Origin of the sequence: Rhizobium sp. BK312 (assembly GCF_014193605.1) — a bacterium.
Taxonomy (GTDB): domain Bacteria; phylum Pseudomonadota; class Alphaproteobacteria; order Rhizobiales; family Rhizobiaceae; genus Rhizobium.
Genome location: NZ_JACHZP010000007.1, coordinates 286,776 through 342,412 on the forward strand (window position 1 = coordinate 286,776; position 55,637 = coordinate 342,412).

General features: G+C 59.5%; 57 protein-coding genes and 1 pseudogene (2 of these 58 cut by a window edge). 34 read left to right on the forward strand and 24 right to left on the reverse strand.

What is annotated here, in order from left to right; translation table 11 throughout:
* On the forward strand, nt 1-203 hold the final stretch of the coding sequence (locus FHT85_RS21185) for a pyridoxamine 5'-phosphate oxidase family protein (RefSeq protein WP_112411252.1). It extends 277 nt beyond the left edge of the window; the window shows 203 of its 480 coding nt (coding positions 278-480); the start codon falls outside the window, past its left edge; it ends in the stop codon at nt 201-203.
* 74 nt (nt 204-277) lie between these two features.
* On the opposite strand, the gene FHT85_RS21190 is transcribed toward FHT85_RS21185, so the two are convergent.
* Together FHT85_RS21190 and FHT85_RS21195 are read right to left on the reverse strand one after the other, a co-directional pair.
* A complete protein-coding gene (locus tag FHT85_RS21190) occupies nt 278-502 on the reverse strand; it encodes a hypothetical protein (protein ID WP_112411251.1) in 225 nt (74 codons plus the stop codon).
* 229 nt (nt 503-731) lie between these two features.
* Nucleotides 732-899: a hypothetical protein gene (locus tag FHT85_RS21195; RefSeq protein ID WP_181476268.1), complete on the reverse strand. Its 168-nt coding sequence runs from the start codon at nt 897-899 to the stop codon at nt 732-734.
* A gap of 344 nt (nt 900-1,243) precedes the next feature.
* On the opposite strand from FHT85_RS21195, the gene FHT85_RS21200 reads away from it, so the two are divergent.
* Nucleotides 1,244-1,849 (forward strand): putative nucleotide-diphospho-sugar transferase, encoded by a 606-nt coding sequence (locus tag FHT85_RS21200; protein ID WP_210293794.1) that lies wholly within the window; start codon nt 1,244-1,246, stop codon nt 1,847-1,849.
* A gap of 28 nt (nt 1,850-1,877) precedes the next feature.
* On the opposite strand, the gene FHT85_RS21205 is transcribed toward FHT85_RS21200, so the two are convergent.
* Nucleotides 1,878-2,807: a phytanoyl-CoA dioxygenase family protein gene (locus FHT85_RS21205; RefSeq protein ID WP_183774292.1), complete on the reverse strand. Its 930-nt coding sequence runs from the start codon at nt 2,805-2,807 to the stop codon at nt 1,878-1,880.
* Between the two features lie 97 nt (nt 2,808-2,904).
* Here FHT85_RS21205 and FHT85_RS21210 point away from each other — a divergent pair, with 97 nt between their 5' ends.
* Nucleotides 2,905-3,732 (forward strand): AraC family transcriptional regulator, encoded by an 828-nt coding sequence (locus FHT85_RS21210; protein WP_183774294.1) that lies wholly within the window; start codon nt 2,905-2,907, stop codon nt 3,730-3,732.
* A 42-nt stretch (nt 3,733-3,774) separates the two neighbouring features.
* Here FHT85_RS21210 and FHT85_RS21215 read toward each other — a convergent pair whose 3' ends face one another.
* A complete protein-coding gene (locus FHT85_RS21215) occupies nt 3,775-4,668 on the reverse strand; it encodes a helix-turn-helix domain-containing protein (RefSeq protein WP_112411249.1) in 894 nt (297 codons plus the stop codon).
* Between the two features lie 95 nt (nt 4,669-4,763).
* Between FHT85_RS21215 and FHT85_RS21220 the strand changes: the two genes are divergently transcribed.
* Nucleotides 4,764-6,326 (forward strand): 4-hydroxyphenylacetate 3-hydroxylase N-terminal domain-containing protein, encoded by a 1,563-nt coding sequence (locus FHT85_RS21220; protein ID WP_112411248.1) that lies wholly within the window; start codon nt 4,764-4,766, stop codon nt 6,324-6,326.
* A 10-nt stretch (nt 6,327-6,336) separates the two neighbouring features.
* Complete coding sequence (locus FHT85_RS21225) at nt 6,337-6,849, forward strand: flavin reductase (RefSeq protein ID WP_112411247.1); 513 nt, start codon at nt 6,337-6,339, stop codon at nt 6,847-6,849.
* An 85-nt stretch (nt 6,850-6,934) separates the two neighbouring features.
* Here the strand turns inward: FHT85_RS21225 and FHT85_RS21230 are convergent, their stop codons facing one another.
* Both FHT85_RS21230 and FHT85_RS21235 read right to left on the reverse strand, forming a co-directional pair.
* Nucleotides 6,935-8,413, reverse strand: coding sequence for an aldehyde dehydrogenase (locus FHT85_RS21230; protein ID WP_112411246.1), 1,479 nt, complete (start codon nt 8,411-8,413; stop codon nt 6,935-6,937).
* A 57-nt stretch (nt 8,414-8,470) separates the two neighbouring features.
* Nucleotides 8,471-9,925 carry an APC family permease gene (locus FHT85_RS21235; RefSeq protein ID WP_112411245.1) on the reverse strand — a complete coding sequence of 485 codons (1,455 nt, stop codon included), beginning with the start codon at nt 9,923-9,925 and terminating at the stop codon, nt 8,471-8,473.
* Nucleotides 9,926-10,243: 318 nt separating this feature from the next.
* On the opposite strand from FHT85_RS21235, the gene FHT85_RS21240 reads away from it, so the two are divergent.
* From FHT85_RS21240 to hpaI, 13 genes are all read left to right on the forward strand, one after another.
* Nucleotides 10,244-11,029: an IclR family transcriptional regulator gene (locus FHT85_RS21240; protein WP_112411244.1), complete on the forward strand. Its 786-nt coding sequence runs from the start codon at nt 10,244-10,246 to the stop codon at nt 11,027-11,029.
* Nucleotides 11,029-12,282 carry a Tm-1-like ATP-binding domain-containing protein gene (locus tag FHT85_RS21245; RefSeq protein ID WP_112411243.1) on the forward strand — a complete coding sequence of 418 codons (1,254 nt, stop codon included), beginning with the start codon at nt 11,029-11,031 and terminating at the stop codon, nt 12,280-12,282. Before FHT85_RS21240 ends, FHT85_RS21245 begins: the two co-directional genes overlap by 1 nt.
* Nucleotides 12,279-12,929 (forward strand): HAD family hydrolase, encoded by a 651-nt coding sequence (locus FHT85_RS21250; protein ID WP_112398507.1) that lies wholly within the window; start codon nt 12,279-12,281, stop codon nt 12,927-12,929. The genes FHT85_RS21245 and FHT85_RS21250 overlap by 4 nt, the downstream gene beginning before the upstream one ends.
* 17 nt (nt 12,930-12,946) lie before the next feature.
* Nucleotides 12,947-14,302: an aspartate aminotransferase family protein gene (locus FHT85_RS21255; RefSeq protein ID WP_112411242.1), complete on the forward strand. Its 1,356-nt coding sequence runs from the start codon at nt 12,947-12,949 to the stop codon at nt 14,300-14,302.
* Between the two features lie 2 nt (nt 14,303-14,304).
* Nucleotides 14,305-15,588: an aspartate aminotransferase family protein gene (locus tag FHT85_RS21260; RefSeq protein WP_112411241.1), complete on the forward strand. Its 1,284-nt coding sequence runs from the start codon at nt 14,305-14,307 to the stop codon at nt 15,586-15,588.
* A 5-nt stretch (nt 15,589-15,593) separates the two neighbouring features.
* A complete protein-coding gene (locus tag FHT85_RS21265; protein ID WP_112398504.1) occupies nt 15,594-16,613 on the forward strand; it encodes a phosphotransferase in 1,020 nt (339 codons plus the stop codon).
* Between the two features lie 54 nt (nt 16,614-16,667).
* The gene (locus FHT85_RS21270) at nt 16,668-17,054 is read left to right on the forward strand and encodes a 5-carboxymethyl-2-hydroxymuconate Delta-isomerase (protein ID WP_112411240.1); all 387 of its coding nucleotides are present in this window, start codon (nt 16,668-16,670) and stop codon (nt 17,052-17,054) included.
* A 41-nt stretch (nt 17,055-17,095) separates the two neighbouring features.
* A complete protein-coding gene (gene hpaE, locus FHT85_RS21275) occupies nt 17,096-18,613 on the forward strand; it encodes a 5-carboxymethyl-2-hydroxymuconate semialdehyde dehydrogenase (RefSeq protein WP_112411239.1) in 1,518 nt (505 codons plus the stop codon).
* Between the two features lie 39 nt (nt 18,614-18,652).
* Entirely contained in the window at nt 18,653-19,633 is a 981-nt protein-coding gene (gene hpaD / locus FHT85_RS21280) for a 3,4-dihydroxyphenylacetate 2,3-dioxygenase (RefSeq protein ID WP_112398501.1), read from the forward strand.
* A 69-nt stretch (nt 19,634-19,702) separates the two neighbouring features.
* Nucleotides 19,703-21,157 (forward strand): NADP-dependent succinate-semialdehyde dehydrogenase, encoded by a 1,455-nt coding sequence (gabD, locus tag FHT85_RS21285; protein WP_112411238.1) that lies wholly within the window; start codon nt 19,703-19,705, stop codon nt 21,155-21,157.
* A gap of 23 nt (nt 21,158-21,180) precedes the next feature.
* Nucleotides 21,181-22,053, forward strand: a complete 873-nt coding sequence (locus tag FHT85_RS21290) for a fumarylacetoacetate hydrolase family protein (RefSeq protein ID WP_112411237.1) — start codon at nt 21,181-21,183, stop codon at nt 22,051-22,053.
* The gene (gene hpaH, locus FHT85_RS21295; RefSeq protein ID WP_112411236.1) at nt 22,053-22,856 is read left to right on the forward strand and encodes a 2-oxo-hept-4-ene-1,7-dioate hydratase; all 804 of its coding nucleotides are present in this window, start codon (nt 22,053-22,055) and stop codon (nt 22,854-22,856) included. Before FHT85_RS21290 ends, hpaH begins: the two co-directional genes overlap by 1 nt.
* Nucleotides 22,857-22,867: 11 nt before the next feature.
* Nucleotides 22,868-23,674, forward strand: a complete 807-nt coding sequence (gene hpaI, locus FHT85_RS21300; protein WP_112411235.1) for a 4-hydroxy-2-oxoheptanedioate aldolase — start codon at nt 22,868-22,870, stop codon at nt 23,672-23,674.
* A gap of 70 nt (nt 23,675-23,744) precedes the next feature.
* Here hpaI and hpaR read toward each other — a convergent pair whose 3' ends face one another.
* The 4 genes from hpaR to FHT85_RS21320 form a co-directional block, all read right to left on the reverse strand.
* On the reverse strand, nt 23,745-24,266 hold the full coding sequence (gene hpaR / locus FHT85_RS21305) for a homoprotocatechuate degradation operon regulator HpaR (protein ID WP_112337397.1): 522 nt from the start codon (nt 24,264-24,266) through the stop codon (nt 23,745-23,747).
* Between the two features lie 132 nt (nt 24,267-24,398).
* Nucleotides 24,399-25,106, reverse strand: coding sequence for a GIN domain-containing protein (locus tag FHT85_RS21310; protein WP_112337346.1), 708 nt, complete (start codon nt 25,104-25,106; stop codon nt 24,399-24,401).
* 34 nt (nt 25,107-25,140) lie between these two features.
* Complete coding sequence (locus FHT85_RS21315) at nt 25,141-25,713, reverse strand: DUF1700 domain-containing protein (protein ID WP_112411234.1); 573 nt, start codon at nt 25,711-25,713, stop codon at nt 25,141-25,143.
* Nucleotides 25,710-26,036 (reverse strand): PadR family transcriptional regulator, encoded by a 327-nt coding sequence (locus tag FHT85_RS21320; protein ID WP_112337348.1) that lies wholly within the window; start codon nt 26,034-26,036, stop codon nt 25,710-25,712. Before FHT85_RS21320 ends, FHT85_RS21315 begins: the two co-directional genes overlap by 4 nt.
* Before the next feature lie 177 nt (nt 26,037-26,213).
* Here FHT85_RS21320 and FHT85_RS21325 point away from each other — a divergent pair, with 177 nt between their 5' ends.
* The 3 genes from FHT85_RS21325 (at nt 26,214) to FHT85_RS21335 (ending at nt 28,437) form a co-directional block, all read left to right on the forward strand.
* Nucleotides 26,214-27,197: an alpha/beta hydrolase family protein gene (locus FHT85_RS21325; RefSeq protein ID WP_112411233.1), complete on the forward strand. Its 984-nt coding sequence runs from the start codon at nt 26,214-26,216 to the stop codon at nt 27,195-27,197.
* A 98-nt stretch (nt 27,198-27,295) separates the two neighbouring features.
* On the forward strand, nt 27,296-27,715 hold the full coding sequence (locus tag FHT85_RS21330; RefSeq protein WP_112411232.1) for an NUDIX hydrolase: 420 nt from the start codon (nt 27,296-27,298) through the stop codon (nt 27,713-27,715).
* A gap of 248 nt (nt 27,716-27,963) precedes the next feature.
* The gene (locus FHT85_RS21335; protein ID WP_112411231.1) at nt 27,964-28,437 is read left to right on the forward strand and encodes a MucR family transcriptional regulator; all 474 of its coding nucleotides are present in this window, start codon (nt 27,964-27,966) and stop codon (nt 28,435-28,437) included.
* A 190-nt stretch (nt 28,438-28,627) separates the two neighbouring features.
* Here FHT85_RS21335 and FHT85_RS21340 read toward each other — a convergent pair whose 3' ends face one another.
* The 4 genes from FHT85_RS21340 to FHT85_RS21355 all read right to left on the reverse strand — a co-directional run bounded on the left by FHT85_RS21340 (nt 28,628) and on the right by FHT85_RS21355 (nt 32,715).
* Entirely contained in the window at nt 28,628-29,899 is a 1,272-nt protein-coding gene (locus FHT85_RS21340; RefSeq protein WP_112411230.1) for a CynX/NimT family MFS transporter, read from the reverse strand.
* Nucleotides 29,896-30,573 (reverse strand): FadR/GntR family transcriptional regulator, encoded by a 678-nt coding sequence (locus FHT85_RS21345; protein ID WP_112411229.1) that lies wholly within the window; start codon nt 30,571-30,573, stop codon nt 29,896-29,898. Before FHT85_RS21345 ends, FHT85_RS21340 begins: the two co-directional genes overlap by 4 nt.
* 90 nt (nt 30,574-30,663) lie before the next feature.
* Nucleotides 30,664-31,866: an MFS transporter gene (locus FHT85_RS21350; RefSeq protein WP_112411228.1), complete on the reverse strand. Its 1,203-nt coding sequence runs from the start codon at nt 31,864-31,866 to the stop codon at nt 30,664-30,666.
* Nucleotides 31,867-32,022: 156 nt separating this feature from the next.
* Nucleotides 32,023-32,715, reverse strand: a complete 693-nt coding sequence (locus FHT85_RS21355; protein WP_183774296.1) for a GntR family transcriptional regulator — start codon at nt 32,713-32,715, stop codon at nt 32,023-32,025.
* A gap of 313 nt (nt 32,716-33,028) precedes the next feature.
* On the opposite strand from FHT85_RS21355, the gene FHT85_RS30860 reads away from it, so the two are divergent.
* The 6 genes from FHT85_RS30860 (at nt 33,029) to FHT85_RS21380 (ending at nt 40,137) form a co-directional block, all read left to right on the forward strand.
* Nucleotides 33,029-33,157: a hypothetical protein gene (locus FHT85_RS30860; protein WP_281412972.1), complete on the forward strand. Its 129-nt coding sequence runs from the start codon at nt 33,029-33,031 to the stop codon at nt 33,155-33,157.
* Complete coding sequence (locus FHT85_RS21360) at nt 33,154-34,980, forward strand: ABC transporter ATP-binding protein (RefSeq protein WP_112411227.1); 1,827 nt, start codon at nt 33,154-33,156, stop codon at nt 34,978-34,980. The genes FHT85_RS30860 and FHT85_RS21360 overlap by 4 nt, the downstream gene beginning before the upstream one ends.
* 44 nt (nt 34,981-35,024) lie before the next feature.
* Nucleotides 35,025-36,560, forward strand: coding sequence for an ABC transporter substrate-binding protein (locus FHT85_RS21365; RefSeq protein ID WP_112411226.1), 1,536 nt, complete (start codon nt 35,025-35,027; stop codon nt 36,558-36,560).
* Nucleotides 36,561-36,622: 62 nt separating this feature from the next.
* On the forward strand, nt 36,623-37,546 hold the full coding sequence (locus FHT85_RS21370; RefSeq protein ID WP_112337356.1) for an ABC transporter permease: 924 nt from the start codon (nt 36,623-36,625) through the stop codon (nt 37,544-37,546).
* Between the two features lie 5 nt (nt 37,547-37,551).
* Complete coding sequence (locus FHT85_RS21375) at nt 37,552-38,400, forward strand: ABC transporter permease (RefSeq protein WP_112411225.1); 849 nt, start codon at nt 37,552-37,554, stop codon at nt 38,398-38,400.
* 6 nt (nt 38,401-38,406) lie between these two features.
* On the forward strand, nt 38,407-40,137 hold the full coding sequence (locus FHT85_RS21380) for a M14 family metallopeptidase (RefSeq protein WP_112411224.1): 1,731 nt from the start codon (nt 38,407-38,409) through the stop codon (nt 40,135-40,137).
* Here the strand turns inward: FHT85_RS21380 and FHT85_RS21385 are convergent.
* The gene (locus tag FHT85_RS21385; protein WP_112411223.1) at nt 40,121-41,005 is read right to left on the reverse strand and encodes a LysR family transcriptional regulator; all 885 of its coding nucleotides are present in this window, start codon (nt 41,003-41,005) and stop codon (nt 40,121-40,123) included. The genes FHT85_RS21380 and FHT85_RS21385 overlap by 17 nt on opposite strands.
* 104 nt (nt 41,006-41,109) lie before the next feature.
* On the opposite strand from FHT85_RS21385, the gene FHT85_RS21390 reads away from it, so the two are divergent.
* The 3 genes from FHT85_RS21390 to FHT85_RS21400 all read left to right on the forward strand — a co-directional run bounded on the left by FHT85_RS21390 (nt 41,110) and on the right by FHT85_RS21400 (nt 44,190).
* The gene (locus tag FHT85_RS21390; RefSeq protein ID WP_112411222.1) at nt 41,110-42,348 is read left to right on the forward strand and encodes a YbfB/YjiJ family MFS transporter; all 1,239 of its coding nucleotides are present in this window, start codon (nt 41,110-41,112) and stop codon (nt 42,346-42,348) included.
* Between the two features lie 17 nt (nt 42,349-42,365).
* Complete coding sequence (locus tag FHT85_RS21395) at nt 42,366-42,848, forward strand: nuclear transport factor 2 family protein (protein WP_183774299.1); 483 nt, start codon at nt 42,366-42,368, stop codon at nt 42,846-42,848.
* A 76-nt stretch (nt 42,849-42,924) separates the two neighbouring features.
* A complete protein-coding gene (locus FHT85_RS21400) occupies nt 42,925-44,190 on the forward strand; it encodes a glycoside hydrolase family 5 protein (RefSeq protein ID WP_112411220.1) in 1,266 nt (421 codons plus the stop codon).
* Nucleotides 44,191-44,241: 51 nt separating this feature from the next.
* Here the strand turns inward: FHT85_RS21400 and FHT85_RS21405 are convergent, their stop codons facing one another.
* The 3 genes from FHT85_RS21405 to FHT85_RS21415 form a co-directional block, all read right to left on the reverse strand.
* Entirely contained in the window at nt 44,242-45,306 is a 1,065-nt protein-coding gene (locus tag FHT85_RS21405; RefSeq protein WP_112411407.1) for a glycosyltransferase family 2 protein, read from the reverse strand.
* A 407-nt stretch (nt 45,307-45,713) separates the two neighbouring features.
* Nucleotides 45,714-46,295 (reverse strand): hypothetical protein, encoded by a 582-nt coding sequence (locus FHT85_RS21410; protein WP_112411219.1) that lies wholly within the window; start codon nt 46,293-46,295, stop codon nt 45,714-45,716.
* Between the two features lie 336 nt (nt 46,296-46,631).
* Nucleotides 46,632-46,811: a hypothetical protein gene (locus tag FHT85_RS21415; RefSeq protein ID WP_162700996.1), complete on the reverse strand. Its 180-nt coding sequence runs from the start codon at nt 46,809-46,811 to the stop codon at nt 46,632-46,634.
* 354 nt (nt 46,812-47,165) lie between these two features.
* Here FHT85_RS21415 and FHT85_RS21420 point away from each other — a divergent pair, with 354 nt between their 5' ends.
* Nucleotides 47,166-47,702, forward strand: a complete 537-nt coding sequence (locus tag FHT85_RS21420; RefSeq protein WP_112411218.1) for a GNAT family N-acetyltransferase — start codon at nt 47,166-47,168, stop codon at nt 47,700-47,702.
* Between the two features lie 61 nt (nt 47,703-47,763).
* Here the strand turns inward: FHT85_RS21420 and mnhG are convergent, their stop codons facing one another.
* The 6 genes from mnhG to FHT85_RS21450 are packed head-to-tail and all read right to left on the reverse strand — an operon-like array spanning nt 47,764 to nt 53,764.
* Nucleotides 47,764-48,147 (reverse strand): monovalent cation/H(+) antiporter subunit G, encoded by a 384-nt coding sequence (gene mnhG / locus FHT85_RS21425; RefSeq protein WP_112411217.1) that lies wholly within the window; start codon nt 48,145-48,147, stop codon nt 47,764-47,766.
* Nucleotides 48,144-48,425: a K+/H+ antiporter subunit F gene (locus FHT85_RS21430; protein ID WP_112337366.1), complete on the reverse strand. Its 282-nt coding sequence runs from the start codon at nt 48,423-48,425 to the stop codon at nt 48,144-48,146. The genes mnhG and FHT85_RS21430 overlap by 4 nt, the downstream gene beginning before the upstream one ends.
* Nucleotides 48,422-48,898: a Na+/H+ antiporter subunit E gene (locus FHT85_RS21435; RefSeq protein WP_015342765.1), complete on the reverse strand. Its 477-nt coding sequence runs from the start codon at nt 48,896-48,898 to the stop codon at nt 48,422-48,424. The genes FHT85_RS21430 and FHT85_RS21435 overlap by 4 nt, the downstream gene beginning before the upstream one ends.
* On the reverse strand, nt 48,898-50,508 hold the full coding sequence (locus FHT85_RS21440) for a monovalent cation/H+ antiporter subunit D (RefSeq protein WP_112411216.1): 1,611 nt from the start codon (nt 50,506-50,508) through the stop codon (nt 48,898-48,900). The genes FHT85_RS21435 and FHT85_RS21440 overlap by 1 nt, the downstream gene beginning before the upstream one ends.
* On the reverse strand, nt 50,505-50,843 hold the full coding sequence (locus FHT85_RS21445) for a Na+/H+ antiporter subunit C (protein WP_015342763.1): 339 nt from the start codon (nt 50,841-50,843) through the stop codon (nt 50,505-50,507). The genes FHT85_RS21440 and FHT85_RS21445 overlap by 4 nt, the downstream gene beginning before the upstream one ends.
* Complete coding sequence (locus FHT85_RS21450) at nt 50,843-53,764, reverse strand: monovalent cation/H+ antiporter subunit A (protein ID WP_183774313.1); 2,922 nt, start codon at nt 53,762-53,764, stop codon at nt 50,843-50,845. Before FHT85_RS21450 ends, FHT85_RS21445 begins: the two co-directional genes overlap by 1 nt.
* A gap of 69 nt (nt 53,765-53,833) precedes the next feature.
* On the opposite strand from FHT85_RS21450, the pseudogene FHT85_RS21455 reads away from it, so the two are divergent.
* From FHT85_RS21455 to FHT85_RS21465, 3 genes and pseudogenes are all read left to right on the forward strand, one after another.
* Nucleotides 53,834-54,118 (forward strand): annotated as a pseudogene (locus FHT85_RS21455) (helix-turn-helix transcriptional regulator); the annotation flags it as partial.
* Nucleotides 54,119-54,441: 323 nt separating this feature from the next.
* A complete protein-coding gene (locus FHT85_RS21460) occupies nt 54,442-55,005 on the forward strand; it encodes a cytochrome b (protein WP_112411214.1) in 564 nt (187 codons plus the stop codon).
* Nucleotides 55,006-55,187: 182 nt separating this feature from the next.
* On the forward strand, nt 55,188-55,637 hold the start of the coding sequence (locus tag FHT85_RS21465; RefSeq protein WP_112411213.1) for an alpha-D-ribose 1-methylphosphonate 5-triphosphate diphosphatase. Its footprint extends 777 nt past the window's final position; only the first 450 of its 1,227 coding nucleotides appear in the window; it begins with the start codon at nt 55,188-55,190; its stop codon lies off the right edge, out of view.

The following is a 55,637-nucleotide window of genomic DNA, read 5'->3' on the forward strand; positions in this document are numbered from 1 at the left end:
GCGTCAGGGATCTCTGGTCTACAGGCGCCAGGGCATGGTGGGACAGTGCCGACGATCCCTCGATCCGCGTTTTGAAGGTAACGCCTGTTTTCGCCGAATACTGGGATAGCCCCGGCAGCATCATGAGCTACATCAAGATGGCGGCGGCTGCGGTCTCGAATTCGAGACCTGACATGGGTGACAACGCGAAGGTCGAGCTTTAGGAATATTAGAGCCTGCGGCCATGCCGCATATAGGCGGCGGCATGGCTAGCATCAGGCCTTGAAAACGCCAATTGCTACTCTTCCCATTCCTCGTCGTCGGCGGAAAGCAGCTCCACCAGCGCAGCCACCTTACCGGCCGGCAGATGGCGGCCCTCGCCGATCAAAGCCTCATCGCTGTTGACCCAAGCCCATGCCTCGGACAGGTCCGTCGGCGTTGCGCTTGTCGCAACGATATCGGCGATAAGGGTCTCGTCGACAGGGCCGAGTACGGCGGTGACGTCTTGCGAGGTCAATGTCATGTCCCGCTCCTCTTCCTGTTTGTCAGACCATGAACATCCTTGAAATATAGAAACGCGAGGATGAACTTCCACCCGCAACCAAGCTGCGGGGACACAAAGTATTTCCGTTAAATAATTGAAGTATCTAGATAAACACCTTCATTTCCAGCAAAAGAAAATCTTGCCGAGATGAACTGTGTCCAGGCTCAACGGCTTTCTACGAAAAGCAAGGGGAGCGGTCTTGAACTGCTCAGAATGTTGGGCCGGCTGCGCCGCTCTTCAGCGTGAAATAAGCAAAGGCTGCTACGAAAAACGCAATGATGGCCAGTATCGCCAACAAACGCTTGAGCCAGGGAGGCGTTTGTTTCGGCGGTTTCGGCTTCGGACGACGTTCAAACTTGATGACATTATCGGACATGACAATCGATTAGCGAAGATCAAACGGTTTGCCAATCCGGTACGAACGCCAGCGATGTGACGTTTCCGCCATCGGCCAGCCAAAATGCCCATTCATCCAAACTCTCAATCTCGTCCGCAACGCTTTCAAGGTGGCGGATATCGATTGAAGCTTACAAACCCGAAGGTGCCTTCTTGAATATCCTCAATAAAATTCGCCCCTGGAGTCCGCAGCAGCGCGCATTGATTGTCCCCTTCCCAGCCAAACGGGATCTGGCCGAACGCACATCCAAGGCAACCAACGCCGACGGCCCGATTGTGGCATTTTTTACCGAGGGCAGTTTTTACGAACAGGAAAAAGAGCGTATGGCCCATTCGGCCGAGCGGATCGGGCTGAAGGTCTCTGCAACGGCAGTGCCCAGCGCCGGCAGCTGGGTATTGAATGCCGGGTTGAAACCAGGTTTCCTGCTTCAGGAAAGAGCAAGGCTGCGCGGCCCTTTGCTCTATGTCGACGTCGACGCCGTCTTCCACCGCAATCCCTGGCCGGAGCTTCGTAAGCTCGAATGCGACATTGCCGTCTATTATGAAGGCGATGAACGCCTTATCAGCGCGACCATTCTCATCAACGATACGCCTGGCGCGGCGCAACTCATCGAGCGCTGGCGGGAAGGATGTCTTGCCAAGCCCGACGTTTGGGATCAGGTCGTTCTGGAGGAAATCATCACCGAGGATGCGACAAGCGCGAAGCCGCAATTCAAGGTGGCGAAATTGCCTGCCTCCTTCTGCTGGATATTCGACCGGCTCGAAAATGGGTCTGTCGGCGAAGTCTTCATCGAGCAGCTACAGGCAAGCCGCGAGGCGACCAAGCGCAAACGCTGGTTTGGCCGCATCGGCAAACGGCTCAAGCGCCGTCGCGATCGGGTCGAGGAAATCGAACGCGTGCTAAAGGATGACAATTGGGGCACGCTTTGAACGAGCCTGCAACAGGATCAAATCTGAATCACAGCATGTCCCCGAGCGTCCAGTGGTTGCTCCATCGGGCATCGATCTCATCCTCGACGTTCTGATAGCGAATGTCGGTGGAAAGGCGCAATCTGTGCTGCCTGTCCTGATTGGTGGTCGAGGCGTGGATCATGAATGGTGAATGGAGCATGACGTCGCCTGCCTCATAGTCGGCGACCAGCCAGCGCGTATCGAAGCGTTCCGCCATGTCGGGCAGATCCTTCGAGACCCAGCCACCCTCCGTCATGTTTCGATTATAGGCGCTAACGCGTTCCTCAGGACTGAGATCCTTGTTCTTTTCGCTGAACTCACGTTCCATTCGGGCACCGATGACATGCGATCCTTCCAAATAGGTCAGCCCGCCCATTTCGACGGGGATATCGCCGATCGGTATCCAGGCGGTGACGATCCGGCTGGTGCCGCCGCGAAGATAGACCAGATCGTAGTGGGCCGGTGTCGCCGTCGTCGTTCCCGGCCGGACGTGGCGCATGATCTTGCGCTTATGCAGATAAGAGATGCCCGAGAGGAATTCGTCCATGAAGCGCGAAAGGCGCGGCTGGGCGCAAAAGCCCTCATAGGCGACCGAGCGCACGAGCGACATCAGGCAACGATCGACATCCCGGCCTTCCGGCGCTAAAGCCGAGGATATGCCATCCCTCGGGTCCGTTCCCGCCTCGATCAGCCCTGTCTTCGCCATGTGACCGAAGACCCAGCCGCGAAAATCGATCACGTCCTTGCGCGGCAGAAACCCCTTGAGCCACACATAGCCGTTCTCCTCGTAAAGCCGGCGGATTGCCTCGACACCGATGCTCGGATCGGTCGGGGTGAGATAACCGAGCCGATGGGACGCAGTGGAGAGAGCCTTTCCATTGGCAACAAGGTTGAGTGCACTCTTGTCGGAGAGAATGCTCTGCATGGGAATCGACATTTCACTCGCCTATGGTTTGAATTGATTGCCCATTGAATCTAGCTATTAGCGATGGTTCACTACATGGACAAAAATGATACTGGACTTTTCGCTCACCATGAAATCGGCAACACATGCCATCTACCGCTCACCACTTGCACCCGCCGGAGGACTGTCGGTCACTGGCAGCGGCAGGCAGCACGCCATGCATGCCGTCACCGCGCGGAAGCTGCCGAGCTATGCGGTGGTTCTCGTCGAGAGCGGCCAGGGCTTTTTCGAAACGGATGCCGGCGGCCGCAGAAGCGTGAAAGGCCCGGCGCTTTTCTGGCTCTTCCCGAACCGCCAGCATTCGTACGGCCCCGATGCGCAAGGCTGGAGCGAACGATGGGCGCTTTTCGAAGGCTCTCTCGTGCGCGACTTTCTGCGCCTTCGCCTCATCAGCGAGCAGAATCCGCTCATTACCCTGCGTAATCTCGACAGCGTACAGCGTCTGTTCGGCACGATCCCAGACGATCTCATCGAGGATACCAACCTGTCGAGAGCCGCTGCCGCCTCCGCTCTTCATCAGATCGTCATTCTGGCTGCGCGGCAGGCGAGCCAGGCCACTCCCTCCACTCAGCAAGGTTCAGATATCGGCGAAATTATTGAGGCGCTTCGCCAAAGAGCAACAGAAGCCCTCGACATGGCAGCTTTTGCAGCCGAATACGGCATGTCGCCCGCTACACTGCGCCGAAAAGTCACGACGGAAGTCGGGCTACCGCCGAAGGGTTTTCAGCTTCGCGTACGCATGGACCGTGCAAAGGAGTTGCTAACGATGACGGACGACAAGATCGAGATCATCGCCTCAAAAGTCGGATTCGATGATCCGTTCTACTTCTCCCGGCTATTCCATGAGCGCGAAAACTGCACGCCGCGCGAATTCCGCGCCCGCTATCGGCGAAGCTGATCGATCAAGATAGGTCGAACACGTCGCAACGACCGGGCCTTATTACGCCGCATGGTTACCCGATGGCTCCCGCTCCAAATTCCGGCGCCGCCAGGCCGCCGGCGCCTCCCCCACCCGTTTGCGAAAAAAGCGCGAGAAATAGGCGGGATCTTCAAAGCCCACCTCGCGGCCGATATCCTCGACGGAGCGGATGGTGAACATCAGCAGACGCTTGGCTTCCAGCAGCCGCCGGTCCAAAAGCATCTCCTTGACGCTGTGCCCGAACACCTCGCGCGCCGCCTTATCGAGCAGATGCGGCGTCGTGGCGAGCAGGTCGACATAGTTGCCGACCGGCCAATCGCTCTTGTAATGCCGGTCGATGGCGCTGCGCAGCGCGAGCGCGAGCGCCACGGTCGGCGAAGCCGAAGGCAGCGCCGCGCTGCCGCCAAGCCGGCTCATCAGCGACAGTACAACGCCGATCAGGCCCAACATGACCTTTTCACTCTGGCCGCTACGCTCGCGATATTCCGCACTCACCATCTGCAGCAGCGTATCGATCTTTTGCCAGCAAGGATCGTCCGGCCGCGCTGTCAGAAAGGTCGGCACGTCAAGGCTTAGATCCACCTGGGGTGCCAAAGCCTTTAAGGTATCGTCCGATATCGAAAGGACGATGGCATCGGACTGATCATCGACATCGAATCCATGAATGATGTTACTCGGCACGAAGCTGATCGTCGGAGCGGAAAAATTCCAAGTTTGGTCCTCGACCCGGTAGCGCCCGCCCCCCTTGTACCAATAGGTGATTTGGCCCATCAGCGGATGTTTGTGCGGCGCCACATGCCCGAAATGCAGCGTTTTTCGGTCCATGACCGTTTCCACATGCAGGAATCCGACATCGAGCGCCCGGCTCGGCACGCCATAGACAAAGAAATTCGGAATCTCGTTCTTCTGCGACATGCCGGAAAAAGTACCAGCGAATTGCCCCCTTTGTCCATGGCCGGACCGGCGCGCCCGACGTAGCATTGCTCATGATCTCAAGGGAGGAATACGAGATGCGAGCTGAAGATCACCGCAGCGACAAGACCCGCCCATTTACCGGCGCCGAATATCTGGAAAGCCTGCGCGACGGCCGCGAAGTCTATATCAATGGCGAGCGCATCGCCGATGTGACTGCGCATCCAGCCATGCGCAACTCCGTCCGCTCGCTCGCCCGCATGTACGACGCGCTGCACGACGAAAAGACCAAGGATCGTCTGACATCCCCGACCGATACCGGTTCAGGCGGCTATACCCACAAATACTTCCGGGTGGCGAAATCCTCCGCCGAGCTTGTCGCCCAGCAAGGCGCCATCGCCGATTGGGCGCGCATGTCCTATGGCTGGATGGGCCGTACCGCCGATTACAAGGCGGCCCTCATGAATACGCTCGGCGCCAATGCCGACTGGTATGGGCCGTTTAAGGAGAACGCGCTTTCCTGGCATAAGCGGGCGCAGGAATCCGTGCTCTTCATGAACCACGCGATCGTCAATCCGCCGATCGACCGTCACAAGCCTGCCGATGCCATTAAGGACGTTTTCGTCCACATTACCAAGGAAACCGATGCCGGCATCTACGTCTCCGGTGCCAAGGTGGTAGCGACGTCTTCGGCGTTGACCCACTATAATTTCCTTGCCCAGAGCTCGGCGACCGTCACGGAAGACCCGTCTCTGTCGGTCATGTTCATCGTTCCGATGAATGCGCCTGGCATTAAGATGTTCTGCCGCGTCTCCTACGAGCAGACTGCCAATACCGTGGGACATCCCTTCGACTATCCGCTGTCTTCTCGCTTTGACGAGAACGACGCGATCCTCGTGCTTGATAATGTCTTCGTGCCCTGGGAGGACGTGCTCGTGCTGCGCGACGCGGCAAAGATCCTCTCCTTCCACCCGGCCTCGGGCTTCATGCATGGCTATTGCTTCCAGGGGTGCACTCGTTTCGCCGTGAAGCTCGACTTCATCGCTGGGCTGCTCGCCAAGGCGCTGCGCGCGACCGGCGGCGATGCCTTCCGCGGCAATCAGGCGGCGCTTGGCGAAATCATCGCGCTTCGCCACATGTTCTGGTCGTTTTCCAACGCCATGGCCTATAATCCGCAACCTTGGGCCAATGGCGCTGTATTGCCGAACATGGAAGCAGCCCTTTCCTATCGCACCTTCATGTCGGAGGCCTATCCGCGCGTCATCGAGACGGTGCGCAGGGTCATCGCTTCGGGACTGATCTATCTACCCTCCTCGGCCAAGGACTTCGGCAATCCGGAGATCGACCGCTACCTCGCGCAATATGTGCGCGGTTCCAACGACATGGGTCATATCGAGCGCATCAAGATCATGAAGCTGCTCTGGGACGCCACAGGCACCGAATTCGGCGGACGCCACGCCCTTTACGAACTCAACTATGCCGGCGCGCCGGAGGAAGTTCGCCTGCAGGTGCTAAAGGGCGCCGAGCGTGGTGGCCGGTTGAAGGAGATGGAAGCGCTCGTCGATCAGTGCATGAGCGATTACGACGAAAACGGCTGGACCGGAGATACGTGGCTGCCGCCGCTGGGTGATACCTCCCCTGCCCGCAACGCCGCCGAGTGAGGATGTTGCCATGGAGGAGCAACTCTCGAAAACCGAATTCCGCAACGCCATGGCTCGGGTCTGCGCTCCGGTGAACGTCATCACCACCAACGGCCCTGCCGGCCGCGGCGGCTTTACTGCGACCGCCATGTGCAGCGTCACCGACGAACCGCCGACGCTGCTGGTCTGCATGAACAGTCGCTCGGCGCAGACCGCCCTCTTCCTCGAAAACCGCCGCTTCTGCGTCAATGTCCTGACGCAGGAGCACAAGGAACTGGCCGGCTATTTCGCTGGCCAGCGCGCCGACATGGAGGAGCGCTACGCCGCGGCGGAATGGATCAACTTTCGTTCCGGTAGCCACGCACTTTCCGATGCCATCGTCTCCTTCGATTGCCGCCTGACCGAAGCGCGCCTGGTCGGCACGCACCATATCTTCATCGGTGAAGTCATGGATATCCGCAGCCGCAAGGACGGGCATGCGCTACTCTATTTCGACCGCAACTATGTGCATGTGCCGACCCAGACGGGCAGCTTCGGCGGCTAGGAGCCGCATGGATGGCTGGCGATCGTGGAAATAAAGCAGGGTGCCGGCGACGAGGCGGCACCCTGTTTGCATGTGAAAATAGCTGTTAGAGCTGGATCCATGCCGTCTTCAGATCGACGTATTTGTCGAGCGCATGCAACGACTTGTCGTGTCCGTTACCCGATTGCCTGACGCCGCCAAGCGGCACGCTGTTATCGGCGCCGCCATAAGTGTTGACATGCACGACGCCGGCGCGGATTCCCCGCACCATCCGATGGGCGCGCGACAGGTTCGAGGTCCAGACGGCGGAGGCAAGGCCATATTCCGTGCTATTGGCGATCTCAAGTGCTTCCGCTTCCGTTTGGAAGGAGATGATCGACAGGATCGGGCCGAAGACCTCTTCGCGTGCCAGGGTCATCGACGGCGTCACGTCGAATACGGTCGGCCGCATGTAATAACCGCCGGTCTCCTCAAGAATACGCGAACCACCGGTGCGCAGCGATGCACCCTCCGATAGTGCCTGCGAGACGTAGCCAAGATCCTTCTTCAGCTGGATCTCGCTGGAAATGGCCCCTACGTCGGTCATCAACTGCAGTGGATCTCCGACCTTCATGGCCTCGGCGATGCGGATGACTTTCTCGGAAAAGGCCTCATGGATCGATTTCTCCAAAAGCAGCCGAGAGCCGGCGACACAGACCTGGCCGGAATTGCGAAAAATGCCATAGGCAGAAACCTTGGCCGCCTGATCGAGATCGGGCGCATCGGCAAAGACGATGTTCGGGGACTTGCCGCCCAGTTCCAGATAGACGCGCTTCAGGTTGGAGCGTGCCGAATATTCCAAGAGCCGCCGCCCGACGGGGCCGGAACCGGTGAAGGCCAGCACATCGATATCCATGTGCAGTCCTAATGCTTCGCCGCACACCGCACCGCGACCGGTCACGACGTTGAGCACGCCTTCGGGCAATCCGGCTTCGGCGCAAATTTCGGCAAGCCTCAGCAGCGTCAGCGACGCGCCTTCGGCGGGCTTCAGCACGACGGAATTGCCCGCGGCGAGCGCCGGCGCAATCTTCCAGGCGCCAATCATCATCGGGAAGTTCCACGGCACGATGGCGGCAACGACACCGATAGCTTCGCGATGGATGAGCCCGAGTATGTTCTCAGCCGTCGGAGCGATTTCGCCATAGACCTTGTCGATCGCCTCGGCATAGTAACGGAATGTGCCGGCGGCGCTGCCAGGCTCGGCCTTCAGCACCATCGAGATTTCCGTGCCGTTGTCGCGTACCCCGAGGACGGCGAGCTCGAGCGCATTCTTCTCGATCAGTTCGGCAATTTTCAGCAGCACCTTCTTGCGTTCGGCCGGTGCCGCCTTCGACCAGCTACCCTTTTCGAAGGCATGGCGCGCAGCCTTGACGGCCAGATCGACGTCCTGAGTGCCGGCATCGGCAATCGTGGTCAGCTTTGTTCCGTCGATCGGCGATATGACGTCCATCGTTGCGCCGCTGATCGGTTGGCGCCAGGCGTCTCCGATGAACAACGTCTGGGGCGAAACGGATAATGTCCGGAGCTGGTCGATCTTTTCCTGCATCTCATTGTCTCACAGAGAGGGTGGCGGGGCTTGCCCGCCACCACGATTGGAACTGGTTCAGGCTTCCTGGCCGGCACCGAGGCGGGCATAGCTTGCCGCATCGGCCGATTTCAGGCGAGCCGCCGCGATGAAACCGATGATGCCGGCAATCAGCACCAGGCCCGGCAAGACCACCGCAAGCACGCCATTGGCGCCGGCAATCGCGCCGAAATTCGCCGAGATATAATAGACAAGCGTCAAGAGGATCAGACCCGTCACGATCGGAAGCACCTTGATAACAAGCGCATTGCGCTCAAGCCCCGGATTGCGGCTAAAGAACACCACGATCGAGAAGGCGGTGAAGGCCATCAGCAGGATGATCGCCAGCGTTGCGACATTGGTGAGCCAGGAGAAGAGTGCCAGCACCGGATCCTGACCCGTTACCGCAAAGAGCCCGACGACGAGCACGGCAATGACGGTCTGAATGATCGACCCGACATGGGGGCTCTGAAAGACCGGATGCGTCACGCCGACCGACTTCGGCAGCAGGCCTTCGCGGCCGGCGACATACATGTAGCGCGCCACGCCGTTGTGGAACGCGAGGATGCCAGCAAACAGGCTGGTGATGAAGAGCACGCTCATCACGACGGTAATCCAGTGGCCGACATAGCGCTCGGCAAGGCCGAAGAGAAAGGTTGTCGGATCGGCGAGGCCCTGCAGCGCCGGAACAAGCTTATCGACGCCGGCACCGATTACCATCAGCCAAGAGGTCAGCATATAGAAGAGGCCGATGATGATGACGGAAATATAGGTCGCGCGCGGTACGGTCTTTTCCGGCTCGCGGGCCTCTTCGCTGTAAATGGTCGTCGCTTCGAAACCGATGAAGGCGGCGAAGCAGAACAGGAGGCCGATCGCTGGCGTTCCGCTCCAGAAGGCAGTTGGCGCGAAAGGTGCAGCGGAGAGGCCCGCATCGCCTCCCTTGGCGAAGATTGCAGCGTCGATGACGAACACGACGAGATATTCGAGAATGACGAGCACCGTCAGCACCTTGGCAGAAAGATCAACGCGGCGGTAGCCGAAGACGGCGACGAAGGCGATGCCGATGAAGCTCCAGAACCACCAGGGAAGATCGAGACCGAGTTGTTCGGCAAAGAAGCCCTTTGTCGCCGCACCGAAAAGCCCGAGAACGCCGACCTGCATCGCATTGTAGGCGAGAATAGCGATCAAGGCTGCGGCACCACCCATGAGGCCGCCAAGGCCCTGCGCGGTGTAGGCGTAGAAAGCGCCGGCATTTCTTATATGGCGGGCCATGGCGACGTAACCGACTGCAAACAGCAGCAGAATGCCTGTCACCAGCAGGAAGGTCAGCGGAATGCCCGGCCCGTTGCCGAGCATCATCGAAAGCGGAACGCCGCCGGCAACCGCCGTCAGCGGTGCGGCAGCCGAAACGACGAGGAAGGTCACGGCACCGACGCCGAGACTGTTCTTGCGCAGCTGGTTTTCAGCGGCACCTTGCGAATTTTGCGTGTTCATCTGCGTTCGTTCCCCTTGTTTAAAAACATCCGATCATCGCCGCGATTGCACGCGTGCGACCTCCACCAAAAACCGGACTGACGAGCGGGGCTTATGCTTTTGTTGATTTTACCGCCGTCAGCGCCTATGGTTCATTATTTGAACCTCAGCTTCAAATATAGACTTGCAAACATTGCTGGCCTCTGTCAAGTTATTTCGCATGTTAAGTATCTTGGGTCGTTGCTATCGTGCGGCGGCGCAGGGTCAGCAAGCTGATTTGACGGGAAGCCGAGGCTGGACGCACGGAATCAGAACCTGACCAACCCAAGAGGAGGAATGATGAGCACGATCGGAAAGGCGCTGGCATTGCTGGATACCCTGTCACGGCTGGACAAGGAGGCGGGTCTGACCGACATCGCCCGCCTGTGCGCGCTGGACAAGGCGACGGCGCGACGCTTTCTGGTGGAGCTGGAAAAACACGGCTTCGTCGAGCAGGATCCAGATACGCGCCGTTACCGCATCGGCTCGGCACCGGTTCGTCTCGCCCGCATCAGGGAAGCCCGCTTTCCCTTCCTGCGGGTCGCAATTCCTTTCATCAAGGCGCTTACCGAATCGTCGACCGAGACCGTTCATCTCTCGGAGTTTTCAGGTGGGCAACTCTCGACCATTCACGTGGAGGATTCACCGCGTGCGCACCGCATCATCGTCGATGTCGGCAGCCTCTTGCCCTTTCATGCGACAGCTTCAGGCCTCGCCTTTCTGGCCTTCTGTCCACGGATAGAAATCGACGAAGCGCTTAAAAGGCCGCTCGAAAAATTCACCGATTACACCGTCACCGATCCCCAATTGCTGCGTCGGATGCTCGATGAAACCGCAGCACGGGGCTTTTCGGTCATTGACCAAGGCCTGGAGGCCGGCGTCATCAGCACCGCCGCGCCGGTGCGCACGCCTAGCGGCCGCCCGATTGGTTGCGTGGCTATCGCCGCTCCGCTCTCCCGCACCGACAAGGCTGCCATCCACGAATTCGGCGCTCAGGCCGCCAACGCAGCCAACGCCATCGCAGAAAAATATTACGGGTCGGAAAGACCCACGGGAACCATTGCGAAACTCAGGAGGACGGATTGATGAGCCCGGAGGCTCCCTCACCACGGATACTCGTCATCGGAACCGGTGACACCAAATGCGACGAACTGCAATTCATGGCATCCGCCATCAGGCAAGCCGGCGGCCAGCCGGCCATGATGGATGTCAGCATTCTCGGCGATCCACCTTACAGCCCTGAATATTCCAAGCATGACATCGCGAAGGCCGCCGCAACGACAATCGAAGCCATTACCGAAAGCGGCGACGAAAACAGCGCCATGGCCGCGATGGCGAAGGGTGCAGCGGCGTTGAGCCTGCGCCTTTACGAAGATGGGCTGGTGGATGGAGTCATCGTGCTCGGCGGCTCCATGGGCACGGATCTGGCGCTCGATGTCGCCGCCGTTCTGCCGCTCGGCGTGCCGAAATTCGTGGTCTCGACCATTGCCTATTCTCACCTCATCCCGCCGGAACGCATTGCGCCCGACCTGATGATGATCCTGTGGGCGGGTGGTCTTTACGGGCTCAACAGCATTTGCCGCTCCGTGCTCTCCCAGGCGTGCGGCGCGGTCGTCGGCGCTGCAAAGCACGGCACCAAGCCCAATCGCGAGCGACCGCTCGTCGGAATGACCTCACTTGGCTCCTCCTGTCTGAAATATATGAAGTATCTGCGGCCCGAGTTGGAAAAGCGCGGCTACGACGTCGCCGTATTCCATTCCACCGGCATGGGTGGCCGCGCCTATGAAGCGATTGCCGCGAAAGGTGACTTTGCCGCAGTCTTCGACTTCTGCATCCAGGAAGTCAGCAATCATCATTATAGCAGCGTCGTCACCTCCGGGCCGGACCGGCTCGAAAATGCAGGACGCACCGGCACTCCGCAGATCGTAGCCCCCGGTGCGGTCGACATGGTCGATCTTCAGGCATGGCAAGCCCTGCCAGAGGTCTTTGTGGATCGCCCGTATCACGCCCATAACCGGCTGATCGGGTCGGTAACGATATCGCCGGAAGGGCGGCGGGAAGTTGCCCGTGTGATCGGAGAAAAACTGCGACGCGCCGAAGCGAAGGTCGCCTTCCTTCTGCCGACTGAAGGCTTGCAGGAATGGGACAAGCCGGATGAACCCTTGCATGATCCGGAAGGTCTTGACGCCTTCTTCGATGAAATGCGCCGCGCCGTTCCGCCCAGCGTCACCCTGCAGGAGGTCGATGCTCACATCAACGCGCCGGCCTTCTCGGCTGCTGCCCTTGCCATCTTCGATCGATGGGTTGCCGAAGGCGTCATTCCGGAGGGACGGCCATGACGCGGGACCGCGCGCTTATCCTCGACTTCGGCGGCGTCGTCACCCGCACGCTGTTCGAAACCCATGACATCACCGAGCGCACGCTTGGCCTTCCGAAGGGGTCGCTGACCTGGCTCGGCCCTTTCGACACGGCGACGGACCCGCTCTGGGTCGCAATGCAGAACCGCGAGATCACTGAACGCGACTATTGGCTGACGCGCGCGGGCGAAGTCGGCAAGATGGTCGGCGAAAACTGGACCGATATGCAGACCTTCGTGCGCCGGGCGCGCGGCGCCGAGCCGGAGCTTGTCCTGCGCCCGGAAGCTCGCGAGGCCATCCTGCGCACCAAGGAGGCCGGCCTGAAGCTGGCGATCCTGTCGAACGAACTCGACCTTTTCTATGGCGTCGAGTTTCGACAGCGTTTTCCCCTCATCGAGCTTTTCGACGTTATCGTCGACGCCACCTACACGAAGATCCTGAAGCCCGATCCCCGTGCCTACGAGCTCGTTCTTGCCGAGCTTAACTTGCCGCGCGAGGTCTGCGTTTTCGTCGACGACCAGAAGAAGAACATCGAGGGTGCCGAAGCCGTGAACCTGCCTCACGTGCATTTCGACATGACCCGCCCTGCCGAAAGCTATGCCCGCGCACTTGCCATGCTGGGGCTCTGAACCAAGAGGAATTTGACATGCGTGAGACCAATTTCATCATCGAAAACAATGCACGCCATCTGTGGCATCCGATGGCCCATCCGGCCGAGATGCAGGCCAACCCGCCGCGCATCATCAACTCCGGCGAAGGCGTTGAGATCGTCGACATCCAGGGCAGGAAGGTACTGGACGCAGTCGGCGGCCTCTGGAACGTCAATCTCGGCTATTCCTGCGAGCCGGTAAAGAAGGCGATCCGCGATCAACTCGACGAACTGCCCTATTATTCGACCTTCCGCGGCACGACGAATTCGCCGCTGATCGAACTGTCCTACGAGCTTGCCGAATGGTTCAAGCCGGATGGCCTCAGCCGCTCCTTCTTCACCTCTGGCGGTTCGGACTCGGTCGAGACCTGCCTGCGGCTGGCTCGCCAATTCCACAAGGTCAACGGCCAGCCCGAGCGCACCAAATTCGTCGCGCTGAAGAAAGGTTATCACGGCACGCATTTCGGTGGCGCCTCGGTCAACGGCAACCAGAACTTTCGCCGCAACTATGAGCCATTGCTTCCGGGCGTCTTCCACCTCCCCGCGCCATTCCCTTATCGCAACCCTTTCAACACCACCGATGGCGCGGAGATCGCGGCTGCCATTGGCAGGCTCTTCGAGGAAGAGATCGCTTTCCAGGGCGCCGATACGATCGCAGCCCTGATCGTCGAGCCGGTACTCGGCGCCGGCGGCGTCATTGTCCCGCACGAAACCTTCCTGCCGCTGATGCGCGAGATCTGTGACCGGCACGGCATCCTTTTGATCGCCGACGAGGTGATCACCGCTTTCGGCCGCACAGGCGCCTGGACCGGATCGCGCCTCTGGGGCGTCAAGCCAGATATGATGTCGACGGCCAAGGCGATCACCAATGGCTATTTCCCCTTTGGCGCCGTGATGATTTCCGACAAGGTCGCCGAGGCATTCGAGAGCCACAAGAACTCTTTTGGCAATATCGGCCACGGCTACACCTATTCCGGCCACCCGGTCGGTGCGGCTGCAGCGCTTGCGACACTGAAAGAAACCAAACGGCTCGACGTCGCCGCCAATGCCGCTGCCCGCGGTGAAGAACTGCTTGCCGGACTGAAGAGGCTGCAGGAAAAGCATGAACTGGTTGGTGACATCAGAGGCAAGGGCCTGATGTGCGCCCTCGAGCTCGTCAGTGACCGGGCGAAGAAGAGCGCGGCTGCCAAGGATACCGTCCAGAAAGTCCATGACGCGACTTATGATGCCGGCGTGATGGTCCGCACCTCCGGTGCCAATGTCATCCTGTCACCGCCGCTGATCGTGACGGCTGCGAATGTCCAGACGATCCTGACCGCGCTCGATGCCGGCCTCACCGCTGCAAAGGGCTGATCATGTCCGACAATGCAACCCTCATCGCGCGCCGCGAACGGCTTTTGGGCCGGAACATGTCGCTCTTCTATGACGAGCCGGTGCATCTCGTGCGCGGCGAAGGCGTCTGGCTCTGGGATGCCGACGGGCGTAAGTATCTCGATTGCTACAACAATGTGCCGCATGTCGGCCATTGTCATCCGCGCGTGGTCGAGGCGATCGCGCGGCAGGCCTCGATGTTGAACACGCATACGCGCTATCTGCATGAAGGCATTCTCGACTATGTGGAGCGGCTGACGGCAACCTTCGACAAGAGCCTGAATGCCGCGATCCTGACCTGTACCGGTAGCGAGGCAAACGACGTGGCCCTGCGCATGGCGCAGGCGATAACCGGCAAAACCGGCGTCATCGCCACGAACCACACCTATCACGGCAACACGGCGGCAGTGTCGCAGCTGTCGACCCGCATGCCGCCGGTCGGCGGCTTCGGCGGCCATGTCCGGCACGTGCCCGCGCCGGACAGCTATCGTCCACTCGGCGGTGAAGGCGGAGATGCCTTTGCCACGGCCTTCGCGGCAGAAGTCGAAAAAGCGATCGCCTCGCTGGAGGATACCCCGCATGGCTTTTCGGCCATCATCATCGATCCGTTCTTCGCCAATGAAGGCTTTCCGGATCTGCCGCGGGGCTTTCTCGACAAAACGGTTGCTGCTGTCCGCAAGGCCGGCGGCCTTGTCATTACCGACGAAGTACAGCCCGGCTTTGGCCGCACAGGCTCGCACATGTGGGGCCATCAGCGCGCCGGCATCGTTCCGGATATCGTGACACTCGGCAAGCCGATGGCGAACGGGCATCCGGTGGGCGGCGTCATCGCCAATGTCGACACGATAAATGCCTTCCGCAAGGCGTTCCGCTATTTCAATACCTTTGGCGGCAATCCAGTCTCCTGCGCGGCAGCCATGGCCGTGCTCGACGTCATCGACGACGAGAACCTCATCGAAAATGCCCGCAATGTCGGCGAGTATACGCGCGATGCCTTCAAGCGGCTGGCCGAGAAGCACGCGATCATCGGCGATGTACGCGGTAGCGGCCTCTTCATGGGTGCGGAATTCGTACTCGACAAGCAGACGAAGGAGCCGGCGACTGCTGAGGCAACCCGCATCGTCAACGCCATGCGCGAGCGCGGCGTGCTGATGGGCAAGATCGGCATTCATCAATGCGCCACGAAGATCCGCCCGCCCATGCCGTTCACCAGGGATAATGCCGACTTCATGTTGTCGATTTTTGACGACGTATTGTCAGGGGTGTAGGCAATATGGCCGATCCGTTGCCACAAACCACCCGCGATGCGCTACAGAAACGTGCGCTAGAGGCACTCGATCATTGGCCTGTGCGGGCTCGCGAACCGGTTCTGATGAAATATCGCGAGAATGCCGTCTTCCGCATTACGCTGGAAGACGGTCAGTTCGCCGCGCTCCGGCTGCATCGGCCAGGCTACCATGACGAGACGAGCCTGCGCTCGGAGCTGCATTTCATAGCCGCCCTCAAGCTCGGCGGCCTCGATGTCCCGAGCCCCGTTCCGACAAGGAACAGGCAAAGTCTCGTCCTCTTGGCGGCTAACGGGCATTTTCCTGCACAATATGCCGATGTGGTGAGCTGGATCGACGGCATTCCCCTTGGCCAAAGCGGCGTGCCTCTGTCGCAGTCTATCGAGATGCAGGAAGCAATCTTCTTCCGCATCGGGCAAAACATGGCCATCATGCACGAGCTTGCCGATGTGTGGGAACCACCGGAACATTTTCGCCGCCCGGTTTGGGACATCGATGGGCTGGTCGGCGAAACGCCGCTCTGGGGCCGCTTCTGGGATTGTCGGGGCCTTTCACCCGAGAGCACTATCGCCCTCTCGGCATTGCGCCACCAGCTGCGCCGACTGCTCGCGAACGCGGATAGCCAAAGCCTCGACTATGGGCTGATCCATGCCGATCTCGTGCGAGAAAACATCTTTCTGACGGGAACCGACAGCAATGTCGCCTTCATCGATTTCGACGATGCGGGACACGGCTTCCGCCTGTTCGATCTTGCGACCACCCTGCTCAAGAACCGCAACGAACCCGCCTATCCGGTGATCGAGCAAGCGCTGATATCAGGCTATCGCAGCCGGCGAGCACTCTCCGAAGCGGCTCTGGCGGCCCTGCCCCTATTCATGGTGCTGAGGAGCCTTACATATATTGGATGGCTCGCGGAACGTCCGGAAATTCCGGACAATGTCGAACGTCTGTCGCGTTACGTCCATGAAAGTCTGGAGATGGCAAGACAGCTCGACTTTGTCGCTTGACATCCGCGAGATATTTATTAACGTGTTAAGTAATTAAAGTCTCGGGAGGACTTGATGCCGCATCTCGCCATCGAATATTCGGCCAATCTGGAGGGTCGCGCCGATATCGGCGCACTCTGTGAGCGGCTGCTGAAGACGGTTCTGGACACCGGCCTTTTCGAGATTGGTGCCGTGCGGGTGCGCGCCTTTCGCGCCGAGCATTACGCCATCGCCGACGAGCTGCCCGAGAACGCCTTCGTCGATCTGAACTTCCGCATCGGCAAGGGCCGCACGGATGAGGAAAAGAAACGCACCGGCGAGGCGATCTTCGCCGCGGCGATCGACGTTCTCGGCCCGCTCTTCGACACCCCGCATTTCGCCCTCTCGCTTGAGATCCGCGAGATCGATGCGGAACTCAGCTGGAAGAAGAACGCCATTCATCCGCGGCTTCGCGGCAAGTGACATTCCCTTCGCGGGACGACATAACACCAAAGGAATAGACGATGTCCAAACTGCAGGAAAACATCGCAAAGGCCGAGGGCTTTCTGGCTCGATTCAAGGATAACGGCGTACTGAACCGCATCAATGGCGAGGATGTGCCCGCCGATGATGGTGCCACCTTCGAGACCATCTCGCCTGTCGATCTGAAGCCGCTCGCAACCGTTGCCCACGGCAAGGCTGCCGATATCGACCGCGCGGCAAAGGCCGCAAAAGCTGCCTTCGCCGAGTGGGCTGCGATGCCGGGTGAAGCGCGCAAGAAGCTCCTGCACAAGATCGCCGACGCAATCGTCGCACGCGCCGAAGAGATCGCCTTTGTCGAGTGCATGGACACCGGACAATCACTGAAGTTTATGGCGAAGGCCGCTCTGCGCGGCGCGGAAAACTTCCGCTTCTTCGCCGACCGCGCACCGGAAGCCCGTGATGGCAAGGCATTGCGCGCCGAAGGCCAGATGAACCTGACGACCCGCGTGCCGATCGGCCCGGTCGGCATCATCACGCCCTGGAACACCCCTTGCATGCTGTCGACCTGGAAGATCGCGCCGGCGCTTGCCGCCGGATGCACGATCGTCCACAAGCCAGCCGAATTCTCACCACTGACGGCCCGCCTGCTAGTGGAGATTGCCGAGGAAGCAGGTCTGCCGAAGGGTGTGTGGAACCTCGTCAACGGTTTCGGCGAGGATGCCGGTCGCGCGTTGACGGAACATCCCTTGATCAAGGCGATCGGCTTCGTCGGCGAAAGCCGCACCGGTTCGATGATCATGAAGCAGGGCGCAGATACGCTGAAGCGCGTGCATTTCGAGCTCGGCGGCAAGAACCCGGTCATCGTCTTTGCCGATGCCGATCTCGAGCGCGCCGCCGATGCCGCCGTCTTCATGATCTACTCGCTGAACGGCGAGCGCTGCACCTCGTCCTCGCGCCTGCTGGTCGAAGAAAGTGTCTACGACAAATTCACCGCGATCGTCGCCGAGAAGGCGAAACGCATCAAGGTCGGCCATCCCCTTGATCCGGAAACGGTCGTCGGCCCGCTCGTCCATCCCGTGCATGAAAAGAAGGTGCTGGAGTATATTCAGATCGGTCGTTCGGAAGGTGCGACGCTTGCCGCCGGCGGCGAGAAGGTCAACGGCCCAGGCGGCGGTTGCTACGTCTCGCCCACGCTGTTCACCGGCGCCAACAACCAGATGCGCATCGCGCAGGAAGAGATCTTCGGGCCGGTACTGACCGCGATCCCCTTCAAGGACGAAGCCGATGCGCTGGCGCTTGCCAACGATGTCCAGTACGGCCTCACCGGCTATCTCTGGACGTCGGACGTCACCCGCGCCTTCCGTTTCACCGATCACCTCGAAGCCGGCATGATCTGGGTCAATTCGGAAAACGTCCGTCACCTGCCCACGCCCTTCGGCGGGGTCAAGAGCTCCGGCATCGGCCGCGACGGCGGCGACTGGTCCTTCGATTTCTACATGGAAACCAAGAACGTCGCCTTCGCCACCAAGCCGCACGCGATCCAGAAACTCGGCGGCTGAGCCGCCAATATCTATAAGTACGCATAAGAGGAGGAACAAATGCCCCTGCCGAAACCTAATCTCTATCCGCCCTTCAACATCGTGCGCCTCAGCCATATCGAATTCGGCGTCATCGATCTTGCCAAGTCCCGCGCCTTCTATGTCGACACGCTCGGCCTGCAGGTGACGGATGAGACGGCCGACGCGATCTACCTGCGTGCGATGGAAGAGCGCGGGCATCACTGCATCGTGCTCAAGAAATCCGACAAGGCGGAAGCCCGCGACCTCGGCTTCAAGGTGTTCAGTGACGAGGACCTCGACAAGGCGGCGCATTTCTTCAAGGGCAAGGACCTGCCGGTTGAATGGGTCGAGCGCCCCTATCAGGCCCGGACATTCCGCACCCGCGATCCGCATGGTATCCCACTTGAATTCTATTCGAAGATGGACCGCCTGCCGCCGATCCATCAGAAATACGCTCTCTACAAGGGCGTGAAGCCGCTGCGTATCGACCACTTCAACTGCTTCTCGACCAATGTCGACGAAAGTGTCACCTTCTATAATGAGCTCGGCTTCCGCGTGACCGAATATACCGAGGACGAGGAAACCGGCCGCCTCTGGGCCGCGTGGACGCACCGCAAGGGCGGCGTCCACGACATCGCCTTCACCAATGGCCGTGGTCCGCGCCTGCACCACACTGCCTTCTGGGTGCCGACGCCGCTCAACATCATCGACCTGCTCGACCTGATGGCGACCACCGGTTGGGTTGCCAATATCGAGCGCGGTCCGGGACGCCACGGCATCTCCAACGCCTTCTTCCTCTATATCCTCGATCCGGATGGCCACCGCATCGAGATCTACTGCTCGGACTATCAGACCGTCGATCCCGATCTGGAGCCGATCAAATGGGACCTCAAGGATCCGCAGCGCCAGACACTTTGGGGCGCACCCGCTCCCAAATCCTGGTTCGAACATGGTAGCCTGTTTGCCGGTGCGGAAGTGGGTGAGCCTGACCTGAAGGCACAGCCGATTATCGCGCCGTAAGCGTTACCCTTGAGAGCGGGTGAAAAACGCCCGCTCCTCATCAACGTTCGCAAGCGCGAGGAGGCAGTCATGAATTTGAAAGACGCAACATTGTTCCGGCAGGCCGCATTGGTCGGCGGCGAGTGGATCGAAGCCGATCCATCCAATGCGATCAAGGTCGACAATCCCGCGACTGGCGAAATCATCGGCCTGGTTCCCAATCTGGGCGCTGCCGAGACCAAAAAGGCGATTGCCGCAGCCGAAGCCACGCAGAAGGAATGGGCCACCCGCACGGCCAAGGAACGCTCCGGCATCTTGCGCCGCTGGTTCGAGCTGATGATGGAAAACCAGGACGATCTTGGACGCATCCTGACGGCAGAACAGGGCAAGCCCCTGCCCGAAGCCAAGGGCGAGATCGCCTATGGCGCAAGCTTCATCGAATGGTTTGCGGAAGAGGCCCGCCGCGTCTATGGCGACATCATTCCCGGCCACCAGAAGGACAAACGCATTCTGGTCATGAAGCAGCCGATTGGCGTGGTCGCGGCGATCACGCCCTGGAACTTCCCGAATGCGATGATAACCCGCAAGGCCGGTCCGGCCTTTGCCGCCGGCTGCGCCATGGTGCTGAAGCCCGCCTCGCAGACGCCTTTTTCGGCGATTGCCATTGCGATCCTTGCCGAACGCGCCGGCCTGCCGAAGGGCCTCTTCAGTGTTCTCACAGGCTCGGCCCGTGCCATCGGCGGCGAGATGACCGCAAGCCCGGTCGTGCGCAAGCTCACCTTCACCGGCTCGACCGAAGTGGGCGCCGAGCTCTATAAGCAGAGCGCACCGACCATCAAGAAACTCGGTCTTGAGCTTGGGGGCAACGCACCCTTCATCGTGTTCGACGATGCCGATCTCGATGCCGCCGTCGAGGGCGCACTGATCGCCAAGTTCCGAAACAATGGCCAGACCTGCGTCTGCGCGAACAGGCTCTACGTGCAGGAGGGCGTCTATGATGCCTTTGCCGAGAAACTCTCCAAAGCTGTCGGCTCGCTGAAAACAGGCAATGGCTTTGACGAGGGCATCAATCTCGGTCCGCTGATCGACGAGGCGGCCCTTGCCAAGGTCGAGGAGCATGTTGCCGATGCGCTTTCTAAGGGCGGCCGAGTCGTCGCCGGCGGTCATCGCCATCAGCTCGGCGGACGCTTCTATGAGGCGACGGTGCTTGCCGACGTGACCCCTGCCATGGCTGTTGCCAGAGAAGAGACGTTCGGGCCGGTTGCTCCCCTTTTCCGCTTCAAGGATGAGGCCGATGTCATCGCACAGGCCAACGACACCGAATTCGGCCTCGCCTCCTATTTCTATGCCAAGGACCTTGCCCGCGTCTTTCGCGTCGCCGAAGCCCTGGAATACGGCATGGTCGGCGTCAATACCGGTCTGATCTCGACCGCCGAAGCGCCTTTCGGCGGCGTCAAGCTTTCCGGCCTCGGCCGCGAGGGTTCGCGCTACGGCATCGAGGAATTCACCGAAATCAAATATGTCTGCCTCGGCGGCGTCGTCTGAGGTCAAGAGAAGGCCATGAAAGCATGACCCATCCCAGATTCCTCTCCTTTTCGAGAAACGGCCGTCATGGCTATGGACTTGCGGTCGGCAACGGTGTCGTCGACCTCTCCGTGCGCCACGGCGCGACTTGGCCGACGCTGCGTGAGGTGATCGAGGCCGGTCGCCTCGCTCAACTCGCAGAAGAAGCCAAATCATTGAAGCCGGCTTTCGCACTTGACGACATCCGCTTCGAGATTCCCATTCCGTCGCCGGAAAAGATCATTTGCGTCGGGGTCAACTTCCCCGACCGCAATGAGGAATACAAGGATGGGCAGGCCGCCCCCTCCAACCCCTCGCTCTTCATCCGCTTTCCGCGGTCGTTCACAGGGCACGAACGGCCCTTGATCCGGCCGCCGGAAAGCCCGCAGCTCGACTATGAAGGCGAGGTCGTCATCGTCATCGGCAAGGGCGGCCGCCGGATTGCCGAGGCCGACGCCTTCTCCCATATCGCGGCCCTGTCGCTCTGCAACGAGGGCACCATCCGCGACTGGGTGCGGCACGCAAAATTCAACGTCACCCAGGGCAAGAACTTCGACAATACCGGCTCGATCGGCCCCTGGCTGATCCCCTTCACCGATGCGGCTCAGCTCGACGACATCGAGCTTAAGACCCGCGTCAACGGAGACGTGCGCCAGAGCGACCGCACAAGCCGGATGATCTTCTCCTTCCGCAAGATCATCAACTATATCTCCACCTTCACAACGCTCGTCCCCGGCGACGTCATCGTCACGGGAACGCCGACCGGCGCCGGCGCCCGCTTTGATCCACCGATCTGGCTGAAGCCCGGCGATGTGGTCGAGGTTGAGGCCGATGGCCTCGGCATCCTGAAAAACACGATCGCCGACGAGGTGCGCTGATGCTATCGCAAGATGAAATCCAGTCTGCCGCCGAAAGCCTCGATCAGGCCGAACGGACGCGCGTTCAAACAGGGCTCCTTTCGCTCAAGCATCCGCAAATGACGATGGACGATTCCTATGCCGTTCAGAGCGCCTGGGTGCAGAAGAAGATCGCGAGCGGCCGCAAGCCTATCGGCTGGAAGATCGGGCTGACATCAAAGGCGATGCAATATGCGCTGAACATCAACATCCCCGATTCCGGGGTGCTCTTTGACGATATGGTCTTCGAAGATGGCGCCACAGTGCCGGCCGACCGCTTCATCCAGCCGCGTATCGAAGCCGAGATCGCTTTCGTCATGAAGGCGCCGCTCAAGGGGCCTGATATCTCGATCTTCGATGTGTTGAATGCCACCGACTATGTGACGCCAGCGCTGGAGATCCTCGACACGCGCATCCTTCGCGTCGATCCGGAGACGAAGAAGGCGCGCACCATCGTCGACACTATTTCCGACAATGCCGCCAATGCCGGTATCGTCACCGGCGGCCGTGCTGTGCGGCCGGGTGAGATCGACATGCGCTGGATGGGCGCGATCGTCAGCCGCAATGCCGAAGTGGAGGAAACCGGGCTTGGCGCCGGTGTGCTCAACCAGCCCGCGCGCGGAATCGCCTGGCTTGCCAATCGCCTTTCGCAATATGGCGACGGCATCGAAGCCGGCCAGATCGTGCTTGCCGGTTCATTCATCCGCCCGATCGAGGCGCGGCATGGAGATACGATCACCGCCGATTTCGGTCCATACGGATCGGTCAGCCTGTTCTTTGCGTGAGGGAGTGAAGTATGCCGGCGCCCAAGAATCTCTTCAAACAGGCTCTGAAGGAAGGCCGGGCGCAGATCGGCCTCTGGCAGGCGCTCGCCAATCCCTACACAGTCGAAATCTGCGCCGGCGCCGGCTACGACTGGCTGCTGCTCGATGCCGAGCATGCGCCGAACGACGTGCCGCTTCTCGTCTCGCAGCTGCAGGCGATGAAGGGTACGGCTAGCCATGCGGTGATCCGCCCGCCGATCGGCGAAACCTGGATCATCAAGCAGATGCTCGACATCGGCGCGCAGACCCTGCTCATCCCAATGGTCGACAGCAAGGAGATGGCCGAGACCATGGTCAAGGCGGTGCGATACCCGCCGCATGGCATGCGCGGTGTCGGTGCGGCCCTTGCCCGCGCCTCCGCCTTCAACCGCATTCCGGACTACCTTGCGACGGCCAATGACGAGATCTGCCTGCTGCTGCAGGTTGAAAGCCGCGCGGGGCTTGCGGCGCTCGACGACATCGCCTCGACCGAAGGCGTTGACGGCGTCTTTATCGGACCATCCGATCTTGCCGCAGACATGGGCTATCTCGGCAAGCCGGGTGCCCCTGAAGTGCAGGCAGAAGTCGAAAAGGCGCTCGCAAAAATCCAGTCGCATGGCAAGGCGGCGGGCATCTTGATCAGCGATCTCTCGCTGGCAAAACGCTATCTGGAGCTTGGCGCCACCTTCGTCGCGATAGGCAACGACGTCACGCTGCTTGCCAATGCTACCATCAAGCTTCTTGACGATTTCAAGAAGGCGGATGCAGCCAAGCCGCCCGAGGACGTCAAGGTCTATTAATAGCCGGGGCCACGGCGGTCGTCGTTCGCCTATTGCTTATTTTGCGGATCAATAAAACCGAAGCGGCCCCTCATTCCTCGCCGACCGAGCCATTCTCCAATTTCAATGCCGCCAATTCATCTAGCATATCGAGAAGCTTCTCGACGCGCTCCACGCCGAACCGAGCATCGATATCTGCATAGACCTTCAGGCTTTCCGGCATAACGTCCTCGACAACCGCCTCCCCGGCCGCTGTGATCTGCAACAATACCCTGCGGCCATCGGCATCATCTTTATGCTTGGTGATAAAGCCGCGCTCTTCGAGCGAACGGATCATGCGCGTCAGGCTCGGGGCAAGAATGGATGCCTTGTCCGCGAGTTCCGTCGCATCGAGCTTTCCGCCTTCGTAGAGAACGCGAATGACACGCCATTGCTGCTCGGTCACATCATGCGCCACCAGGATCGGCCTGAAATGGCTCATGACCGCTTCACGGGCGCGCAGAAGTCCGATCGCTAGGGAACGGCGACGGTCCCGCAGTGGCCGTTTGGGGTGCGTGGCCGCTGTTTCCGGCTCAGCGCGCGGCCTCACATCACTATCTGTTCTGTTTTGCATCTTTTGCATATTCGCTTCGATTATGGCCCTCACTGATTAACATGAGAATCATTCAAAGCAAGGCGATCGCATGATATCGATCAAAGCCGATGACAAAGATCGCCGCCGCGCGGCGCGCTTTCTCGCCATGGATTATGGCACCTCTACCAGGCGGCCGCTGCCTCTGATCTCGGAACGCCGCAGCACCGGATGCCCGTAGAGTTCGATATTGCCGCTTCCGCTGATCGAAACATCGGCATCCGCGGCAGCGGCTACTTCCGCGTCGCCACTGCCTTGAATTCTGATCTTCGCGGATTGAGCGGCCAGGTCCTTTAGACGCGCAGTGCCGGAACCGGATACATTGAGATCGACCGAGCGTGCGCTTCCCGTGGCCGTGACGCTGCCGCTTCCGGATATCCTCAGGCGCAGGTCTGATTGATCGAGCTGCGACAGAGCGAGATCGCCGCTGCCCCGTACTCTCCAATCAGTGACGAGCGGTCCTGACAGGCTGACGTCGAATTTGGAGTTGGACCAACCCGGATTACAATCCATGCTCAGCCTTCCGCCCTCCAGCCGCACATGATTGAGCAGCGCTGGATCTCCGCTCACGACGGCTTCCGCCTTTCCGCCCGGCTGATAGTGAACAGAGGCCGGGATATCGATCGTCAGGCTGCCATTGGAGCTGAAAGGCAGGATAACCTGCTGTCCGCCGGATGCCGCGGATCCGCAACTGGATTGCGTACCACCCCACCAATGCCCTGCGTTTGCCCAATCCGGCCCGGAAAGTCCGATCCCGAGGGCCAGAAAGACGAATGCACAAATCAGTCCGGTCGTCGCGATAGTCGCCAATTTCCCGTTCATTGTTCATTTCCTCCAACGATTCGCGGCCCAGCGTTCAAGCGCGGCTTTCGTCTACCTGCGCCAAGCGGAAATGCAGACGGGCATATTGTCCAAGCATGCGGATACCCAAACTCAGCCCCATCAGCAGCAAGGCCCCGCCGCCCACGAAGCAACTCACCAGCCCGGTGCCAACAAGCAGACGAGCCAGCATGCCGACGGAGGGCAAACCGACGTGAAACAGCACGGTCGTCACGACAATCTTCAGACCGACGGCGCCCACGGCTACCAAAGCGATCGCAAGGCCGAGCGTGACGAACATCGCCGCAAACAGCAAAGGTAGCAGGAAAAGGACATCGACGATGGCAAGGCCGGCCAGCGCCATCATGGCAGCCAAAAGATTCGGCACGCTCCAGTGCGCCTCGAAACGACGCAGCCCGACATCCGCACGCAATTCCCTTGCGATCCTGGCAGGGTCGCCGAGCGCGGAGCAAACTTCCTCCTCGCTTCGGCCTGACGCCTCGGATTCGGAAAAATGGGCAGCATAGTCGGCCACGATATCATCGATCTCGTGCGGAGGCAGGCCCGCAAGCCCCAATCTCAGCGCGCGCAAAAAGGCTTCCCTGCTCATGGCAAATCCTCAAGTAGCTTGTCGACGGAGCCTGCTAACGTGCGCCAATCGCGGCGATGCGCTTCGAAAATCGAACGCCCCAACGGCGTGAGCCGATAATATTTACGCGGCGGCCCGTTGCTCGACTCGACGATGCGGGTCGCGACCAACCCGTCATTCTGCATCCTGCGCATCAGCGGGTAGATCGTTCCTTCACCCATGCCGACCGCCGCCACAAGTGTGCTCGCAATTTCATAGCCGTAGCTTTCACCCCGGGAGAGTACGGCCAGGACGCAAAGATCGAGCACGCCCTTCCGTAATTGAACTTGGATCGAGTCAGTCATGAACGCCTCAGCTTTACAGAATGAATATAACAAGCTATCTGTTTATGCAAGATAGCGAGATGGCTTTCACAACCGGCACATGCCGCCTTCGCGTCATCGCCTGGCCTATGGACCGACGCACCTTGCCATCGCAGCCCATCGCGCAGCGCATATTTCTGGTTAAATGGAGCAGTTGCCATGATCCGCTTCAGCCTTGCCATCGCGGCTACGCTCTTTCTTGCCGCGCCATCGGGATATGCGGCAGGTTTGAAATTCATTCGCATCTCCGGTGATACGGATAACCCGGCGATCGACGCCGCAATGTGGTCTCCTTGCACGACCTCTCCGACAGAAGTGAAGATCGGAGCTCTCGCAATACCGGCAACGCCGGATTGTCCGATTGCAGGCGAGAAGTTGCCACTCATCATTATCTCGCATGGCTATGGCGGCTGGTATCTCGGCCATCACGATACCGCCGAAGCGCTTGCCGACGCTGGTTTCATTGTCGTGGCCATCAATCATCCGCATGCCAATCATGCCGACATGAGCAAGGCAAACGGTCTTGGCGTATTGATCGAGCGACCTGTCGACATCAAACGCACTGTCGACTTCATGATTGATACGTCTCCCGATGCAGGAAAGATCAATCCGCAGCGGATCGGCTTCTACGGATTCTCCCAGGGCGGATATACCGGCCTCGTCGTTGCGGGAGCCAATCCGGATTTCACCAAACTGCCGCCACGCTGTTCAGATCCGAAAGCAGCAGGCTGCCCGCCAGCGAGTCGTGCTCAGCCTCCCCGGCGAGAACCGCCGCCGCAGTTGCTAACCCACGATCCTCGCATCGGGGCAGTCGTTGTAGCCGACCCGCTGAGCATCGTCTTCCCGACTGCAGACAGTGTGAAAGATGTCAGAGTCCCGCTTCAGCTTTGGGGCTCGGAACTTGGAGGGGGTGGTGGAGCATCTCCCGAAAATGTCGCAACGCTCGCACGCCTATTGCCGGAAAAGCCGGATTTTCGAGTCGTCCCCAATGCCGTGCATTTATCGTTTCTGACGCCTTGCCCGGAAATAAGGCCATCGTCTGATGCCTGCACCGACGCGCCGGGCTTCGATCGCGCCGCGTTTCATAAGCAATTCAACGCCACAGTCGTTGCATTTTTCCACCAGCATCTGACGCAGCAGTAACGGCAAACATATCGGAGCGCAAAGCAGCATATCGCATGGAACTATGCGCGGACATCACGAGCGTTGAAAACCAACCGCGAATCCGCTCAGATCACGGCATGGCAAAAACGATACGCATAGCAGCGGCCCTGATGCTTCGCCTGGATGGAAAGACGTTGCTCGTACGCAAGCGCGGCACCATTGCCTTCATGCAACCGGGAGGCAAGATCGAACCCCAGGAAACAGCAGAGTCGGCCCTTATCAGAGAACTCTTGGAAGAGCTGGGCCTCACGGTAAACACAAGCGATTTGACTTTCATCGGCCGCTTCCAGGCGCCGGCCGCCAACGAGCCGAACCATACCGTCATTGCAGATATATTCCGGCTGCACGTGGGCGACGCCGAAATCGGAGCAACGGCCGAGATCGAGGAGATTCGTTGGATTTCACCACAAAATCCGCCTGATATCGTTATGGCGCCGCTTACCGAACATCACGTCCTGCCATTTCATCGACAATATAGTCTATCCCCCGGCAACTAACATTCGACTCCGGCAGAGCTAAAGCACGATATGGCTTACCTCGTGGAAATCTATCGACTTTCGGTCAAACGGCGGAGACCGTGAGTTCGAAAACGCGCATGCAGAGCAAATAACAATTTGCAGATCCTAAGCCCCTCATATTTACTATAACAATAAACCGTAAAAAATAATCTCCAAAATCGCTCAATCTTCTATTGAAAGCCGAAACCATATTGCATAAATAATTAAATAAGCGTGGGAGGCGGAAAATGAAAACAGGAAATACTGTCGCTGGCGAAAGATTTCTTGCGCTGACGAGCAAGATCGTCTCCGCCTATGTCCTTAACAATAAGCTCGCGATGAAAGATTTGTCGAGGCTCATTGCGGAAACTTATTCCGCACTCGCAGGCTCCCAGCAACTTGTGCCGTCGGCAGCGCCGACGGAAAGATCTCAGAAGCCAGCAGTCCCAATCAAGAAATCCATCACTGATCATTATCTTGTGTGCCTGGAAGACGGTGGGAAATACAAATCCCTAAAACGGCACTTGAACAGCAAGTATGGTCTCACGCCCGAAGAATACCGAAGGAAATGGGGCTTGCCTGCGGACTATCCAATGGTGTGTGCCTCCTATGCCGCCGCAAGATCGACGCTGGCCAAGAAGGCTCTCCTTGGCCACGCCAAGGGCACGACCGAGATTCCTCCGGTGGTTGAGCCGCCCCGCCGGCAACGCAAGATCGGATAACCCCGGCGCTTCGCCAGGCGCCGCGAGCGTGCGCCGCGTTTTTAATGAGCGATCGCTCTTGCGTGAGCAAATTCATCCCGGCTGCTGGCACATCAATAGAGCCGCCCTCTGCTAGCGAGCCCACATAAGATCCGTCCCGGCGCTTCAGCGCCCTCACCCATCGCTCTGCAAGCGACAAGCACTCATTCCATTATGGGGTTTCGATTGTCCTCGCATTGACGGTGATCGCGCGGCCGGCAAACCAGCCATTGATCGCAGCCCCGAGACCGAGCAGCACGAACAACACTGCGCACCAGGCAAAGCTTCCCGTCCAGCCATGAATCATGCCGACGACGAGCGGGCCGATTGCAGCGAGCAAATAACCCACGAATTGGGCCATGCCGGAGAGATGCGCGGCCACATGCGCGTCAGGCGAACGCAACACAATGACCGTCAGCGCCACCGCGATCAATCCACCCTGACCGATGCCTTGAAGCACGGCCCAGAACCAGACCGTCCAAAGCGGAGCGAAAAGCAGGCCCAGCAAGGCGATAACGGCGGTCGCGCACAGGCTGACGTTGATGGCGCGCTGATCCTTACCCTTAACGGCGATATGGGGGGCAACCAGACAGGCAGCCGCCTGCACCATAACCGAGGCAGATACGATGACACCAGCCGTCACGCCGTCGAGACCACGCTCACGCAGAATAGGCACGAGCCAGCCGAAGACGCAATAGGCGAGCGCCGATTGCAGCCCCATGAAAAACGTCACCTGCCAGGCAATGCGGTCACGCCATAAACCGGTCACGCGAAAGCCGGTACGTCGGGCCTGATTATGCGTTCCGATCACCTGCGGCAACCAGAGAAGTCCGACTGCGAAGGCAGGCAGGGCCCAGATGGCGAGCGCGCCACCCAGCGAATCGCCGAGGGCACGTTCGACGGGAAGCGTGAACCCGGCTGCACTCGCAGCTCCCGCGCATAGCGCCATCGTATAGCAGCCCGTCATGAGCGCCGCTCTATCGGGGAAATCGCGCTTGACCACGCCCGGCAAGAGTACATTGCCGATAGCAATGCAGGCGCCGGCCAACGCGGTACCCAAGAACAGCAGCGAAATCGAGGAAAAGCCCCGCAGCGCCGTACCGAGCGCAAGAAGGAAAATGACGCCGAGCAGAACACGCTCGGTGCCCATGCGTTGTGCGAGCCTTGGCGCAAGTGGTGAAAACAGTCCCATGCAGATGACGGGCAAGGTCGTGAGAATGCTGGTGCCGAAGGCGGAGAGACCAAGTCCGGCCCGTATCTCCGGCAAAAGTGTCGACGCGCTGGAAAAGACCGGCCTGAGGTTGAAAGCGATAAGCACAAGGCTCGCACCCAGTAGAAACCTGCCGATCGGCGATTTGCCTCCATGCGGCAGCGGTACCGGAATTTCATCGGCCTCGGCATCGATCAACTCGACGGAGGGGAGATTTTGCGAGGGCATGGTCATGACATAAGCAACCGATCAAGAGTAGCGACGATGGGGGCCATGAAGTGGCGCACGGCTCTGTCGGCGGCTTCGGGACTACCGCTTTCGATGGCATCGACGATGGCGATATGCGCCTGCATATCCGGCTCGGGAATATCCGCACCGAGCGTCGCCTCGATAGTTTCGGCGATCGAGAAAGAGAAGAACTCGTAGATTTCGATCATGGCCCTGTTCTGCGAGGCTGCGACGACCGCCCTGTGAAAGGCAAGATCGCGCTCGATGAATGCGGCCTTATCGCCGCCCGTATAATTGCCGCGGGCAACCAGCAAGGCACGCAACTGTGAAACGACGTCCGATGAGTGGCGTAGCGCGGCAAGCCGTGCGGCCTCGACCTCCAGCGCAAGCCGGGCTTCGAACTGATCCCTCAATCCAGCGCGACGCGCCATATCCAGGGGGAGGCTGACATCCTTGTTAGACCGAACATAGGTCCCGGATCCCTGCCGAGTTTCGAGATAACCCTGAGACACCAGCACCCTCACCGCCTCGCGGATCGTACCGCGGCTGACCGACAGCATGGATGAAAGGGAGGCTTCGTTCGGCAGCTTTTCCCCGACCAGCCAACGTCGGGCGGTGATTTCGCTGCGGATTGCTTCAACGGCTGTATCCGCGAGCGTCGTTTTTGTCAAAGCACGCATGGCTGAACTTTCATCAAGTCATCGGATGACTTTATCACTTAGGCAATACTCGATGCGTCGTCAATGATTTTCACCAGACTAACGATCGCCTTAGCTATGCCGCCTCACCCTTTCGAAGAAAAGCAGCAAGCCGAGCCCCAACAAACCGGCGGCAGCGCCGATAAGCGCCGTTCCGGAATAATTACTGACGGCTGTGCCGATGGCGAAAAGAAGAGCGCTGAGACCTGCGCTCAGAAAGATATTGACCGAGATCAGGGCGCTGCCCAAACCCGGGCGCTCGGCAATCAGATCCTGCAGGTAGGTGATCGGAATACTGATCAGGGCAGCCGCCCCGACCCCGCTGATGAGGGTCAGCGCATAGACATGCCAGGGCGCAGACGCCAATCCGAGCAGGACCAGATAGACGATATAGATCACCGTACCGATCGCCAGCGCCACGACGTGGCTCATAATCCGCTGCGCCCGTCCCCAAACGACGATGAAGATGATTTCGAGAAGGGCAACGATCCCGACCAGAATGCCGATATCAGTCACGGTTCCGTGTGCCGCACCGGTGACGATAAGCGGCAGGATGGCGCCGTTGACATGCAGCGTGCTGCTGATCAGCGCGACGGCGATCAGGCGCACGAAGACAGGCGGAGAGATGACCTCGCCCAGCGCGGCAAGATAGGAAAGATGATGGGCAGCAGCCTTGTCTATGCCATCCTGGCGCGGCAGGAAAATCGCGATCAATCCGAAACAGGCGACGCAGGCGAGACCGGCGAACAGATAGGCCGGCAGCATGCTCGCTGAATTCGCAAGCAGCGCTCCGGTTATCCCAGGCACCAGCACCCAGGAAAGGGAGATCATCGCACGCACGCCGGAATTGACCGTGGCGATATCGTTGCGCTCCATTCCCCTCGTCGCAACGCGGACATTGGCAAAGAGCAGCGAGTTGAGCGAGCCGTAGATCGGCAGGAAGAACAAGGCGCTGAGCACGAAAGTCGCCTGTGCCGGAACGACATAGACGGCGCTATAACCCAGCACGCCGAAAGTGGCGACCGTCAGCATCATAACCCGATATTGACCGAGCCTGTCGGCCAGATTTCCAAGCAGGATACTGACGACGACATTCACCGCAGCCGCGCAGAAGATCAGCGTCGAATAGAGCCCGTTACTGAGGCCGAGTTCGCGGATGCCGACGACCGATTGATAGGGCGAGGTCGCTGCTCCGGCAAAACCGAAGGCAAAAATCGCAAGCATGCTCACCCGTATGGTCGGGTCGCGGAAAACGTCGGGAAGGAGACGGGTCATTGGCGGGGTCGGGTATGTTGCAAATTAGGCCTTTATCCGAGGCGCTGGATATCCTTCCGTCAAAGCTGATCAAGACGCAAATGATTGCATCGCGCTTGACCTTCTCAGACGCGGATTGTCCACATCATTCATCATATCAATGGGGGCAATTGGGCGTCAGCCAGGCATCGCGCGCGAATAGGCGGCCAAAATAAAGCGTTCGGCGTGGAACAGATATTTCTCCAGCGCGGCGGCGGCACTCGCCGGCGCCCCCTCCTCCAGATGCGCAAGAATGGTCGCGTTCTGGCCGACATAGGGTGCGTGCAGATATTCGGGATCGCGGATCAGCCCAAAGACGAGGCGCAGCTCCAGCGAGATCTGCGCATAGAAGGCCGAAAGCCTGGGACTGTCGGCAAGCTCGACGATCGCCGCATGAAAGGCGATATCGGCGCTGCCGACCTCCAGCCATTCGCCACGCTCACGATACTGGACGGCGGCATCGATGGCGGCACGCATCTTGTCGACGCTTGGGTGGCGGTGATGTGCATTGGCGAGTGCCGAGCACTCGATCAGGCGGCGAATCTGGAAGATATCCATGATCGTCGAAATGCTCGGCGTGGAAACGAAGACGCCGCGATTGGCCTCGTGGCGCAGCACGCCCTCTTTCGTCAGCAGCCGGAAAACCTCGCGCAGCGTATTGCGCGAGACCTGCAACTCCTCGCAAAGAGCCGCCTCCGATAGATGGCTGCCGGGCGAGAGCGTGCCGCTGATCACGCGCTCTCGGATGCGGGCGGCGGTCAGTTCTGCAACCGTCTGCCCCGTCTCCGCGACGGTCGCCGGCTCGATGCTGGCAAGATTTGTCTGCTTCATTCGCTCTCCGGGCATCTGCATTCAATCGTCTCGAACGCCCGCAAATCAGGCGCCGGCTGGAAAGCGAGCGGGTATTCCGCTTGCCTGGGGCTGGCGACCTGTCGACGGCCAGATCCGGTGGAAGATTTTGCGCAGATTTGTCCCCATTTTTGATTGGCAATATGAAAATTGTTGAACAATATAGACCAGATTGTCGTTTGATGCTATCTCACGGCCTAACAAATATAATGGGAACGCAGATACAGATGTTCATGAGACGCCTGTCTTGTAGAAAAACATCGCCTGCTTTTGTCAGGCTGCAACAGGTGCCGGCATGAGCATGCTGCGGTCCGAACTTGGTGGCGATCCCAGCGAGTGCGCCTGCATCATCGATGCAAAGAACAACGCGGCTATCATTCCGGATGCCATGAACGACCTGCCCAAAACCGAGGTAAGCGCATGACCAAGGCCGCTGGCGACAACAAACCGCTTCTGTCCGTAACGGATCTGACTGTGTGGTTCGGCGAAAACCGCGTGGTCGAAGGGCTTTCATTTTCGGTCGAGCCCGGGCGAACGCTCGCGGTCGTCGGCGAATCCGGCTCCGGCAAATCGGTGACCTCGCTTTCGGTCATGCGCCTTGCCGATATGATGGGCGCGCGCTTCGAGACCGGCAGCATCCTCTTCAACGGCAAGGACCTGCTGAAGCTCTCGCAGAAGGATATGCGCGCAGTTCGCGGCAAGGAGATCGCCATGATCTTCCAGGAGCCGATGACCTCCCTTAATCCCGTCTTCACAATCGGCGACCAGATCTGCGAAGTCCTTCTTCTTCATGAGAAACTCGGCAAATCCGCCGCAATGGCGGAAGCCCGTCGCCTTCTGGAGATGGTACGCCTGCCGGATGCGGCCGCCCTTTTGAACCGCTATCCGCATCAGCTTTCCGGCGGCATGCGCCAGCGCGTCATGATCGCCATGGCGCTTGCCTGCCGTCCGAAGCTGTTGATTGCCGATGAGCCGACGACGGCGCTCGACGTGACCATCCAGGCGCAGATTCTCAACATCATGCGGGACCTGCAGAAGGATCTCGGCATGGGTATGATCTTCATCACCCACGACATGGGCGTGGTTGCCGAGATGGCTGATGATGTCGTGGTCATGTGGAAGGGAAAGAAGGTCGAAGAGGGTCCGGTTCGCGAGATATTCGCCAATCCGAAACACCCTTATACGAAGGCACTTCTCGCCGCAGTGCCTAGGCTTGGCAGCATGACCGGTCAGGATTTTCCGAAACGCATACCGCTGACTGTCCTCGACAGCGGCGAGCCGAAGATCGTCGGTGAAGAACGGGTCCAGAATACTGCCCGCTACGACCAGCAGCCGCTCCTGTCGGTGCGCGATCTCTTCGTGCGCTTCGATATAAAGAAGAACATATTCGGTCAGGTCACGCATCGCTGCAGTGCCGTCCAGAAGGTCGCTTTCGATATTCATCCCGGTGAAACCCTGGCCCTCGTCGGCGAATCCGGCTCCGGCAAGTCAACGATCGGACGCACCATCCAGCAATTGCAGAAAGCGCGCTCCGGCGAAATCACCTTCAATGGCAAGAGCTTTGCCGCCATGTCGGCGCTGGAGCGTTTCCACCTGCGCCGCGATGTGCAGTATATCTTCCAGGACCCCTTCGCTTCGCTCGACCCGCGTAAGACTGTGGGATTCTCGATTGCAGAACCGATCAACACGCATGGCATCATCACCGGATCGAAGGCGGTTCGCCGCCGGGTGGACGAGCTACTGGAACGCGTCGGGCTGACGTCAGCCCATGCCGATCGCTATCCGCACGAGTTTTCCGGCGGCCAGCGCCAGCGCGTCTGCATTGCCCGCGCCCTTGCCTCCGATCCGAAACTCATTATTGCCGATGAGGCGCTTTCCGCTCTCGATGTTTCGATCCAGGCCCAGATCATCAATCTCTTGATGGATCTCCAGGCCGAACGGGGGCTCGCCTATCTGTTCATCAGCCATGACATGGCGGTGGTCGAAAAGATCAGCCATCGCGTCGCCGTCCTCTATCTCGGCCAGATCATGGAGATCGGCAGCCGGCGGCAGGTCTTTGAAACGCCGATGCACCCCTATACGCAGCGCCTGATTTCGGCCGTGCCGATCGCCGACCCGACGCAGGAGCGCAGAACCGCGCTTATCGAGGGCGAGATCCCCAATCCGGTCCGCCGCGTCGGCGACGAACCGCCGATCCTGGCTCACGAAGAAATCACCTCAGGCCACTTCATCGCCAAGAGCGCCTGAACGACCGCCAACCATCGCATCGATCTGAAGAGGAACCAGGTTCAATGAGAAGAATGAAATGGGGACTGAAAACGGCTCTGACGGCACTCGTCCTGTCGGGCGTCGCGATTAACGCCTCGCCGGCGCTGGCCGCGGGCAAGCTGACGGTGTCGTCGTCGCAGGATCCCGGCAGCTGGGACCCGATCGACACCTTCCTGGTGGCATGGGCCGCTGTTTCGACCAACATCTTCGACGGCCTCACCTATCGCGGCCCCGATCTCAAGCTGGTGCCGGGCCTTGCCGAATCCTGGGAAGAACTGGACCAGGGCAAGCGCATCCGCTTCAAGCTGCGTCATAACGTGAAGTTCCATGACGGCGAGCCCTTCAATGCAGAAGCGGTGAAGTTTACTTTCGATCGCCTGCTCGGAGAACAGGGCGCCAAGGGACCGCAGCGCTCGAACTACACGGCGATCGAAAGCGTCGACATCATCGACGACTACACGGTCGACATGAAGCTGAAGACGCCTGACCCCGTGCTGCTGACGAAGCTTGCCGGCTATGGCGCAATGATCGTTCCGCCGAAATACATCAAGGAAAAGGGCGAGGATTATTTCAACCTCAACCCGGTCGGCACCGGCGCCTTCAAGTTCGTTTCCTATACGCCGAAGGTGAACATCAAGCTCGAAGCCAATCCGGATTACTGGGGCGGCGCGCCGAAGCTTTCGGAGCTCGAATACCGCTTCATCAGCGAGCCGGCGACGGCCGTTGCCGAGCTTCAGGCCGGCCGCGTCGATCTCGTCATCCCGCCGACCATTCCGATCGGGATGCTGCCGGTCATCCAGGGCGATTCCAAGCTGGAAATCGCCAGCGTTCCAGGCCCAACGGTCGATGCGCTGCGCTTCAACACCCGCGACGGCATCACCGCCGATCCGCGCGTGCGCAAGGCGATCATCATGGCCGTTGACCGTGACACGATCGTGAAGTCGATCCTCGCTGGCCAGGGCACAGAAATCGTCAGCTTCCAGAATTCTCTGTCCTTCGGCTACGATGCCGATCTGAAGCCGCTTCCCTATGATCCGGCAGGCGCCAAGAAGCTGCTCGCCGAAGCTGGCGTGAAGCCGGGCGCGGCATTGCAGATCGACATTCGGGGCAACGACGCGACGATGAACGAGGTGGCGCAGGTCGTAGCAAGCTATCTGCAGATGGTCGGCCTCACCGCAACCATCAAGCCCTATGAAACCAACGTTCTGCTGAACGATATCATCCCGCAGGGCAAGACCGGCGCGATGTTCCAGCAGAAATGGGGCGGCTGGACCTTCGACTACGACAACACCGCCTATTCGATGTACCACTCCGGCGAAAAGTGGAATCCGTACGAAAAGGATGCGACGCTGGACAAGCTGTTGGAATCGCAGCGCCCGCTCACCGAGCGCGGCGAGCGCGAAAAGGTGCTGAAGGACATCGGCAAGTATGTCGCCGACAAGGCGCTCGAACTGCCGCTCTACAACAGCAACGCGATCTACGGCGTCAGCAAGCGCGTCAAGGGCTTCGTGCCCGCTCCCGATACCCGCATCAAGTTGAACGAAGTCACCGTCGACTAATCATTAAGCAGACGCCGCCGGCTCGGTCGGCGGCGTCACTAGAAAGCTCTTAGGGTAAGAACGTGGCCGGTTTTCTCATCAAGCGATTGCTGCAGGCGATTTTCGTTGTGATCGCCATCACTCTTCTCGTCTCATTTGCCATCCGCCTCACCGGCGACCCTGCCGTGATGATGTTTCAGGGCGGCGGCAGCATGACGGAAGAGGATCTCGTGCGTATCCGTACAGCCCTAGGCACGGATCAGCCCTTCCTCGTGCAGTATTTCAGCTTCCTGAAGGGACTGCTGACGCTCAATTTCGGCCGCAGCTTCACCGGCGGTACGCCGGTCTCGCAACTGATCGCCAATGCCTTGCCCGCCACGCTGCTGCTTGCTTTCATTTCCATGGTGGTCTCGATTGCGCTCTCCATCCCGCTCGGTATCAAGGCGGCGACGGCACGTGGAAAGATGGCAGACCAGGTGATACGCGTTCTCTCGCTGCTTGGCCTTTCCTTTCCAAATTTCTGGCTGGCGCTGATGATGGTGCTCCTATTCTCCATCACGCTCGGCTGGCTGCCGCCAAGCGGCATGGTCGGGATTTCAAGCTACGTCATGCCGGCAGTGACCATGGGCGTCATCCTGACGGCGACGAATGTTCGCCTGGTGCGCACCGCCATGCTGGAAACGCTGCAATCGCAATATATCATGGTCGCGCGCGCCAAGGGCCTCAGCGAGAGCAAGGTGCTCTACAAGCACGCCCTGCGAAATTGCGCCATCCCGCTCATTACCTATTTCGGCATCCAGTTCGGCGGCCTGCTCGGCGGCATCGTCGTCATCGAGCGTGTCTTCAACTGGCCCGGCCTCGGCACACTGGCATTCGACGCCGTCGGCGCCCGCGACTACCCGGTCTTGCAGGGCGTGATCACCGTGCTGGCGCTGTTCATCGTCGGCGTCAACCTTCTCGTCGACATCGCCTACGGCCTCGTCGATCCCCGCATTCGCACGGAGTAGTGCTGATGGCCGCCACGATTTCACGCCGCTCGCGTTTCTACAGCTTCGAATTCATCGCTGGAGCCCTGATCACCGTCATCATCTGCCTTGCCGTGCTTCTCTCCGATGTACTCTTTCCCGGCGGCGCCGAAAAAATCGATCTGATGGCAAGGCTTGCAAAACCCTTCGCCAGCCTCGCCCATCCCTTCGGCACCGATCCGCTCGGCCGCGATGTGCTGGCCCGCGTCGTCGCAGGTGGCAAGATATCGCTGAGTGTCGGCCTCACCTCCGTGATCGGCGGCGTGGTGCTCGGCGTGCTGGTGGGGCTTGCCGCGGGCTATTATCGCGGCATCTGGGATATGATCCTCATGCGCTTCGCCGATATCCAGCTCGCCATGCCCTTCATTCTCCTGGCCATTACCTTCATCGCCATCGTCGGCGGCAGTCTCACCAACACGATCATCCTGCTGATCGTCTCGCAATGGGTGCAATATGCACGTCTCGTGCGCGGCTCGGTGCTGAGCCTGCGCGAGCGCGAATTCATCCTCTCGGCGCGCGCGATCGGCGTCAAAGACTGGCGCATTATCTTCCAGCATCTGCTGCCGAATCTTCTGGGACCGGTGATCGTGCTGATGACGCTGAACATTGCCAACAACATCCTTCTGGAAAGCAGCCTCACCTTCCTTGGCATGGGTGTCGACCCGACAATTCCGAGCTGGGGCGGCATGCTGGCCGATGGGAGAACCTATCTACAAACCGCCTGGTGGGTGAGCCTCTTCCCTGGCCTTGCAATCCTTTTGACCGTGCTCGGTCTCAATCTCCTCGGCGACTGGCTGCGCGACAGCCTCGATCCAACTGGCAGAACGACAAGGTAGAATATCATGGCTATGATTTTCGAGAGACATTTTGAGCGCACACTGTCGCGCCTTGTTGCCGATGCCAAGCCTGGCCAGAACTTCGAAGCCTGGACCTTCGATGACGGAGAAAGCCGCCAGCAGGCACAGCGCGAACTCAGGGAAAAAGGCGTACAGGCCCGTATCCGCAGCGCTTACAAGCCGCTGGTCAATGCCTTTATCGAGGAAATCGACCTGCATGATGTGAATGCGATCGAGATCCGCTATCCGGTTCATCCCAACGCACCGGATAATCGCTTTCGCCTTGAAGCATATCCGCTCGCTGCAATGGTGGGAAATCGCGAGATCATCTTTGTCGCAAGAGCCGACAGCGACTTTCATTATGACGTTCTGCTGAAAGGCAATGCCGGCCGGGAACGCCGATTGCAGGTGCTCGCGCCCAATCGCGTCCATATTGATGCCGCCGGTGAAACGAGCGTTTCCCCGACCGGCTGGCTCATGAGGAACGGCAATGCGGCGGGCGACCGGCTCGCCACGGATTATGAGCAGCTCTTCGAGGAGACCATCAACGCGGTCACGCACTTCGACTGGGGCGCAAGCGAACCCTATTTCGAGGAACTGAACATTCGCGTTGCCCTGCCGGCGTTGGATGAGGCCTTGCCTATCGGCGACGAAGTCATGAGCCTTCGCGAGGCGCTGCACGAGGACTTCTATTTCTCGCTGCTCGAATTCTTCCAGAAGAAATCCGGACGGCCGCTCGGTGACCGCGGCTTGAAGCCGGGGCAGATCGTTCCGCAGATTCTGCCCTCCTCCGGCGATATTTTCGTCCGAGTGGAAACGCAGCCGCTGACGTCTCGCTATTGGGATGGAGCCGAACAGCAGATCGAGACCGCAACGGAACCTGTGGCCGTGCAGCAGATCGAGGCCGAACTCAAAGAGATTGGCGGCGAAGCATTTGAGGCCCTTACTCGCTCCGGCCGCATCGTCAGAGCCCGCTATATCAAGGGCCGCGACGCGGCCGTGATGATCAGCGGCGGACAGCACGCCAACGAGACGACCGGTGGTGCGGGAGCTCTGCGTGCCGCGCGTCGGCTTGCCAAGCTCGAAGGCGCGCATTTCACCATCTCGCCGCTCGAAAATCCCGACGGTTACGCCCTTCATCAGCGCCTGCGTAGGGACAGCCCGCGCCACATGTATCATGCCGCCCGCTATACCGCGCTCGGCGACGATCTCGAATATCGGACCGAAGAGACCGCCGGTCCCTATCTCTTTGAAAAGAAAATCCGCTTCCAGGCGGAAAGGCTGAGCGGAGCGCGGCTGCACGTCAACCTGCATGGCTATCCGGCGCATGAGTGGACGCGGCCGCTCTCCGGCTATGTCCCGCGCAATTTCGCCATGTGGACACTGCCCAAGGGCTTTTTCCTGATTGCTCGCTATCATTCCGGCTGGGCCGCTCAGGCCGAGCGGCTTCTCGACAAGGTCACCCGGCACCTCGGCGCCATACCGGGTCTGCTGGATTACAACGACCGCCAGATCGCACTCTATGAAATACATGCCGGCGAAACCGGCTTCCGCATCATCAACGGCTTCCCCTGCCTCGCCAATATCGACGATCGCCATACGGTGCCTATGACCTTGATAACCGAATATCCGGACGAGACCATTTATGGCGACGCATTCATCGCCGGCCATTCCGCACAGATGGAAACGGTGCTTTCGGCCTATCGCGCCTGGCAGGAGATCATGGCTTCGAGTTAATCGGGCGGGTTGATCGGAGCATGTCGAGAAGCGCGGTCATCGCACTGGACGTATAGGCATTCGCTCGGCGCACAAAGAGCGTATCCACCAGCGACCGTTCCGGCGGGAGCTCATGGATTGCAACCCTGCCCTCCCGGGCGGCGGCAGCGACGACGCCTCTCGGCAAGAGAGTGATGCCGACGCCGGCAGATACGCAGCTGACGATCGTGTCCAAAGAGCCGAATTCCAGCGGCTTCGACGTGACGATCCCCATCTCGGCAAGAAGCGTCTCCAGCCGCTGCCGATAAGAACATCCGATCTGGAAGACGATAGTCTTCAGATCGACAATGCCGGCCAAGTCTTTCATTTCGAGAATGGCAGGCGACGTTACGAGAACAAGCTCTTCCTGAAAGATCACCTCGTGATCGAGATCGGGGTGGTTGACGGGACCCGCCACGAAGGCACCCTCGACCCGGCATGAAACGACATCGTCGATCAGCCGGCGGGTCGTACCTGTTGTCACCACAAGACGTACCTGTGGATAGGTCTTGGCGAACCGGCCCAGGAGCGGCGACAATCGCAGCGCCGTGGTTGTTTCCAGGCTGCCGAGGGAAAGCGTCCCGCCCGGCTCACCATCATCTTTGGCGGCGGTGCGGGCATCGGCCAGAAGCTTGGTGATGCGACCGACGAATGGCAGAATTCGTTGTCCCGCCGGCGTGGTCGACACGCCTCTTGCATGCCGCTGGAACAGGCTGACGCCCAGCTCTTCTTCCAGTGCCCGGATCCGCGCCGTCACATTCGATTGAACAGTGTGCAGCTCCTGCGCCGCCCGGTTCATGCTGCCATGCCGCGATACCGCTTCGAATACCCTGAGATCGGATACGTCCATCTTCGTCTTATCTCCAATAGAGATAACTGCTCTCATAATAATTCAGTTTTTATGATATAACATGCGGCGTATTCTCTCAAGCACAGATCGCTGAGAGAGTTCCCATGACCGACACTGCCGCGCATGAAACCGACCGGAATCATCAGAATGCCCGGATGGCATGGCGTGCCATCCTGTCGGCATTCTGCGCTTGCCTGATCGGCATCGGCCTTGCCCGCTTCGCCTATACGCCGCTTCTGCCTGCCATCGTCGATGCCCATTGGTTCGAAGCCTCGGCAGCCGCCTATCTCGGTGCCGCGAATCTTTCCGGCTATCTCGTCGGCGCATTGCTCGGGCGGACGATCGCCGCACGCACTTCCACCGTCCTGACGCTCAGGATCATGATGCTTGCCGCAACGGCAGCCTTCTTTGCCTGCGCCTTTCCTGTAAGCTTTTCATGGTTCTTTGCGTGGCGTTTTGTAGCCGGCCTTGCCGGTGGCGCTCTGATGGTTCTGGCAGCGCCGACCGTCCTGCCGCTGATCGCACCATCTCGCCGAGGGCTTGCCAGCGGCATAATCTTTATGGGCATCGGCGCTGGCGTCGCACTATCGGGCACATTGGTTCCCCTGCTGCTGCAACAGGGGCTGCGCGAGACATGGCTTGGCATCGGCGTCCTATCGCTGCTGCTCACGATCATTGCCTGGGCCGGATGGCCGCGCGATGTCGTCGGCCACACCGCCACAAGCCATAATGCCATGCATGTCCCGAAACGCTGGACGCTGCGTGCGCTCTACATCGAATATGCGCTGAATGCCGCCGGCTGGGTTCCGCACATGATCTTCCTCGTGGATTTCGTTGCCCGCGGATTGGGAGAGGGCTTGCAGGTCGGTGCGGAATACTGGGTGCTGTTTGGCCTCGGCGCCACCATCGGCCCGATCCTTGCCGGCCATCTGGCTGATCGCACGGGTTTTGCTGCAGCGCTGCGATTTGCCTTTTTTCTCGAGGCTCTCGCAGTCGCCATTCCCGCCTCTGGTCTCGGGCAGGCTTGGCTGATCGCCTCGAGCCTGATCGTCGGCGCCTTCGTAACCGGCACTGTTCCCTTGATGCTCGGCAGGATCGCAGAACTGCTGCCACACCATCCGGCGCAACAGAAAGTCGCCTGGAGCCTGGCAACCGTATTCTTCGCCCTGTTTCAGGCGGCAGCGGCTTATGGACTTTCCTTCGTCTTCGCCCAAACCGGTGGAAACTACAGCGTGCTCTTCTTGATCGGGGCCGGCGCAATGATTCTCGCTCTGGCGATCGACCTCTCCGTCGCAGTGTTTATCCGCACTCCGCGGGAACACGCCCAGGATCATGATTCATAACAGCAGGAGAATTGGACATGGCAGAACTTTTGACTGAGATTGCCGGCAGCGAAAACATGTTTGGCGAAGGCAGTGCACTCGATGCCCTTATCGGCTTCTATCGCGCCTTCAATACCGCCGACTTGGAAGCACTCGCTGCCAACTGGGCCGATGGCGACAAGCCAAGCATGGACAATCCGATCGGAGGCATCCGGCGCGGATGGCCGTCGATCCGTGATGGCTATGCGAAGCTGTTTGGTGGAAAGGCGAAAGTCCAGGTCGCATTCCACGATTCTACCAGCCAGGGCGGCGATGACTGGCACCTGTTCGTCGGGCGTGAGAGGGGAAGTTGCGTCACGACCGACAGGAGTATCGAGCTTCGCATTCGAACGACACGCTGGTTCACCCGGATCGACGGCGTCTGGCGTCAGCTTCACCATCACGGCTCCATCGAGGAACCTGCTCTGCTTGCTACCTATCAGGAAATCATCTTTGGCGCACCGTTGGAGCAACCGGCGTAGATATTGTCACGAGACTTTGGCCCTCTGCGCGCTACCTTGCCCACATGGCGCCAAAGTTTCACGCGAGTTGGGATTCATGAGGCATTTTTTGCTGTTCCTTGCCAGCCTGTCCATTATCTGCCTTGGGTCATTTGCACCGCCGGCGCAGGCCGAGGGATTCGTTCGCGCCGATCATCAGCGGATCGTCGACGGCAAGGGCAATCCGCTGATCCTGCGCGGCCTCGGCCTCGGCGGCTGGATGGTGCAGGAAGGCTACATGATGGGCCTTGCCAATCTCAAGGCGCAGCACATCATTCGCAACCGCATTTCCGAAGTCATCGGCGAGAAAAGGACCGAGCAATTCTATCGGTCCTGGCGCGAGAATGCGGTAACGAAAGCCGATATCGACGCAATGGCCAAATGGGGCTTCAACAGCGTGCGCCTGCCGATGCACTGGAACCTCTTCATCGAGGACAAGCACGGCAGAAACACGTCCAAGAACATTGTCTGGAACGAAGAGGGCTTTCGGCGGATCGATCTTCTGATCCGCTGGCTGAAAGCCAATGACATGTACTTGATCCTAGACCTGCATGCGGCACCTGGCGGCCAGGGTCACGACATCGCCATTTCCGATCGCAATCCGAACAAGCCCTCGCTCTGGCACAGCGATGAGAACCAGGCAATGATGATCGCACTGTGGAGCGAGGTCGCACGCCGCTACAAGGACGAGCCGACGATTGCGGGTTACGACTTGCTCAACGAGCCGAATTGGGGTTTTCAGGACAAGAAAGACAAAGGCGGCTGCCGGGAGACCGAAAACCAGCCGCTGCGCGACATCTATCGGCGCACTATCAGCGCGATCCGCGCGATCGACACGAACCACATGCTTATTATCGAGGGCAATTGCTGGGGTAACAATTATGCCGGCGTGCTGCCGATCGATGACCGCAACACGGCGCTCAGCTTTCACAAATACTGGACGCCGACGACGCAGGAATCGATCGAGCCTTTCCTGAAGCTGCGCGAACAATATGACATGCCGCTCTGGAACGGTGAATCCGGCGAAAACAATAATGAATGGTATGCCCGCGCCGTAGAATTGCAGGAGAAGAATGGTATCGGCTGGTCGTGGTGGCCATTGAAGAAGATGGGCGCCGGCAATCCGCTGGAGATCAAGACGAATGCAAATTATCGTCGCCTGATTGCCTATCTCCGCAGCGAGGGCAAGAAACCTTCCGCCAGAACCGCCTTTTCCGGGTTGATGCAGCTTGCAACCGACAGCCGCTATGACAGGAATATCCATCATCAGGCCGTGGTCGACGCCTTGATGGGACCGTCGCGTAAATCAGGCACGGCCGAATAGGATCAGTGTCAATTCATTGGCGCAAGAGACTCCATGTCTTCAGGAATCCAGCTATCCCATCGCATGCCTGATGGTTTTCGAGAGGCGCAGGAGAAACGGAGGCCGGGACGAGGCCACAAGCTTCCACGAGAGGATAGTCTTTGCCATATCCCGAGGCAGGACACCGACGGAAAGAAACCATCCGGCCAGCATCAGCCGGCGCTTTCGCGACGCATTCATCTTGAGACTGGCAGCCGCGCCGGCCGCGGCTAGGGAGAGTCTGCAATCATTCGCGACAGGATGCTGGTCCCTGTCGATGCAAAGCGATGCCAGACGCTCCTCCAGATGCACGGGGTCGTGGAGGCCGGCATCGTCACGCATGTTCAGTCCGATCTCGCTTGCCTGATCCGACAGGGCCTCCAGCCGGCGGAAATCATGTTTTATCCGCCAGCGCGCGCGCTGTCCGAGCTTTTCGGCGAAGACAGAATGATTTGCACCATGAATACGATAGGCGCCGAGGCAATCTTCGATGGAGGTTACCTCACCATGAAGCGGCGCAACCGTGGCAAGATATCCATCCGCTCCCTGCCGAAACTCCGACTCGGGCACCGGCATGACCTTGTCCAGCACCGAACGCTTGAATGCCAAACCGCTGGTGACCGTCGTCTGATAGCGGCCTTTCCGCAGCAGTTCCGGCGTGACGTCGCCGGAATCGAAGGGCAATTCGACAGGCGGGAATACATCCTTCACCTGCATTTTCTCGTCAACGATATGCAGTCTGAACTGCACCTGTGCTGTCCTGTCCTCCCAGGCTTCGACAACTTCCGATACTGCATTCGGATAAAGATAATCATCTGCATCGAGAAACAGCACGATCTCGCCATGGCTGGACGTGAAGCCTGTGTTGAACGCGGCAGCATGTCCGCCGTTCACCTCACGCAGACATGTCTTTATTCGGGAGCCATAGGAGGCGATGACATCAGCCGTCGCATCGGTCGATGCATCATCGACGACGATGACTTCAGCCTCATCGTAATCCTGTTCCAATGCGCTATCGATACTGCGCCTCAGAAAATGCGCGTAGTTATAGTTCGCAATGACGATAGAGACGGGAACGCGGTCTTGGATGGAATGCATCGCATTGAACCTCGCAGATCTGCTTTGGTTGCGGCGAACCTTCTCATTCAGGTCCTTATGGATGAGCGCGCTGCAAACAGGGATATGCGGTGATGCAGGCTGATGCCTCACGAACATATCAAGCAACGGCTATTGGATCATGCCGATCCATCTTGCCGTTCCAAGCCTCACCAGTTTTATGGCTTTTGAATGACCGACACACATGATGGAAATTTCACCGATCCACTCATGCGATAAAGCCTGAAGCGCCAGCTATGCCTATCGCGATCGGAGTATTCTTTCCTGTCCGTGAAACGGCATCTGCAACATAGATGCTGCTAAATGCTGCGTCTCACCTCAACTGACGCATAATCCTCCATGCAGAAGGAAGACAAAATGAAGCCCGCGCGAGGCGGGCTTCTTCAGCTTTATTCTGCCGCGCCGGCGGCCTTCGTCCTGCGAGTGCGCTTCGGCTTTGCAGCTTCTGCGGCAGCCGGTGCGGGAGCTGCCACAGCAGCCTTTGCCCGGGTAGCTCTCGTCGACGTCTTGGCGGCAGCGGGCTTGGCGGCAGCCGGTTTTGCCGCTGCGGGCTTTGCCTTGGCTTTCGCTTTGGACGTTGTTGCCTTACCTCCCGTCTTTGCCGCGTTCAGGAGTGCGACACGACGCTGGCGGTTCTGCTCGAGAGCCTGCTGGAAACCAACATCGTGTTCCGCATGATGGGCGAGATCATCGAGAAACTCAGCCACGTCCTTGATGGTATCGACGACGACATAGCTCAAGCCGCGGCCGGCGTTGATCGAGTCACGACCGACCGTTACACCATATCCGCCTGGAACGCGCTGGAACCAGGTGGAGCGCCACTTCCTGAAGCCAGCCGCGTCGCGCTCGTACTCCTCCAGATATGCCTTCTGCTCCGCTACTCGGGCACGAAATGTATCAACAACGTTCCGCGCACCAGCCTTCGGCTTGTCAGCCTTTTTGGAAGTCCATTTCTCAAGAAAGTTTGCCATTGATCTGATCTCTTCAGGTTAGCGTTCCTTGTCACGCCGCCATCGCTTCAAAAAAGCTGACGGAGCTCCTCCACAGGGATGCCCGCATATATGTAAAGGATAGATGTATAATGGCAACATAATCCGTTATTATTGCGGGGCAAATCGCCATTTCGGCCGCCCTATTGCCGCCTTTTCGACCCCGAAGCGCAAATTTCCTATCTTTTCCTTCGCTGGGACAGGCCGCCTCTCGTTCCGATCTGGAACTTCGACACCCTCGTGCTGCTGCGATACTCGCTTCGAAGTAACCCGCGACAGTATAAAACTTGTGCCGTCTCGACAATTTATTGATAGCAGCTAGCGCTGACCGCTATTTTGTTGTCCGGCAAATTCATAGGTGTTCATCGATGCGACCACCTTCGTCAGGTCGCCATGCCGATCGAACAAGAACTTTGTTGCAGCATCTTGATCGAAGCTATCATGTTCGTATGCCGCATCTTCAATGCGGATATGATTGAGCAGACGTTCTGGAAACAATCGACGAAGACGTCATAGACGCGAGTACCGGCAGTGCCGTCGCGCTGCCTCAATGAAGGCTACGGCACGCTTCAGCGGTTGGCGGGGATCTGCGGGAAGACGCGGCGATAAAGGACCGGACCGCGAAAGGGGGTTCGCCCCTCGTAAACGGAACGCTCTCACGGCCGGTCCCACATTCCCGCGGGCCAGGCCCGCAAGAGGCGGCGCTTTTGCGCGCCCATTGCGGCAATATATTGGCTAAGACTAAAAAACGGCAGCTTGATAAAATCGCTTCCCATCATCATCTCGCGCAGAGATAGTAAACTCAGGAGCCCTCACCGCACATCGCCATCTTTCTACTGGCAAGACACTTCCATGATGACAGCAAGATCAATCCAGCGCTCTTCCATCGAGACGGCACGCCTCCGCTTGCGCCCTACCTCGGCCATCGACGCTACACGCGCATTCGAAATCCAGAGCGACTGGGCCGTGACACGTATGCTGAGCAACGCCTCATACCCTCCGGACGAAAGCGATATCAGAGATTGGTTTTCCAGCCATGGGCGCGAATGGGCCGAAGGCTCCGCCTATCGTTTCGCCATCGAACAAGAGGAAAGAATGATCGGCATCGTCGACGTCGATGGCATTACCGGGAGTGAGGGCAGCCTTGGCTATTGGCTGGAAAGGCAAGCCTGGGGAAAGGGCTATGCCTTCGAGGCTGCGCGAGCACTGATCGGCTTTGCCTTCCAGGTGGTCGGCTTGTCCAGGCTCGAATCCGGTCACGCATCCGACAACCCCGCCTCGGGACGGGTGCTGACCAAACTGGGCTTCCGCCAAGCCAGCTACAGGGAGCTCTTTTCGCGGGCACGTCGCGAAACCATCGTCCAGTGTTGCTATATGCTTGAGCGTTAAGTACCGCGATCCCATAGAAGACGCAGCGCCGCATCTTCATGCGGCAGCAGTCGTTGGTCGTTTATGACTGACGCCCCTCGGCCGGCTTCTGCTCGGGCGATTGTTTTGGCGGAACATTGCCGTTCTGCTCGGCACGATCGCGATGCAGCGCCGCGCGGGCGAGCAGCATGAAGGTGATCGGCGTCGTCACCGTTATGAAAATACCGATCAGCAGTTCATGAACGACGAGGGACCGCGTCGTGGTCGAAAAGAAGATCATCGACGCGATCATGATCGCGCCGATGCCGCCGCTCGTTCCCAATGTCGGCGCGTGAATGCGCTCGTAGAATGTTCCAAGCCTCAGAAACCCGATGGCGCCGACGAGCGTCAGGAAAGCGCCGACCACGAGAAGTCCGCCGACGGGGATCGCGGCCCATAGAGGTATGTTTTCAAATGACGCGCTCATTCGATCACCTCCCCGCGCATCAGGAATTTCGCCAAGGCAACCGTTGCGACAAAGCCCAGCATGCCGATGACGAGTGCCGCCTCGAAATAAACGACTCGGGCGGTTCCAATGCCGAAAGTCAACAGGAGCAGCATGGCATTCACATAAAGCGTGTCGAGTGCAATGATGCGATCCTGTGCGCGCGGTCCCCGGAACATACGAATGGAGGCGATCGCCATCGCCGCCACGATCATCATCTGCGCAATCGTAACGGATATCTGAATGATCGTGGCGCTCATGCAAAAATCTCCATCAGCAGGTTTTCATAACGGTTGGCGACCGTTTGACGCCATTGCGCCTCGTTCTCGAGATCGAGCACATGCAGCAGTACAGTGTTGTCGTTGGAATCATATTCCAGCCACGCAGAGCCCGGCGTGCTGGTCAGGATAACCGCAAGCAGCGCCAGCGGAATCTGATCCCGCACCCTGAGCTCAAGGACAACGAAGCCCGGCGTCGTCTTGCGCGAGCGCCCTCTCAGGATGATCCAGGCCACTTGTACATTCGATTTCACCACATCGAAAACGACCCGAAAGAAGAGTTTGGGCAGCAGATACCATTTCCGCAGCCGCGGCTTTTCGGGTCGTAGCGATGCCATCCCCCAGGAGGCAAAGACCGCGACGATGATGCCGAGGATAAGCTGACCGAGCGTGAAGCCGCTTAGCAGCAGCCACATCAGGATCAGGCTCAGCGCCAGGAGCGGATAAGGCAGCATCACAGGCCTCCCGTCTTTGCCGGCGCGACCACGGCATTGCGGACTGCATCGACATAGAGATTGGGATCGCTGAGCGTGCGGATGGTCGCATCCATATATTGCATGACGGGGCCGGCCCAGATGGTCAGTGCCAGCGTCAATGCGAGCAGGCCCATGACGGGAAATATCTCGATGACAAGCACACGGGGAACCATGCCCTCCAGCGAACTCCAGAATGTGCGTATGCCGGCCCGTGTCATGGCGATCAAAGCGGCAATGCCGGAAAGAATGACCAGCAGGATCAACGCCCATACAGCAGTGCTCGGCGGAATGCCGATCGCGCCGGTCCCCATCATGGCCGAGAGCATGGCGAACTTGGAGACGAAGCCGGAAAGTGGCGGCAGGCCGGCCAACAGGATGCCGCAGGCGGCAAAGCAGATGCCGAGCATCGCCATGGTGCCGGGCATGGTCACGCCATCACCTTCTGCCGGCTCCTTCTCCTCGGCGTCGCCATAGGCCTCCATCGTGACCGCGAGAACGCTGGCGCCCGCATCCTGTCCGCGCTCGACGAGCTCGATCAGCATGAAGAATGCGCTGATCGTCAACGTCGAGCTGACGAGATACATTAGCGCACCGGCCGAGATCGAGCCATCGTTGATACCGATCACCATCAGCAGCGTACCGGATGAGACCAGCACCGAAAAACCCGCCAGCCGGCCAAGCGCCTGCGACGCCAGCACACCGATCGTTCCGAAGATCAGCGTTGCCATCCCGCCATAGAGAAGCACGGTCGCGCCGAAGCCGGCGGACGGACCGGCGTTGAACAGCAGCATGGTCAGCCGCAGGATGACGTAGATGCCAAGCTTACTGAGAATGGCAAATACGCCCGCAACCGGCGCCGACGCCGCGCTATAGGCCGTCGGCAGCCAGAAGCAGAGCGGCCACATGCCGGCCTTGATGAGGAATGCGATGCCGAGCACGCCGGCGCCCGCCTGCATCAACATGCGGCGATCTGCCGACATTTCCGGGATGCGCATGGCAAGATCCGCCATGTTCAACGTTCCCACCGTGCCATAGATCAGGCTGACGCCGATAAGGAAGAGCAGCGCGGCTGCGAGATTGACGGCAATGTAATGCATGCCCGCCTTGACCCGGAGCGGCCCGGAGCCGTGCAGCAGAAGGCCGTAAGATGCGGCCAGCATGACCTCAAAGAAGACGAAGAGATTGAAGAGATCACCCGTCAGGAACGCACCGTTGACCCCCATCAGCAGCAACTGGAACATGGTGTGGAAATGCGCACCGACCGCATGCCAACGCGCCAACGAAAATATCAACGCGGCAACGGCAACGATGGATGTCAGCAGCAGCATGAGTGCCGACAAGCCATCGAGCACAAGCACGATACCAAAGGGGGCGCTCCAGTTTCCTAGCAGATAGGCACGTTCTTGCCCCGGCGATTCGCCTTCTGCACCGAAGAGCGCAAGTGCAACGCCCACCAGCAACAGCGTTGCAAAGAGGCTGATGAGCGCCTTCAGCGTGCGCGAACGCTCATCGATGAACACAAGCAACGCACCCGCGACAAGGGGAACCAGGATTGGGGCGATGATGAGATGATGCAACCAGCCAGTCATTTCCGGTCACTCCTGCCATCGACATGGTCCGTACCGGTCAGGCCGCGTGAGGCAAGCAGTACGACCAGGAACAGAGCTGTTGTGGCAAAGCCGATAACGATCGCAGTCAGCACCAGAGCCTGCGGCACCGGATCTGCCAAGGCGTGCGTTGCCGTGCCATCGCCAAGCAGCGGCGGCACATTCGTCTTCACACCGCCGACGCCGAAGATGAAGAGATTAACCGCATAGGAGAGCAGCGACAGCCCGATGATGACCTGGTAGGTGCGTGGACGCAGGATCAGCCAGACGCCGCACGCCGTCATGACACCGATCGCAATGGACAAGATGAGTTCCATCAATCCCCCTTTACCTTGTCGGCATCGAGCGCACGCAAGCGGTTGATACGGATCGACTGGTGCGCAAGCGCGACGAGGATCAGAACCGTGGATCCCACGACGAGCAGGAAAACGCCGAAATCGAAGAGCAGCGCGCTTGCCGCCGGCACCTTGCCGATCAACGGTACGTCGAGATACTGGAAATGCGAGGTGAGGAATGGATAGCCGAAGAACCAGGCGCCGATGCCCGTTGCCGTCGCGATCAGAAGCCCGGCGCCCATCCATCGCAGCGGCAGGATGCGGATGCGATCCTCCGCCCAACGCGTGCCGCCGGCCAGATATTGCAACAGGAAGGCGATCGAGAGCGTGAGACCGGCCGAGAAGCCGCCGCCCGGCGCGTCATGCCCACGCATGAAGATATAGACCGAAAGAGCGATCACGAAGGGGAACATCCACTGCATGATGACGGAGGGCACCAGCAGATAGTCGCGCACGGTATCGCCGGCCGAGCGCTCCGGCCGCTCCTCGTCGAAACGGTTCTGGATCTGCTGCTGCTCCGGCATTTCCATGCTGTCGGGTGCCGGACGGAAACGACGCAACAGCGCATAGACAGTCAAGGCGACGACACCGAGGACGGCGATTTCGCCAAGCGTATCGAAGCCACGGAAATCGACTAGGATGACGTTGACGACGTTACGGCCGCCGCCCTTCGAATAGGCATTTTCCAGGAAGTAATTCGCGATGGCGTCAGGCACCGGCATGGTCATGACGGCATAGGAAATGAACATCATGCCGACGCCGCAGATGACGGCGAGCGCCAAATCGCGGAAGCGTCGGAAACGAGCGCGTAAATTCACCGTATCGTCAATCCCTTCTGTCCGCTTCGGCAGCCAGCGCAAGCCCAGAAGGATGAGAACCGTCGTGACGATCTCGACGAGAAGTTGGGTAATCGCAAGATCTGGCGCCGATAGCCAGATGAACGTCATACAGACGATCAATCCGACCCCCCCCAGCATCACGAGTGCAACAAGCCGGTGATATTTGGCAAAGAAGGCAGTGCCGATCGCCAGGCAAATCCCGATCGCCCAGACGACGGCGAACACCGGATCGGCGCCTGAAAAGGCAAAATGCTTGGCCTGGAAGCCCGACAGATAGAGCGGCAGCAGGCCAGCCGCAAAGCCTGTTGCCACCACCCAGCGAAGCTGCGGCTGCAGCTTGCGCGTGCCGATCCGCTTTTCGGCTATTCGCGCCCAGTGCCAGGAAACCTCGACCAGCACCCGCTCGAAGATGCGCTGTCCCTTCAGGCTGCGAAAGAGGGGCGGACCGTCGTCACATCGCGAAAAATAATCCTTGAAGGCGAAATAGAACACCGTACCGCCGACCAATGCGACAATGCTCATGATAACAGGCAGATTGAAGCCGTGCCAGAGAGAGAGGCTGTATTGCGGCGTATCGGCGTTGAGAACGCTGACGACGGCTGCCTGCAGGAAGGGCGCCACCGAAAGCGCCGGAACGATGCCGACAACCAGGCATACCACGACCAGAAGCTCGATCGGGAAGCGCATCCAGCGCGGCGGCTCATGCGGGTTGGCGATCGGCAGATCGGTCGGCGCCGGCCCGAAAAACACCGTCTGAATGAAGCGCAGCGAATAGGCGACGCTGAAGGCGCTTGCGAGCGTCGCCACATAGGGAAGCATACGATCGAGGATCGAATCAGCATGGGTTTCGATCGCTTCGGCGAAGAACATTTCCTTGGATAGAAAGCCATTGAGCAGCGGCACGCCGGCCATGGCGGCACTCGCGACGATCGCAAGCGCCCCGGTGAACGGCATATAGCGGAACAGGCCACTCAAACGGCGCATATCACGCGTGCCGGTCTCGTGATCGATGATGCCCGCCGCCATAAACAGCGACGCCTTGAAGGTCGCGTGGTTCAGCATGTGGAAGATGGCGGCAACCGTCGCAAGTGGGCTGCCGAGGCTGAGCAAGGTGGTGATGAGACCGAGATGGCTGATCGTCGAATAGGCCAGCAACCCTTTGAGATCCTGCTGGAACATCGCGAAATAGGCGCCGAGCAGCAGCGTGATGATGCCGGCGGCCCCGACTATGTAGAACCATTCGTTGGTACCGGAGAGAACCGGCCAGAAGCGCGCCAGCAGGAAAACGCCGGCCTTCACCAGCGTGGCGGAATGCAGATAGGCGGAGACGGGCGTCGGCGCCGCCATCGCATTCGGAAGCCAGAAATGGAAGGGAAACTGCGCACTCTTGGTCAGCGCACCGAGCAGGATGAGTATCAATGCAGGCAGATAAAGCGGATGGTTGCGGACGATATCGCCGGACGCGAGGATCTTGTCCAGATCGTAGCTGCCGACGATATGGCCGAGCAGGATCAGCCCGATGAGCAGGCAGAACCCGCCAATCCCGGTGATCGTCAGCGCCATGCGGGCACCATCACGAGCGGCAGCCGAATTGTGCCAATAGCTGATGAGCAGGAAGGAGAAGATGCTGGTCAGCTCCCAGAATATCGAGAGCAGAATGACATTGCCCGACAGCACGATGCCGAGCATCGCACCCATGAAGGCAAGCAGGAAGGAGAAGAAGCGGGGAACCGGGTCCTCCTCCGACATGTAGTAGCGAGCATAGACGATGACGAGAAAACCGATGGCGGTGATGACGAGCGAAAACAGCCACGCAAAGCCATCCAGCCTGAGACTGAAATCAAGCCCCAACTGCGGCAGCCATTCTATGCTATAACGGACGACACCGCCGTTTTTGACGGCAGGATAGAAGCTTGCGGAAATCAACAGCGCCAGAAATGTGACAGCTCCGGCAATCCAGGCCGGGCCACGCCGTGACTGCGTGCGCAAGAGGCATACGGAAAGAAGACTTCCGATAAACGGCAGAGCCAAAAGTGCTAAAATAAAAATAGGCCCGCTCGTTATCCCAAAACGTTGCTCCTTCGCTTGGCCGGATCATGCCAGTCGGCAAAACCCCTGGAAATCCGCTATATTATGCCCTATATGATAGATATCGCCCAATATGGGCAGCTTGAAACCCTGCGTCAAGGTAAGATGGCGATGATTTTGACACCAGCGCTCTGCCGGGCGGCCCGCGGCTTCCTCGATTGGACGCAGATGGACCTTGCCAACCGTTCGGGCGTGTCGCGCAGCACGATCCGCGATTACGAGGGCAATCGCCATAGCCTGCATCGGGCGACGGAAGCGCAACTGCGACTGGCGCTCGAGGCCGGAGGCATCGCCTTCTTCCGGATCCAGGGGCACGAGATCGGCATCTGTACCAAGGCTCTCGCCACGGAGGGCCAAGCGCCGTCCCATACTGAGAGCTGCGAGATCCTGTCTACCCCCGGCGACAAGGGCCAGATCCTCACTCCGAAGGCAGACCGATAGGATCGGCGACCGGCATCTAGCATGAGCAAAGCGCCGGGCGGGAGGCCTATTCTCTATGACGCAACGGACAACCCGTTTTGCCGCCCTGGGAAGCCTTGCCGGCTGTCGATCCGACTCTGCTCGCAAGAAGGTGAATGAATAGGCCCTCAAATCAGCCACATTCGCGCCGATCACCGCATCCGCGCAGTACCCCAGGACGACCGGAGAAACATATGTCCATCACCAACGAAGCATCAACCACGCTTCCGACAGCCCGCTACCGGCCATCGCAACGGCTCCTGCATTGGCTAATGGCTGTCATCATCATTTCCGCGCTCCTCATCGGTCTCTATTGTTCTTATCTCACACCCGGCACGCCTCTGCGCCGCGCCCTCCTCGATGTACATAAATCGCTCGGCATGACGGCACTTGTCCTCATCGCCATCCGGCTGCCGCTGAGACTTTCGTTTGGCGAACCCGCCCATCGGCGTCCGCTAGACCTCTTCAACCATTACGCAGCGCGCGGCGCGCATATCCTGCTGTACGCCCTGATGATCTTGATGCCGCTTGCCGGCTACACCACCTCCGCCGCTGGGGGGCATGATCTGCCCTGGTTCGGTCTCTTCCAATGGCCCGACCTGCTGTCGCCTGACAGGGGCTTGGAAAGAATCGCTGCGCAGATCCACGAATACGGTGCTTACTGCCTCTATGTTCTTGTCAGCCTGCATATACTGGCAGCCCTCTGGCACCATTTCATTCGGAGAGATGAGGTGTTGCAGAGAATGCTTGGACTTTGACGTATCGATAGTGTCGATATCCATTGTCTCGACCACGGTGGGCGGCGGCAGCCGTTTTGAGTGGGAGATTTGGCAACAGCATTCTCAAATCTGTCATATCGTGTCACTAGAAGCACGTGCTGGAAATCAGCCGCCACAGGGCTGCGATTCCCGCCCTCGTCACATCGCGAAACAGGCCGCCCATGCACCACAATTCTCCCATTCTCATCGAGGGCGCCACCGTTGTCTTCGGCGACCGCCTGCAACCAGCATCGATACGGATCGAAGAGGGATGTATCACTGATATCGACGGTGCGCGCGACGGAGCCGCCGTTATCGACGGGCGCGGTCATCTTCTCGGGCCAGCTTTCGTGGATGTCCACGGCGACGCTTTCGAGCGACAGCTCATGCCGCGTGCGGGCACGATGTTGCCTGTTGCGCCGGCGCTGCTCGAAACGGATCGACAGCTTGCTGCCAATGGCATCGCCACAGCCTTCCACGCACTGACCTTGAGTTGGGAGCCGGGGCTGCGCTCCGTCGACAACGGCCGCGCGGTGGTTTCCTCCCTCGATACGCAGGCTTCCAGGTTGATGGTCGACAACCGGGTCCAATTGCGCTGGGAAACATTTTGTTTTGAGGCGATCGATCTTATT

What these genes read in the sequence shown, in the direction of transcription:
- FHT85_RS21190 (WP_112411251.1), bottom strand. Translation starts at nt 502, where the DNA reads ATGACATTGACCTCGCAAGACGTCACCGCCGTACTCGGCCCTGTCGAC.
- FHT85_RS21195 (WP_181476268.1), bottom strand. Translation starts at nt 899, where the DNA reads ATGTCCGATAATGTCATCAAGTTTGAACGTCGTCCGAAGCCGAAACCG.
- FHT85_RS21200 (WP_210293794.1), top strand. Translation starts at nt 1,244, where the DNA reads ATGGCCCATTCGGCCGAGCGGATCGGGCTGAAGGTCTCTGCAACGGCA.
- FHT85_RS21205 (WP_183774292.1), bottom strand. Translation starts at nt 2,807, where the DNA reads ATGTCGATTCCCATGCAGAGCATTCTCTCCGACAAGAGTGCACTCAAC.
- FHT85_RS21210 (WP_183774294.1), top strand. Translation starts at nt 2,905, where the DNA reads ATGAAATCGGCAACACATGCCATCTACCGCTCACCACTTGCACCCGCC.
- FHT85_RS21215 (WP_112411249.1), bottom strand. Translation starts at nt 4,668, where the DNA reads ATGTCGCAGAAGAACGAGATTCCGAATTTCTTTGTCTATGGCGTGCCG.
- FHT85_RS21220 (WP_112411248.1), top strand. Translation starts at nt 4,764, where the DNA reads ATGCGAGCTGAAGATCACCGCAGCGACAAGACCCGCCCATTTACCGGC.
- FHT85_RS21225 (WP_112411247.1), top strand. Translation starts at nt 6,337, where the DNA reads ATGGAGGAGCAACTCTCGAAAACCGAATTCCGCAACGCCATGGCTCGG.
- FHT85_RS21230 (WP_112411246.1), bottom strand. Translation starts at nt 8,413, where the DNA reads ATGCAGGAAAAGATCGACCAGCTCCGGACATTATCCGTTTCGCCCCAG.
- FHT85_RS21235 (WP_112411245.1), bottom strand. Translation starts at nt 9,925, where the DNA reads ATGAACACGCAAAATTCGCAAGGTGCCGCTGAAAACCAGCTGCGCAAG.
- FHT85_RS21240 (WP_112411244.1), top strand. Translation starts at nt 10,244, where the DNA reads ATGAGCACGATCGGAAAGGCGCTGGCATTGCTGGATACCCTGTCACGG.
- FHT85_RS21245 (WP_112411243.1), top strand. Translation starts at nt 11,029, where the DNA reads ATGAGCCCGGAGGCTCCCTCACCACGGATACTCGTCATCGGAACCGGT.
- FHT85_RS21250 (WP_112398507.1), top strand. Translation starts at nt 12,279, where the DNA reads ATGACGCGGGACCGCGCGCTTATCCTCGACTTCGGCGGCGTCGTCACC.
- FHT85_RS21255 (WP_112411242.1), top strand. Translation starts at nt 12,947, where the DNA reads ATGCGTGAGACCAATTTCATCATCGAAAACAATGCACGCCATCTGTGG.
- FHT85_RS21260 (WP_112411241.1), top strand. Translation starts at nt 14,305, where the DNA reads ATGTCCGACAATGCAACCCTCATCGCGCGCCGCGAACGGCTTTTGGGC.
- FHT85_RS21265 (WP_112398504.1), top strand. Translation starts at nt 15,594, where the DNA reads ATGGCCGATCCGTTGCCACAAACCACCCGCGATGCGCTACAGAAACGT.
- FHT85_RS21270 (WP_112411240.1), top strand. Translation starts at nt 16,668, where the DNA reads ATGCCGCATCTCGCCATCGAATATTCGGCCAATCTGGAGGGTCGCGCC.
- hpaE (WP_112411239.1), top strand. Translation starts at nt 17,096, where the DNA reads ATGTCCAAACTGCAGGAAAACATCGCAAAGGCCGAGGGCTTTCTGGCT.
- hpaD (WP_112398501.1), top strand. Translation starts at nt 18,653, where the DNA reads ATGCCCCTGCCGAAACCTAATCTCTATCCGCCCTTCAACATCGTGCGC.
- gabD (WP_112411238.1), top strand. Translation starts at nt 19,703, where the DNA reads ATGAATTTGAAAGACGCAACATTGTTCCGGCAGGCCGCATTGGTCGGC.
- FHT85_RS21290 (WP_112411237.1), top strand. Translation starts at nt 21,181, where the DNA reads ATGACCCATCCCAGATTCCTCTCCTTTTCGAGAAACGGCCGTCATGGC.
- hpaH (WP_112411236.1), top strand. Translation starts at nt 22,053, where the DNA reads ATGCTATCGCAAGATGAAATCCAGTCTGCCGCCGAAAGCCTCGATCAG.
- hpaI (WP_112411235.1), top strand. Translation starts at nt 22,868, where the DNA reads ATGCCGGCGCCCAAGAATCTCTTCAAACAGGCTCTGAAGGAAGGCCGG.
- hpaR (WP_112337397.1), bottom strand. Translation starts at nt 24,266, where the DNA reads ATGCAAAACAGAACAGATAGTGATGTGAGGCCGCGCGCTGAGCCGGAA.
- FHT85_RS21310 (WP_112337346.1), bottom strand. Translation starts at nt 25,106, where the DNA reads ATGAACGGGAAATTGGCGACTATCGCGACGACCGGACTGATTTGTGCA.
- FHT85_RS21315 (WP_112411234.1), bottom strand. Translation starts at nt 25,713, where the DNA reads ATGAGCAGGGAAGCCTTTTTGCGCGCGCTGAGATTGGGGCTTGCGGGC.
- FHT85_RS21320 (WP_112337348.1), bottom strand. Translation starts at nt 26,036, where the DNA reads ATGACTGACTCGATCCAAGTTCAATTACGGAAGGGCGTGCTCGATCTT.
- FHT85_RS21325 (WP_112411233.1), top strand. Translation starts at nt 26,214, where the DNA reads ATGATCCGCTTCAGCCTTGCCATCGCGGCTACGCTCTTTCTTGCCGCG.
- FHT85_RS21330 (WP_112411232.1), top strand. Translation starts at nt 27,296, where the DNA reads ATGGCAAAAACGATACGCATAGCAGCGGCCCTGATGCTTCGCCTGGAT.
- FHT85_RS21335 (WP_112411231.1), top strand. Translation starts at nt 27,964, where the DNA reads ATGAAAACAGGAAATACTGTCGCTGGCGAAAGATTTCTTGCGCTGACG.
- FHT85_RS21340 (WP_112411230.1), bottom strand. Translation starts at nt 29,899, where the DNA reads ATGACCATGCCCTCGCAAAATCTCCCCTCCGTCGAGTTGATCGATGCC.
- FHT85_RS21345 (WP_112411229.1), bottom strand. Translation starts at nt 30,573, where the DNA reads ATGCGTGCTTTGACAAAAACGACGCTCGCGGATACAGCCGTTGAAGCA.
- FHT85_RS21350 (WP_112411228.1), bottom strand. Translation starts at nt 31,866, where the DNA reads ATGACCCGTCTCCTTCCCGACGTTTTCCGCGACCCGACCATACGGGTG.
- FHT85_RS21355 (WP_183774296.1), bottom strand. Translation starts at nt 32,715, where the DNA reads ATGAAGCAGACAAATCTTGCCAGCATCGAGCCGGCGACCGTCGCGGAG.
- FHT85_RS30860 (WP_281412972.1), top strand. Translation starts at nt 33,029, where the DNA reads ATGAGCATGCTGCGGTCCGAACTTGGTGGCGATCCCAGCGAGTGCGCC.
- FHT85_RS21360 (WP_112411227.1), top strand. Translation starts at nt 33,154, where the DNA reads ATGACCAAGGCCGCTGGCGACAACAAACCGCTTCTGTCCGTAACGGAT.
- FHT85_RS21365 (WP_112411226.1), top strand. Translation starts at nt 35,025, where the DNA reads ATGAGAAGAATGAAATGGGGACTGAAAACGGCTCTGACGGCACTCGTC.
- FHT85_RS21375 (WP_112411225.1), top strand. Translation starts at nt 37,552, where the DNA reads ATGGCCGCCACGATTTCACGCCGCTCGCGTTTCTACAGCTTCGAATTC.
- FHT85_RS21380 (WP_112411224.1), top strand. Translation starts at nt 38,407, where the DNA reads ATGGCTATGATTTTCGAGAGACATTTTGAGCGCACACTGTCGCGCCTT.
- FHT85_RS21385 (WP_112411223.1), bottom strand. Translation starts at nt 41,005, where the DNA reads ATGGACGTATCCGATCTCAGGGTATTCGAAGCGGTATCGCGGCATGGC.
- FHT85_RS21390 (WP_112411222.1), top strand. Translation starts at nt 41,110, where the DNA reads ATGACCGACACTGCCGCGCATGAAACCGACCGGAATCATCAGAATGCC.
- FHT85_RS21395 (WP_183774299.1), top strand. Translation starts at nt 42,366, where the DNA reads ATGGCAGAACTTTTGACTGAGATTGCCGGCAGCGAAAACATGTTTGGC.
- FHT85_RS21400 (WP_112411220.1), top strand. Translation starts at nt 42,925, where the DNA reads ATGAGGCATTTTTTGCTGTTCCTTGCCAGCCTGTCCATTATCTGCCTT.
- FHT85_RS21405 (WP_112411407.1), bottom strand. Translation starts at nt 45,306, where the DNA reads ATGCATTCCATCCAAGACCGCGTTCCCGTCTCTATCGTCATTGCGAAC.
- FHT85_RS21410 (WP_112411219.1), bottom strand. Translation starts at nt 46,295, where the DNA reads ATGGCAAACTTTCTTGAGAAATGGACTTCCAAAAAGGCTGACAAGCCG.
- FHT85_RS21420 (WP_112411218.1), top strand. Translation starts at nt 47,166, where the DNA reads ATGATGACAGCAAGATCAATCCAGCGCTCTTCCATCGAGACGGCACGC.
- mnhG (WP_112411217.1), bottom strand. Translation starts at nt 48,147, where the DNA reads ATGAGCGCGTCATTTGAAAACATACCTCTATGGGCCGCGATCCCCGTC.
- FHT85_RS21430 (WP_112337366.1), bottom strand. Translation starts at nt 48,425, where the DNA reads ATGAGCGCCACGATCATTCAGATATCCGTTACGATTGCGCAGATGATG.
- FHT85_RS21435 (WP_015342765.1), bottom strand. Translation starts at nt 48,898, where the DNA reads ATGCTGCCTTATCCGCTCCTGGCGCTGAGCCTGATCCTGATGTGGCTG.
- FHT85_RS21440 (WP_112411216.1), bottom strand. Translation starts at nt 50,508, where the DNA reads ATGACTGGCTGGTTGCATCATCTCATCATCGCCCCAATCCTGGTTCCC.
- FHT85_RS21445 (WP_015342763.1), bottom strand. Translation starts at nt 50,843, where the DNA reads ATGGAACTCATCTTGTCCATTGCGATCGGTGTCATGACGGCGTGCGGC.
- FHT85_RS21460 (WP_112411214.1), top strand. Translation starts at nt 54,442, where the DNA reads ATGTCCATCACCAACGAAGCATCAACCACGCTTCCGACAGCCCGCTAC.